Origin of the sequence: Photobacterium kasasachensis, from assembly GCF_050336885.1 — a bacterium.
Lineage (GTDB): Bacteria > Pseudomonadota > Gammaproteobacteria > Enterobacterales > Vibrionaceae > Photobacterium > Photobacterium kasasachensis.
This window is the reverse complement of sequence record NZ_JAKJSH010000005.1, coordinates 519,041-576,145: the sequence shown is the minus strand read 5'-3', so window position 1 is coordinate 576,145 and position 57,105 is coordinate 519,041. Positions and strand designations below refer to the sequence as shown.

Genomic DNA, 57,105 nt, shown 5'->3' with positions numbered 1-57,105 from the left:
AACCGGCAACCGCCAGCAAAGGCTCACAGCCGTAATAACTGGCTGCCGCCTCCTCAAGTCCATCATTCAGTTCGGGAAGCCTGTTCCACACCGCTGAAGGTACCGACGAGCAAGGATAAGCAAACGGGCTGACTCCAGTTGAAAGATCCAGCCATTCGGCAACAGGTATCTGATATTGCCGAGAAAATTGCAATAAATTACCGCCATGTTCTAACATCTTGTATTGCCTGCTTAACCTAGTCCCAAAAGAAGTAACACTAACACCCAAACCCATGCCCCGCAGATGACCAGGCGATTGGCCTGGATGATCACCGGGTAATCGGCAAATTCACCACTGCCCATATAGATTTTCTCATGATATTTTCCGTGATAGATCGCAGGGCCACCAATGATTGTATTCAGCGCACCGGCCCCAGCACACATCACTACCCCGCCATTGGGACTGGCACACAGAGTCGCTTGTTCCTGCCAGCATTTCATTGCCAGTTGCAAGTTTCCCTGAATGCCATAAGTCAGGGCAGTCAGGCGTGCCGGTATCCAGCCAAGAAAGTCATCAAGTTTGGCGGCTACAAACCCGAAATATCGATATCGCTCATTCTTATAGCCCCACATCGCATCCAGAGTATTGGCCAGGCGAAACAGCAGCGCGCCCGGAGCACCTGCAACAACAAACCAGAATATGGCCCCGAAAACGGCATCGTTGCCATTCTCCAACACGGATTCCACTGTCGCTGAGGTTATCTGCTTTTTGTTCATAGAGGCTGTTTCGCGACTAACAATAAAACTGATCTTTTCGCGAGCCAAAGTGATATCCCCTGCTTTGAGCGGGCGATAGATCTCGCTGGCGTGAAAAGCCAAGCTGTTACCGCCAAGGGTGAAATACAACACGATCACGTTAATAAGCAACCAGAGCCAGAATGACACTTGTGCAAGCCATACCATCAAAGCGCAAACCACTATCAAAATTGGCAACACAGCCAGACACCAGGCGGCTATTCCGACACTTCGGAGCCGTGTTTCTGGATTGCCATTATCAGTTTGTCGATTTATCAGCAAGAACTGCTGACGGCAAACCCTTTCAACCCAGTTAGCCCAGTTACCAAAACCCACCAACGGATGAAAACGGCTTGGCTCGCCAAGAAAGCTATCCAGCGATAGTGCAGCTCCCACCGAAGCGGCGACTACAAGCAGCTCGACTTCTGTCGTCAGCAACCCTCCATCAAACCACATCCAGCACCTCGTTTTTGAGCTCTAGCATCGCTTCAAAATCGGTGATAGGCAATTGCTCGTTAGACAAGGAATTTGCCCACTCTTCTGCCTCATCGTTCAATGCAATGATTACTGCTTGCGCCAATTCTGGCTGCTGAAGTAGCAAGGACTTTGCCTGGGCGACATCTTCCACAATTAACCAATCTACCTGAGGCAGCTCAACGCGCATTGGCGGATAGTGCCGGGAACCAAGACAACGCTCCATACCATGGCCACATGAGTTGCGCTTGGCCCCAACCGGGGCCGACAGCACTGTCCGATTGTAAATACCAGCATCAGAAGAAGACTCGACAACAATACCTCGGTGTTTCAGAGCTTGCGCCACAGCCGGGTTCTCGGCACTAATAGGCATTGAGTAACGGCGAATATCCCATTGATGAGCAAGCAACCCTTGCCACCACAGAGTCACCGAAGCCACATCGGCAAATGACAGTGCCGAGTATTGGCATAGCTCTGTCAGCAGGGCCTGGTCGACAAAACTTACCAGCTGTGGCTCAGGAGCCTTGAAAATTTCTGCGCCTGATGATTTCAATTTATCAAGGCCTGAGTAGTGACCACATAGCAACACGCGGCTGCCTGAGAGCGGTATTCTTTGGCGCCATGCCAGCTCGTCTACCAAATTGACAACATTTCCCATGACAACCAGTGCCGGAGCATGATTATCGAGCGCCAGTACCTGATCACCTATGGTCGCCAGACTCCCCTTGGTCACAGTGTGGCTGGCGCAAGTGGCCGAGGAGATATGCGCAACTGGTGTTGTCGGACAGCGCCCCTGCCCAATTAATCGTTCTGCATGCTGTGCAAGTTTCTTCGCCCCCATATAAAGGACAAGCGTCCCGCTTGACTGGCCGAGAGCCGCCCATGAAGACAGCGACTTGGAACCTTGATGGCCGCTGGCAAAGGTCACATCGGAAGCAATACCGGCACTTGTTAAGGGGAACCCTGAATAGGCTGCGGCCCCCAGAGCTGCTGTAATACCCGGAACGATTTCATAATCGATGCCATGCTCTTGCAAATTACGGCACTCTTCCGTGGTGCGACCAAAGATACACGGATCGCCCGCTTTTAATCTCAGAACCTGTTTGCCCTGCCTTGCAAAATTAATCACCTCGGGGTGTATGCCATAATCAATATGGCAATGACGGTACCCCCGATAACCAACTTCAAACAACTCAACATGATCGGGAATGCTGGCTAAAATGCCCGGGCTAACAAGCTTGTCGTAACACACCACATCACACCGATGCATTAAGTCGAAAGCACGGCGTGTTAATAAATCAGGATCGCCCGGCCCCGCGCCGACCAAAAATACCTTACCTACACTCATCACAATGCCCCGGTATAGCAGGCTGATCAGCCGTTGCTCCGTTATCTACAGTAACGACATCATTGACGACTGTTGCTTTGCGGCAGGCATGAGAAAACGCCGGATCATACAGCTTAGAGTCAGCAAACTCTTCAATGGCAAACACTTTGCTGATAATGATCATTGCCGTCGAACGGATTTTTGCCTGATGCATTTTCTCTGCTATATCCGCCAAAGTACCGCGAACAATACGCTGCTCCGGGTGAGAGGCCTTTTCAACCACAACGACCGGCCATGTTACGGGATAGACCTCTTCAAGCTCACGCACCACCTTGCGGATCAGTGTGGCACTGAGGAACAAACACAGAGTTGCTTCATGCGCTGCCAGAGATTTGAGATTCTCCTTTTCAGGAACAGGCGTTCGACCCGAGGCACGGCTGAGAATAATCGTCTGACACTGCTCCGGAATTGTCAGCTCCTGACCAAGTGCTGCAGCGGCAGCCTGAAACGATGACACACCGGGTATCACCTTCCAGTCAATACCCAGCGCTTTCAAACGGCGGGTTTGCTCGGCCAGCGAAGAATAAATCGATAAATCCCCCGTTTGCACACGCGCGACATCCAGCCCCTGCTCGAAAGCATTGACGTACACTTGCGTTATCTCGTCAAGATCCATATCAGCAGAATTGAGGACCAAGGCATCTGGCCGCGCCCTGTCAATAACAGCTTTGGGAACCAGGCTGCCGGTATAAAGAACGACAGGACAGGATTCAACCAACTTCGCTCCCTTTACCGTGATCAAGTCCGGATCACCCGGCCCTGCGCCAATAAAATACACAGTCATCGTTTTCTCCGTTATTCTCTTTCTGCATTATCGACTGCAAGTGCATGCCCGCGCTTCTGTCCGGGCAAGGTCACACCATCATCCAGCTGATATTTATTACGGTATCCACGCGGGGTAACAATCCAGTCTTGATACAGGAAACTACTGCTGTTTCCGACAATCACCGCCGCATTCATCCCAAATTCCAGCTCGGTAAATCGATCGAGGGTGGTCAGATTCACCTGCTGCTCATCACGATAAGCGGCATTCACCACAGCGACGGGAGTTGTCGGCTCACGGTAAGCCAGCAAAATACGCTGCGCATTTTCGATGTGACTTTTACGCTTACGCGAGCGTGGATTATAAAACGTGATAGCAAAGTCAGCTTCAGCTGCAGCATGGATCCGTTTTTCGATTACTGGCCAAGGTGTGAGCAAGTCGGAAAGTGAAATCGTACAACTATCATGGCCAAGCGGCGCACCAACCAAAGAGGCGCAGGCATTGGCCGCCGTAATACCGGGAATAATCTCTACCTGGGGTCCCTGCTCGGCACTCCATCCTTGCTCCGTCAGCAGCTCGAGTACCAAGGGGGCCATCGCATACATCCCTGCATCACCAGAACAGACCAACACCACGTCGCGCCCTGCTTTTGCTTGTGCAACCGCTGCGGCCGCTCTGTCCCACTCTCGAGTCATTCCGCTTTGGATCACCTCCTGGTGCGTGATGAGATCTTGAATAAGATCTACATAGGCTTTATAGCCAGCCACCACATCGGCATCGACAATGGCCTGTCTGGCCCTTAAAGACATAAGATCCAAACTTCCGGGCCCTAACCCGACCAGAATTAGCTTAGCCACACGACACCTCTGACTCAGGTGCCCGCAAGCGAATTAGCCCTTCCTCCACTTGCTGCTCTAACACTGAAACCAGCTCAGGAAGATCAAGCAGACAAAATCTGTCACCGCTAATCGGTTCAGCCAAAGAAACATCAAAGCTATTGTCCAGAGATTGCTTAATTTCGACCAGATCATTGACGAAGTGATTACCGGACACGAGCAACAGTGGGATCAAGCGTAGCTGTGGCTTAATCGCGTGCTCAGTGCAAGCAGAAGCCTGTTGTCCAACAGCCAGCATTTCCTGTGACAGTGATTCGGCGATCAGACGGAATGGCCATGCTCCTTCGAGTGAGCAGGTAAAGTTCTTCGCCGATAGCTTCGTCAGCATACTATCGCAATACTGGATAGCCTGATGACCAGGGTTATCCAGTAACGGGGCACCATGATGGATAAACAGATTTACATCACTCCCTTGGGCAAAACGATTGTTCAGCGCTGCCAGAATGGCACTGGCATGCAAGGTGTGATGCATGATTGCCGGCGTATGCTCAATGCTGGCTAGCGAGAACTGACGGAAGCCTTCCACCATCTTAGATAATTGCAAATGTTCGTCTGTCGGGAACATATAACAGGAAACCACCAGAATATGCCGATACCCCTCCATATCCAGATCTGCCAACACCTGCGGCAGACTTTGGTAATGCTCTCCATGCTGACCCAGCTTTTTAATCACCATCTTTGAACTAAAGGCAAGTTTTACCGTACAGCTCGGATAACGTTCGGCCAGTCGCTGTTGCAAAGCCAAATAACGTTGTTGCTCGACTACCGAGCCAAAGCAGCTTAAGACAATAGCCGTCCCTTTGTTATGGTGCCTCAATCGTTTCATTGTGTTGCCAATCCTTGTGAATTATTAATTATCTCGTCTCGGGTGATCGGCTTTGCCGCATCTATGGCGGCGAAGTATTCCGGCTCCAAAACAGAACTCAGCGGTACGCGATCAGCCAGTGCCAGGAACAAGCGGCGCCACTGGGGCATCGTCAGGTTTTCAACATTTCGCAGCCAGCACCCGTTGTTGACTGGCACCTCGTGGCTTTCAAGCCGCTCGTAAACCACCATCGTGGCGCGATTGCGACATGCTCCCGCACATTGAGTCCTGCTCAGTTTGATGCGGTTGTTGCCGCTGGCAAGCCCCATCTCCTTGATAAGAGAGCGAAGTTCATGCGTGAGGTTTTTACTGCCTTCCTTGCTGCACCGCCCGCCTTCGCACAGCAATAAGTGATGCCGGTGATACAACATCGGCCGGTCTAAATCGACATGCTTGGGTTTGCATTGATATCCTTTTACCACCTCACTGCCATGGGCATTTATTTTGCTCTTCTGCCCAAGCCAGTTTTTCCAGTTGTGTTTCGAGAGCGCTTCTTCATGCTCGATTCGACAGCACGACACAGTGACGTTGTAACCATCCAGCTTGAACTTCCATTTTGGCACTAGCAGCTTATTTGTATGGCTATGCTTCAATGCCGCCGCTTCGGCAACCGATGCAACACCAGTCACCTTCTCGACGTAGGACGATGGATTTTCGATCCCTTTGACATCACGCAACTGTTCCGCGCTGTAGGTAACAAAGGGCCATTGTTGCTGTTGGGAATAGGCCAGCAAACCTGCTTCATCAGCCTTCAGGTCGATACTGGCCATCGCTGATACGCTATCAATGGAAAGGTTATTTTCAGCCAGGAACCTGTCGATACCGGCCTGAATTGTTGATAATGGAGTGTTACGGTCGCAACCGATTCCTAGCACCAGTGACTTAGGCCGCCATAAAACGGCTTTATGCCGCCAATGTTCATAGTGCTCTGGCTCTCTCCGGTCGCTAATAAGCACCAGCCCCTGCCAAAGCTCGCTATCAATTTCAGCTAATTGAGCATGGCAATAAATGTGCTTCGGCATGGTACGTTTATAGGGCCACCAACTTCTTTCGCCCGCCTGCTGTACCACCAGAACAGGTTTATCATTGACGACTGCCGCGGAAACCGAAGTGATTGCGGCCTCACACTGGGGATCCAGTGCCCAGCCAAATGGTGCTCCCATCATGTCGACCGACAGTGTATTGGCGGCGTCTGATGCAGTTGTCACGACTGGCGTGGCTTTAAGAATTTGTGCCACACGCTGTGCCATCGTGTTAGCGCCACCACGGTGGCCAGATAACATTGGGATCGCGAACTGGCCTTGGTCATCAACACAGATCACTGCAGGGTCTTGGCGTTTATCTGTCAGCAACGGTGCCATTATGCGGCTGACAATGCCTGTCGCAAAAATACAAATATGGCAATCGTAATGGTGGAAATTCGGTGCGATAAACTCAGCCAGCGGCAACGTAAGCAATGATGCTGAGACACACTCTTCAAGCCCGACCTCGCTGACGAAAACATCGGCAAAAGGTAATTCCCGGTGTAACCGCTCCGCTTGTCTGGCACCATTGAGGGTGATCGCATAAACAGCTATTTTCATTGAGCATTCACCCCCACCCATTCAGCGGCACTATTTTGCTGGGCACCTCTCAAAATGCCCCGGCGGCTTCGGATAGACAACTGAACCATTGAAAAGTAGCGATGCTCCGCAGGTACTTCTCGAAGATCATGATAGATTTCCTGCTTATCCATCGTGGCGTGAGACACATAGGTCGCACAATCCAGCAACCCCATATCCTCCAACATCGCTGTAAGTTCAGGGATCACCCGGCCCGCCTTAATCAACATGATAGTGTCGAACTCGACCATCAGACGAGGCAGACATCCCATGCCGTAGGTTGCCGGCACCACACAAAACCGTTCCTGACCATCTGCCAGCGGAATCTTTGTCTGAGACGGAATCGCGGTGATTGACGTAATCCCGGGAACAATCTCAGGCTCCAACAGAGGCATGATCTCGCTAAGTTCTTCCTGAACATAGGCCCAGGTGCTAAATACAGACGGATCGCCTTCTGTCACAAACACTACCTTTTTTCCGGCTTTAACATGATCAGCAATTTGCAATGCCGCATGACGCCATGCAGGAACATTTACCGAAGCATCGCGAGTCATCGGAAAATGCAAAAAACAACGCTCAGCTGCCAGTTCGTCATCGTCAATCGCACCAGTCACTATCTGCCAGGCAAATGAATCACCCTTACCCAAGGTTTTCTCCGGAATCGCTATCACATCAGCTTGTTGCAATAATCTAACTGCCTTGAGGGTAAGCAGTTCGCTGTCTCCGGTGCCTACACCGACAGCAAATAATTGACCAGCAGAGTTATCATTCATTGTTATTACCTTGTTGCGTCACTGACTTATTAAATATGAAAAGATGGATCGGGTTTTCAGCCTGATATCGGGTGTAATGTGCCAGAGGGACCCCTTGTGAGACGGAAGCAAGCTGCACTTTCGGGTTAAGCTGGTTTAGTTTGCTCCATTGATGAATTTCAACAACAGAGTCAATAGTGACGGCTGTCACGACCAACACCCCTTGTTCAGCTAGCTGCTGCCAGCAATGCGATAATATATCGCCCATCGCCCCGCGTGTTCCGCCGACAAATACCGCATCAGGCGCAGGCAAACCCGCCAGAGCCTCTGGCGCTCTCCCTTTTTGCAGAGTGACATTGTCGGTGCCGTGAGCTGCGATATTCGCCTCGATAGCTGGGTAACAGACCTCGTTGCATTCGACCGTATAAACACTCCCCTGCCAGCACTGCTTGGCGGCCTCAATTGCAATCGAACCCGACCCCGTGCCGATATCCCAAACAGTGGTAGCAGGTCGAAGCCTCATTTCTGCCAGAGCCAAATGCCGAATTGGCTGCTTGGTAATCAACCCTCGCTGCGGCATGCGCTTCTCAAAGGCATCATCATCGGCAAACTGACCGTACTCTCCCCAAAACCCAGGCGCTGTTCGTTCAGCAATAATTACATTTAGCGGGTCAAACTCATCTCCTGACAGTTCGGCCAACTCTGCGACACGATATTCCGTAATACGTTCGCCCGGAGCCCCGAGTTGCTCACAAACACTGAGCTGCCATGAGGTTTCTCCGTAATGCAGCAAATGTTGTGCAATTACCGATGGTGTATTGGTACTATCCGTCAGTATCGCGAACAAATCGCCCTGCTGCAGCTGACAAACCAAACCTGCTATTATCCTGCCATGCAATGACAAACAACGAGCATCCTGCCAGGGTAAACCCAGACGAGAGAAAGCCAACTGCATGGAAGAGGGTGAAGGGATAAAGCACAACTCACGCTGATCGAATTGCTTTCTCAAGGTACTACCAATGCCATAGAACAGCGGATCCCCCGAAGCAAGAACAACGACCTCACCCTCTTCACTCTCATCGATAAGCTGGTTCAACCATGGTCTGAACCCATTGTCCATTGGCAATAAACGGCCTTTAAACTGGGGAAACCAATGCAACAAACGTGAGTGTCCGGCCAGCACCCTGGCTTGGGCTACAGCATTTACAGCACGACTGGTAAGGCTTATACAGCCATCTTCCGGCACACCGACAATAGTTATGGCTGCAGTCATACAGACTCCGTGAGCAAAGCATGAATAGTTGAGACCACCAGCGGGCTCCCCCCTTTTCGACCAAGGCTGGCGATATAAGGCACGATATGTTGTTCTGTCAGCGCCTGTTTTGATTCTTCCGCCTTCACAAAACCCACCGGGATCCCCACTATCAATGCAGGTTTGGCTTCGTTGTCAGCAACCATTCGAAGCACCTCAAAAAGCGCGGTCGGGGCATTACCCACCCCCACAATCGCGCCATCGAGCAACCCGAGATCTCTGGCATAACGCATCGCCCAAATTGCTCGCGTTTCACCCTCTTTCTTGGCAATTTCAATAACCTTGGCATCGCTGATAAAACAGTGAGCCTGATTCCCATAGACTGATAGCCTTTGCTGACTAAGCCCGCTGGTAATCATGGTGACATCGGTAATGATCGGAGCCCCTGCCTTCAGCGCAGCAATACCGGAAGATGTTGCCTGCTCACTGAATCGAAATAAGTCCGCAAACTCAAAGTCGCCTGTGGTATGAATCGCTCGACGTACAACCGCCCATTGGGCAGGCGTAAAGCTATGTCCACCGTGAATCTGTTCGATTTCACGATCAATGATGTCAAATGAGCTTTCTTCAATTTGGCGGCCTTGCCGGGTTAATTGCTGCATGCTTTTCATTACGGCAGTCCTTGTTATGGTTTTTCTGTTGGTTAAAGGTGAAATCTATCTGTTTCACGACCCTGACTGCTGCTTGCAACGACTATCAGCCGGATATTGAGCCAGCAAGCTGCCATCAAAATCAATCAGGCGAAATTCAATCATGACCTTGTCAGCCACATAATCAGTCGCATGCTTGGCTGCATGGCAGCAAAGAGCCTGTAAATACCTGCTAGCTGAAAAAGAAAAAGTCACAGTAGAAGCGTTTGATCGGTTATTTGAAGCCAGAACAAGATCAAGCACGTGTCGCCCGGTATTGGCATTCGCCAAGTCTCCGCACAGCACCTCATCAGCACCATGCTGAGCGGCAATATCGGCCAGTTGGGAGAAATTAATCGCATGGCCGGACACATGGGTCATCATATGGCCAGACACCATTTTCCCCAGCTTGCCGATCATCGCGACGACAGTCACTTTCCCGATCTGGTATCGCTTAGCGGCACGCAACCCAACCCCGACAAAATCGCCCGCTTGTATAAATGCCATTGAATTGAGTTCAGGCAACATCTCCATTGCCGATCGCTCTGATCGACTTCCGGTAGTCAGTACCACATGATCAAGGCGATTTGCACTGGCCACCTGCACCGACTGGCGTACCGACGCCGAGAATGCAGAGGTCGAGTAAGGTTTAACCGTGCCACGGGTCCCGAGTATCGAAATGCCACCAACCAACCCTAACCGTTCGCTGATAGTCTGTTTCGCACACTCTTTACCTTCCGGTACACGAATTTCCAGAGCCAATCCCGGCTCACGGTGCAGCTCAGACGGACATGCCAACCACTCGGCCATTGCCATATCGTATATATTCTGCCGGGGTACGGGGTTGATCGCCGCCTCTCCCACAGGCAGTTCCAGCCCGGGTAAAGTAACTGTCGCCACCCCTTCTCCACCGTCAATATGAATGCCCGACTCGGCATACCACGACGCCATGCATTGAATCTCTATGCCATGGGTACAGTCGGGATCATCACCGCCGTCTTTTATTACACTCGCCAGCACCCCCTCAGAAGTGTGTGCTAGACGAAACAACTCAAAGCAGGCTTGATCACCATTGGGTAAAGTAATCGTTACCTGACGAATGCATTCATCAGTCAGCAAATAGTGTGTCGCTGCCCGGCTGGCAGCTGCCGCACAAGCCCCCGTCGTAAACCCTGAACGTAGTTCATTACGATGCTTTGAGCGTTTCACTTGAGTAATCACGCGCCATCTCCTACCTGAACTGCCTCTTGATTGATGCTAGCACCCTCGATATTCGCGGTAGAAACAGACACTAACCGGCCTTGTTGCAAACAATATTCTTGCGATACAAGTTCAGAACGAAATTGCTTATCGTGACTGACAATGATCATTGGCAACTGGCAGTCATGTAGAATTTCTAACAACCGTTGCTTATTCTCCTGATCCAAGTCATTCGTGGGTTCGTCCAGGAGCAGAGCCTCGGGCTCCATCACCAACACGGTTGCCAAGGCCACCAAGCGTTTCTGGCCGCCGGACAACTGATAACTGACACATTCTGTTAAGTCACCAATACCAAGCTGACTGAGTATCGCAATGGCTTTCTGACGAGCTTCAATAACACTAAACCCTTGGTTCAAAGGGCCGAAGCAAACATCATCAATCACAGTCGGGCAAAAAAGCTGATCATCGGGATCCTGAAAAACCAGACCAATACGAGTCCGGTACTGTCTGAACTTGGCTTCATCGAGTCGATTTTTGTTATAACAACTCTCACCAAACAGACGAACGTTGCCCTTGTCAGCAGGCAGTAACCCCAGGATCAATTGAAGCAGAGTGCTTTTCCCGCAGCCATTACTCCCAGTTATTGCTATTCGATCGCTATCTGAAAGACTGAAATCTAGCTGCTCGACACAAACTTTCCCGTTAGGGCGCGAATAGCTCAGTTGTTCGAGAGCAATTAATTCACTCATGACCACTCCTGAATAGGCAATGTGGTAACTAACCAACTCACAGCGATATCTCCATGAAAAATCAGGACAACAATGATGAGATACCCGCCGAGATAACGTTTGTCACGAGCAGACAAAGGGACCGTCGGAGTCTGCGGGAAACGTCCATTGAAGCCACGACATTTCATTGCCAGCCAAATCCTATCGGCACGATCCAACGCCCGTACCAGCATCATGCCAAACAGGTAGCCATAACTGCGCCATGTGTGTAGCGAACTGTCAGGCCGGAACCCCCTGGCCTTCATGGCCTGACGTAATCGCTTAAATTCCAAATGCATAACACTGATATAGCGAATACTTAGCTGCATTATCAGCACCAATTTATGCGGTACCTTCAGCTCGGCGAGAGCATAGCTCAAACTCATTGCATTTAGCCCCGCACACAGGGCCATTAAAGTGATAACAAGGATATTTGCCTTAAACAAAATCATTGCTGCCAGAGTCATGCCTTCTCGGGTCACCGCCATCTCACCGACATGAAATGCGACCTCTCCCGGCTCGGTAAACGGCAGTAAAATAACGGTAAACACGATAAAACCATCAACGGCAGCAAGACGTTTCAATCCAGAACAAAGCCCGACAAGGCTGTGTTGCCATAGGTGAAATGCCAACAGCCCATATCCAAACAGAGGCGCCCATTGCTTGTTCATCACCACCGCGGCTGCAATAACTATCGCCAGCAACAGCCGCACTCTTGGGGCAGCATTAACTGATGACATCTGTATCGATGATGTTGCAAGCAAGGCGTCTATCATTGGCGACGAGACCGATAGAGAACAAACAACCCGAACAGACCGAAGATATATCCGATCCCACCCAAGATATCGTGAAGGCGTACTTTCGCCTCATATTGGTCAAGTTGCTCACGCAAAGGACGAATGGCTTTCGCTACTGCCTGCTCTACCTGAGCTTTCGAAAGGGTACTATCAACAGTTTTTTGTAGTTGTGAAGCTTCCGGTCCAGAAGGATCAACAACGGTACCCGTATCGCTTTCTTCGACGGAAAATTCACTCGCCGAAATGTAATAAGTAGCGACATGGCCCTGACCGGCATCGGTGCGGATTTGATAATCCCCAACCGCTAATGCTTCAAAGCGAAACTGCCCTTCCTCATCACTTTGAGTGGTTGCTACAACTTTCTGGTCAACAAGCAACTCGACGATTGAATCAGCAGCCATTTGGCCATTTGTAAAATAGGCTTCGCCTTCAATGGCCTGCCCTTCAACCCAGGAAAAAGCCTTCATCCTGTGGGCGTAGGCGCTGGTTGAACTAACGGCTATCAAACTGGCACTCAACATAACCAAACCGGCAATATCAGCTACTGAGCGGTAAATCGGGATTAAACTTTTCATGAGAAATTCTGTGGCCTCACTGATAGGAAGACATTGCTAAGGACGGTCGAACCTTGCAAAGCAGCTTTAACGCAAATGCTGATACGACACCCTCGATAACAGCAACAGGCAAGTGTCCTATCACCACTAACTTGGCACTGGTGATAAAACCTTCACCTGACAAGGCCAGCGATAAAGCAACAGACAATGCCGTTAGCAACACCGCACCAAAACCGGCGGCAAACCCAAGAGCCACTGCAGGGATCCGCCCTAGCCATGGCCTGATAACAAAACCGGTCACAATGGCCGGCAAAGCAATGTTGAGGCAATTGACCCCAAGGACAATGAGCCCGCCAAAACCAAAAAAGACGGCCTGGAGCACTAAGCCGATCAGCACTATGGGAAATGCTGCCCATCCTAGTAACAGGCCTATCAGGCCATTAAAGATCAAGTGGACACTTGTCGGGCCGAGTGGGATATGAATCAAAGAGGCAACGAAGAAGCACGCGGCAAGTACTGCTGCCTGAGGTAACTTATCGTCGGACAGGGCGCGCAAACCAAACCCGGTTCCCAGCACAGTAATAGTAATACCGCTAGCCAGCACCGGAGTTGCAAGAACGCCATCTACAATATGCATTCTTGGCTCCTAATTCTTGGTCGCCAGAATGAATATTTGTAATCCTTGACATTGCGCGAGACAAAGCCGCGATAACAATATGAACCTAATGGAGCAAGGGAGATAGAGGTCTAAAGTGAAGTTCCGTTTCATATCAAATGCACACTAAACGTTAAGTTAACTTTGCACTAGATAACAGGCAGGAGAAAACGGTTGATAACACAGACGTGAGATCAACCCCTTCATCACTGAGTATTCCCGCCCAGTATCTAGAAGCATGTTTTGATAGCAGGTTTCCTGGCTTACGTATAACAACGTATTACCCCCCTTCCCGAATAATCAGTGGTTCAAGGTAACACTCAACGCTTACAGTTGCGGGTACAGCTCAGGCCTTTAACCTGATTCCCTCTTAGCCGATTAAGGCACTATCATTAAAGCTGTGACAGTTAAGCACTTTTTATAAAAATGGCACATGATGCAAATCAAAGTCGACAAACTTAGGTAGGTTCGATTGAGATTATAAACATTCGTGACTAGCGAGGTTGAATTGCATTAGTTGTAGACTCGACAACATCATCAAAAAACGCAGTGACATCTTCTCGATTGAGCCAATTCGGTTTGAGCCTAAAATCACTCCAGTCCGACAGTTGCTGCCAAGTATCGTTCCAGGGCGGGCTATGAATCACAAGCACCCCTATCAGCAAAAACTGAATAACACTAATCACTGGATTACGGTTCGAACATAACTTGAATGCCGAGCCAAATGACATTTTAATTTTTCGGTTAGCAAGATCGACGCTGTATGCTTCATCAAGCAGCAAATGTACAAGACTTCCACCGAATAAAAAGAGCCCTGATAGCCAACTCGTTATTTCACTGTAGCCGAGCAAATAAACAAGGGAAGCACAGCCTAAACCGGAAACACTAATAAATGCTAATGAATGGCAGCAACCTCTGTGTACAGTCACTTTTTCTAACAAGGCTTTTAGGTTATGCCGGATGGTCATATAGCAAAAAAGCGCATATACGATCAACTCCAGCATTGAGACCATTCGGTAGATATGACCAACAAAACTGAATGTGATCATACCACCAAAAAATCGAAATAAAGTACTCATCGAGGTGGAGTTGTCTGAATCAATATCTGGCAACAATCCACCCATGGTGCCAAGAAACATCAGCCATAAAGCAGTAATCGGTACGATATGCCCAGCCGATAATAATGCGGTAGCCGCCAAACTACTGGTTAGCGCGGCTGATCCAAGATGCACATTGAAATTAGCCACAAATATTCACGCTAAACAAGGTTGTTGAATACTTTTCAGTCTAGTATTACTGACCAACAACTCTTGCCTCTTTAACTGGATAAATAACCAGTATTATGTCGTATTTCTTTTCGACATCAACGAAAATCAGAAACTTCAGGCATTTAAGTGGCCAAGTGACGTTTTTTTGAGCGCAATTAACACTATGCTGACTTTCGCCTAGATCCAGCGGCGCACTTTTCCTTTATACAGTACAAACTCATTGTGAAACTGTACTTCGAGAAATCGCTCTTCCGGTTCAATCTGGAAACGGTTCATATAAAGAATAAAGCCCACGCAGAGAACCAGCGAATAAACGCTTTGCAAAAAGATACCAAAGCCAACAAGCATTAGCAGAAAACCAAGATACATCGGATTACGAGTCACTCGATACACACCACTGTTTACCAATGTAGATGCGTCCTGCGGTTCCATAGGGTTGGCCGTGGTCCTGGCTTTACGAAAAGCCAACACACCTGAAATAGCAATGATGACACCAAGCAAGGTAATAATCGCTGCAGCGAGTGTACTGCCATTAGCGAATAGTGCTTGTTTAGGTAACTGCATTGATAGCAACCACATTCCAATAGCAAATACCCCCATCAGAACAACAGGCGGTATTTTTAATTCAAGTTCCCTCATAGTCCTCTTCCATGCTCATGGCTAATCACTGTTGCTCAGCTTAATATTTCCGTCCCTATCGCGACTGCAGAAACTATCCCGAAAAACCAGGCACTCATTGTCAGTTCCTCATAAGCGATTACAATATACTTGTTTTTTTCATGAATTACTTCAGTTAGCTCTTCTATCGCCTGGTGGTAGTAATTGATAATTAATTTTTCCCGGCTCGCAATATCATGCGCAGCCAGATCTCTTGTTGTTTCGCGTCCCTTGGGAAGCTCGATATTGCCGCCAATTTTTAGCGCCAGTAATGCATGCCCCCAGGCACAAACAACCGCAAACAAAGCAAGCAGCAGCGCCAGCAGTTTGATCCAATCAACCGGTAAAGCGGGCTGAAAAAAACTATCACTCTTTATCACTGTTACCGTGCCTACGGCAGCAAGGATCATGGTTAAGAATACCAACAGCCGAGAACACTGGCCCTCGCAATAAGCAAACCTGGCCAGTTCTTCCGTGTATCTGTCTTTTAGATAGTCTATCGTTTCAATGACATGACCTCCGACTTACTGCACATAGAAGGGCTATCACTTAAACATAGACTACATCCCTCTGAGTAACTTCCTGTTGAGCACCTTCATGCGATGAGATTTGTTCTACAGTTAATGGCATTCAGGGACGAACTGAAAAAGGGTGATAATGGAAATATCAGAAACCATCGGTTACGCGGCTTCTCTGCTGGTAGGAATGTCTTTGTTAATGGGTGATATGAAGCGGCTCAGGTATATCAACGGCCTGGGATGCCTGCTATTTGTCATCTATGGCTGGCAACTAGGCGCTTACCCCGTAGTGATCATGAATAGCTTCTGTATCATCGTCAACCTCTATCATATTCATAAACTCTCGACAAGAACGCCCGGCTAATCAGCCAGGCGTTGTCGCTATTGGTTTGCAGCCTGCCGCAGAAACTTAAGCCGCTGTTGCTCTTCCGCGCTTGGCGTATAAGGCTCCTGACTGAGTGCCGATAAATCAAACGGGGCCAGAGGGATTGTGTCGTGTTCGCTGATCCCGTAACTGGCCTTTTCACCAGGGAAGCCAGACATTTTTTCAATGACCCAATCCTTGAGGAGATATAAACCGTCTGTTCCTGACAGTACACTGTGGTGGGCTTTTAGTACCAGCTCGTCAGAACCTTCTGCCAGCTTGGACTTTCCGTTCAGTGCCGCTATCACATCACCGTGCTGGCTATATAAATTAGCCCGCACTCGGTATATTCCGCTCTGCCTGACCTCCAGCTGGACAGGGATCAGCATATCAGCTGCTTCCGATATCGGAACCCCGACAGAGACCAAACGGGCTGACGGCACATAAAAATTAAAGTCCGTCGTCAATATGTCACTGCCCTGTTCGAAATCAATAGTTGCTTTAATTCGAATTTCCTGTGGCCAGTCCTCGCTCGTCTGAATCTCTAATGTTTTACTATCAGTTTGTTCAACCGCTAGCACCTGCTTCGAGGTTGGTTCATAGAACTCATAATTAATATTGCTAACTGCCAACTTGGTATTTAATGACACGACGACAGGTTCCGGGTAGAAGAACCGAAACTTGGCCAGTGAGATTGAAGCAGTATGAGTCCCATCTAACACGGGTACATCAACGACATTAAAGTAATTGGGCTCCAGGTAGCTTTTGCTTGATGCTGTAATGGGCTTCGAGTAAGGAGGATATTGAATCTCGGCTTCATAGGCATCAGAAATTTGGGCCAACTGCCGAGTCACGGACTCTAGTTCGGGATCGCTATTTTTCTTCTCGGCAGAACGAGGCTCAACACTTTGTTTAACCGGGATTACATTTTTTCCCCCGGAATCAATCACCGACGCTGCCGCACTATATTCTGCTGACACATCACCTTGCTCTGCTTCAGACATTGCCGAAACAAGCTGATGTTCATCCTTTGATGGACTTGCCATCCAGTATGCCAGCACTGATGCCCCGACAATCACCGCGATAGCAATACGCTTGTTATTATTCATAAAGGCTTCGCAATCATAAATATGCTAATCAGGCAACAAGAGGGCTTACTTGCCCCCTTGTTTCTGAATATTAGTTCAGTAAATCAACTGCCAGCTGTGACATGGTCACGTTGTCAGAACCATCAACATAACGATAATAGTTTCCTGTCAGCCAATACTTTTCATCTGTCGTACTCACTGTCAGCGTCTTACCATTCGACAGTGTCGCCTGCTGATTTGCTGCTGTAACTTGCCCGCTATGTGTATTGGTAATCAACCCACCATGGCTGTAGCCGTCTCCCATAAGCAACGGATAATGATCAGGCATGAAATCACTTACACCGCTTGATTGCGTGGCCAGCTTGCCATCATAGGCAACACTGGTCGAACAACTGTTAAAGTCACCGGCCTGGCTCGCGCCACATGTAGAATGGCTGGCAACGACACCGTCATCATGACCGGGCAAAAAACCTGCGGTTAAGTTGAAGTAATCTGATCCATCACCGGTAAAGCGTACCCTTGGGATCCGGCCATCAGGTATCGGGGCCAGTTGACGGGCATTCGCTACTTTTAGATCATTCAGTACGCCGGTATTTGAGCTGGTCGGGATCTCACCCAACCACAACTTAATCGCCGACTTAAGCGCACCGTTAACCCATCCGCTTCCCTCGGCCACATTGATCGCCAAATCACCAAGCTCCGAACCTCCTCCGGCACCGGCAAAATCGAAGGTCGCCAGAATATTCAGCGGCTGTAGGTCGGCATTTTCCAACCAGTTCGCCTGGTTATCCAGCATGTAGCGCGCAACAAGATCACCGGTTGAGTGAGTTACGAAAATACAGCCATTGCGGCATGTCTGATTTTTCGATAGCTCCTGCAACTTCGGCCAGATATAATCTGACGAAATCTTGCCAGCCACCCTTTCCTGAGACGGCCAGTCAATGCGATCGTCTGCTTTTGCGAGCCAGAAGTCGCGCCAATAATCAGCCCCTTCCTGTTCGACGGCCTGACGATCGGGTTTTGTTTGCAATTGATCAGCCTGRAAACCGTGGATCAAAATGATAGGGTGCTCACCAATTGCCGCATTCGCAGAAAATGAGAGCGTAGCCAACGCTGCTAAGATACTCTTAGTTACTGTCTTCATTGTTATCATTTCCGTTGCATATGGAACAATGAAGAGTAGAAGCTCTAATTTAGTTCAGCAAATATGATATCGGACCAGTGTCCCGTAATTATAAAAAGATCACATTATCAATAACTAAGGTAAGCATGATTGATGTGGCAAATATCACCCATCAACCGGACAGGCCGGCGTATTCAATACCAGTTGATAAAAGCCCAAATCGAGCCAGCGACCAAATTTAAATCCGGCTTGATGGATAGTGCCCGAATGAGTGAAGCCTAGCTTTTGGTGCAAATAAATACTGCCTTCATTCTCCAGATCAATAGCACCAATAATGACATGATAGTTTTGCTGCCTGGCACGCTCAATAAGCTCTTTCATTAATGCTTTGCCAACTCCCCTTCCCCTAAAATCAGGATGAAGATAAACAGAGTGCTCGACCGTGTATTTAAAAGCAGGTTGTTCACGAAAACGTCCGTAGGTGGCAAATCCCATTAATTGCCCATGCTCATCTATAGCGCCAATAACCGGATAGCCGGCTTTTTCCTTGGTTGTAAACCATGACACCATATTATCTATTGTTCGCGACTTATAGTCATATAGCGCTGTTGAGTGCAAAATCGCATCATTAAGAATGGTCAAAATCTCATGGGCATGAGACTCAAAATTGCAGGTGATAAACTTCATATCCTTGATTAACACTCCTTTGCCATGTATTTCCTCATCACATTCAAGCTATCACCCATAATTCCATGCGGTCAACCCGCTTTTCACTGATGAGCTTTTTAGGTTATGTGGCTTTTGTTGCCCTTTGAAGAAACAAGGCTACCGGAAACGGTGAAACCAGCACGCCGCCAATACCGATTAAGCTGCTGATTGCCAGTGCAAATCTTGATCACAGCATCAACACAAATAATTGCAATATACTAATGCATCATTGATTCTTATATTAATAACAATGACACCAGTGAGGGTAATCCATGGAGCGGGTTCAATACTGGGTAAAAGAACTACTGGAAGCTGGTGAATCCAGTGATGAATTAAATCGAATTATTCGGAATATCGGCCAATTTCTGGGTGCGGATATAAGTCTGTTATTCCTGGGGGCCCCACCTCATAAAGGCCAACAATGGGTCCTCCATCACGGCATTGATACCAGCGACTTTGATTATTATCTACGGCACTCTCGGGATGATATTTATCTACAGCATTATCTCGGCCAGTCACTATCAGGTAGTATGATAGCCTTACAGGAAATGTTGCCCATCAAGCAAATTAGTGACAGCTGGTTTCTTGAAGAGATGATTCCAAGGATGGCTGTTGATTATTCAATCAGTGGGATTTTTCCCATTTCAGACGGAAAAATATTATCGCTTAGTTTTCATCGTTATAATCAACCGTTTGCCTACAAAAGCCAACAGCTCATGCAGCAACTGCTAGAAATGCTCGCGCCATGGGGACAGTTTTTCATCGCCCGCAACACTCTTGAAAACCTCTATGGCTCAGCACCTATATCCAGAGGAATGTTGAAACTCCCCGCTACCCTCACCCAGGCCGAACATAATGTCGTCTCACTGCTTGCTCAAGGCTATGACGGCAGTGAAATAACAGCTATTCGCGGCGTGTCTAAAGAAACAACGAAGTCGCAGATCAAAAGTATCTTGCACAAAACGGGCTGCCGTCATCAAAATCAGCTGATAAATCAGATCTACTGTGGGTTTGAAAAGTAAATTTAACTAAGCTAACAAGCTGATAGTAAAAGCATAAATGAAGCAACCCTTGTATACTGATTACTGTATATCTTTAATTAATCTCCCAACACGGACCTTGCGATGGAAGCAGAACAGCTAGAAATACTTAGTTTTATCAGCCAGTTCCCTCCTTTTGATAACTTACCAGAAGAAAAACAACAACAGGTAGCGCTACAAATCGAGGTATCCTATTACCGAGCCGATACTATGATTTTCAATTTAGGCGATGAAATTCACGACCTATTCCTGATCCGTAGCGGTGCCGTCGAAATTTACCGACGAAAGGGCGAGCTCTATAACCGTATTGACGAGGGAGATCTTTTCGGTCAGATGGGCCTGTTGATGAACAACCGTGTCCGTATGCCGGCGAAAGCAATTGAAGACACCTTGGTTTATTGTATTCCGGAGGACATGTTCAACAGCCTGTATGATGAATTCGATACCTTCGCCGACTTCGTCGAGGTTGAAGACAGCGCCCGGCTCCGTAATGTCGTCTCCACTCATACAGATGCCAACGATCTCACTACATCCAAGGTCCGAACCCTATTGACTCGCGATCCTTTTCTCATCGCAAAGGACGAGTCAATTCAGGTCGCCGCGCAAACCATGGCTGAAGAAAGTACTTCTTCCCTATTGGTTACCGACCCTGAGGCCTCTGTTGATGATGAAGACAGGGATCATCTTGTCGGCATTATTACCGACAGAGACTTATGTACGCGCGTTCTTGCCATGGGAATTGATGTTTCAACCCCGGTATCAGAGGTGATGACTACTGAGTTAATCAGCCTCGATCATAACGCGTATGTATTCGAAGCAATGCTTACCATGTTGCGCTACAACGTACACCACCTTCCGGTACTGCGTAACAAGCATCCAATCGGGGTTATTGGACTGACTGATATTGTACGTTACGAGTCGCAAAATAGCCTGTTGTTGGTCAGCACCATTTTCCAACAGCAGAGTGTCGAAGAATTACAAACATTATCGGAGCAGGTCAAAGACTGCTTTGTCCGGATGGTCAACGAAGATGCCAACTCCCATATGGTGGGCAGTGCAATGGCCGTGATTGGCCGCAGTTTCAAACAGCGGTTGCTCGAGCTTGCCGAAGAAATTCAAGGCCCGCCGCCCATTCCCTACTGCTTCCTCGCGCTTGGCTCTATGGCCCGTGACGAGCAGTTAATTGTAACCGATCAGGATAATGCGCTTATTCTCGACAACAGCTACAACGAAAAGCAGCATGGTGAATACTTTGCCAATCTCGCTAAGTTTGTGTGCGACGGACTTGCTGCATGTGGTTACAGCTACTGCCAGGGTGACATCATGGCTACCAACCCTGAATGGCGTAAAACACGTAAGGAATGGGAAGAATGCTTTGGTGAGTGGATTGATAACCCCAAGCCAAAAGCATTATTAAATAGCTCGATCTTCTTTGACCTCGATGGTGTCTGGGGACGGGTGAAGTGGGCCGAGCAACTCAATAGCTTTATCATTCGAAGAGCCAGAAAGAATAACCGCTTCCTGGCTTGCCTTGCCCGCAACGCAATCAGCCGTACGCCACCACTTGGCTTTTTCAAAGATTTCGTGATGGAAAAAGACGGTCGCCATAACAACTCGATTAACCTAAAGCGCCGCGGTACAGCACCACTTGCCGATTTGATCCGCGTTCACGCTCTCGCCGTAGGTTCTCGTTCACAAAATTCATTCGAACGACTGGATGACATCATTGAAGCGGGAATACTACCGAAAGGACGCGGTCAGGACCTCAGGGATGCCATGGAGTTCATCTATATGGTTCGTATACGCCACCAGGCGCTTGACGTCGAAGCCGAGACCGAGCCGGACAATAGTATCGAACCTGAAAACATGTCTGACTTTGAGCGAAGAAACCTCAAGGCTGCATTCCAGATCCTCAGTAATGCTCAGAACTTCATCAAGTTCCGGTATCAAGGCAACAGACGATAATGACTAAAGAAAAAAGACAAAGATCCCTGCTTGCCAATACCAACACACCTGACTGGCCAACTTTTTTTGCCACTCTGGCTAGACAGGCGAAAGACTCTCGTCTGCAACAGTATTATTCTGCTGGCATGATTAGTGGCGATACACCACTAAAAGACGTCCCTTTTGTCGCACTGGACTTTGAAACAACCGGACTCGATCCCAAAACCGATGAAATCATCAGTATAGGGTTGGTCCCCTTTAGCCTTCAGCGTATTCGTTGCAGGGAGTCGGCACACTGGGTCGTGAACCCACACCGGCCTCTTGATGAAGAGTCAGTTGTAATCCATGGTATTACCGACTCTGATGTCAGTGGTGCACCAGATCTGCTACGCATCCTAGAAAGAGTACTCGATGCTCTTGCCGGGAAAATTGTCGTCGTGCACTATCAGAAAATTGAACGAGAGTTTATGAACAGTGCATTAAAGGCCCGGCTTAGCGAAGGTATTCACTTCCCTGTCATCGACACCCTGGCACTGGAATCTGCATTTCAACACCGCCAACTTGGTGGTTTCTGGAACCGGCTTCAGGGCAAAAAACCTGGCTCAGTGCGTCTCGGGAAAGCACGTCAGCGCTACGGACTGCCAACCTATCAACCCCACCATGCTCTCACGGATGCCCTGGCAACTGCAGAACTTCTGCAGGCACAAATTGCCTATCACTTTGATCCTGATACGCCGGTATCGGAGATTTGGTTGTAAAAAAAACGCCGCTATATTAGCGGCGTTTTTATAATCACTATGCTTAGCTATTAGCGATAACGTTCTGTACGGAAACCCATGATCAAGCTTACACACATCAGTAGCAAGATAATGGTAAACGGTAGCCCCGTTGAAATCGCACCCGCCTGAAGCGCTTCGATTGCCTGCGTACCGCCTACATACAGCATCACAGCAGCAATAGCACCCTCGATAGTCGCCCAGAAGATTCGCTGTGGCATTGGAGAATCCAGCTTACCACCAGCGGTGATGTTATCGATAACCAGAGAACCGGAGTCAGAAGAAGTAATAAAGAACACCATCACCAGCACAATTGCGATAATCGACAATACATTGCTGAAAGGCAATGCTTCAAACATCTCATACATAGCCAATGGAACTGACGTCAGACCGTTTTCACCCAGGACACCAACACCGTTAATAACCTGATCAATCGCCTGACCGCCAAAAACTGACATCCAAAGAACAGTAACAAATGTCGGTACAATTAGCACAGCAATCAAAAACTCACGAACAGTACGGCCCTTAGAAACACGTGCAATGAACATACCAACGAATGGTGACCAAGAAATCCACCACGCCCAGTAGAACACAGTCCAGCCATGCATCCAGGTTTCATCTTCACGACCATGAGGGTTACTTAAAGCAAAGAAGTTCTCGGCATAGCCTGAGATAGTTGTTGGGATTGTCCCCATTGAGACTGCAAAGCCCACCAAGGCAACAAACACCAATAGCGCAACCGCCACCAGCATATTAATGTTACTGAGTAGTTTTACCCCGCCATCGATACCACGAGCTACTGAGAACACAGCCAGCAGAGTTACAATAGCAATTACGCCGATCTGCAAAGTAATATCACTCTTGAAGCCCAGGACATGCTCAATACCACTTGCAGCCTGCTGTGCACCCAGACCCAGTGATGTTGCCAAGCCAAATAATGTCGCCAATACGGCAAAAACATCAACAATATGACCGGCCCATCCCCAGACACGATCGCCTAGCAGTGGGTAGAAGATTGAACGAATAGAAAGAGGCAAGCCTTTGTTGTACGCAAAGAAGGCCAGAGACAAAGCAACTACGCCATAGATAGCCCAAGGATGGAATCCCCAGTGATACATAGTTGCACCCATCGCCAACTTAGCAGCTTCAGGAGTATTAGGCGTCACACCTAGCGGTGTTTCATACCAACCTGTGTAGTAGGCTACCGGCTCGGCAACACTCCAGAACATCAGGCCAATACCCATACCAGCGGCAAACAGCATCGATAGCCAAGATACGCGAGAGTAATCCGTTTCAGCATCCTGACCACCAATACGAATTTTCCCGTATGGTGAGAAGATCAAAGCCAGGCAGAAGATGACAAAAATATTTCCTGACCAAATGAACAGCGCATCGAAGTTATTTATGATGCTATTTTTCACCCCGTTCAGAGCTGTCTTTGCCGTTGCCGGATCACTGATCAAAACAGCAACCAAAAACAGGGCGATCAAGCCAGCACTCGTACCGAATACCGGATTGTGAACGTCAAAACCCCATTTTTGGATGTTGTCTTGTCCAACTGTGTAATCAGTATTTTCTATACTGTATTTATCATGTTTACTCATCATTTAATCCTACTTGGCACAGCTTCTGCCAAGAATACTTAGTCCTATAAATAATATGTAACTGCGTAGATCAAATCATTTATGTGGTTGAAGTGTCAAGTTTAATTGGAAATTACTGTAAAGTGGACAAGAAGCAACCAACAATTCTTGTTTACTTAGATAATTATTAACCATAGCAACAAAATAATATTTCGTGTTCTAATCAATTAGCAATAACTGCTGCTTTTTTGCTCCCAAAACAACAATAAAATTGACTCAGAGAAAAGGGCCAGACGGAAAGTCCTAAAACGAAAGAACGGCCTTGAGACCGTCCTTATAAAGAAAGCTAGGATGGAAGGATACACAACCCAAAAGGTTCAAGTAATTGCTCTTGCTGCCAGTCGCAGATCATGACCCCTTTCAACTTCACTTTTCTCAGATCCAGACCTGTCAGATCTACGTGGCACAAATTACACTCCTCGATGACAAATTGGCCCCACTGTTCTTCGGAAAACTCACAACGACTTAAGTCAGAGCCCTTTAAAGAAGCATTCATTAGATTGGCACCATTCCAGCGATTTTCGAACAAATCACATTTCTCCAACCGCTGATTCTCAAAATTCGAGTATGACAAGTTACAGCCGGTGATGTAGGCAGAGGAAAAGTAAGTATTATGAGTGATGTAATTGCAAAAATTAGCTCGCGAAAAATTGCAGCCCTTCATGTTGCAGGATCTAAATTCAATACCCAGACAGTGCGCACCAGTAAACAGCGCCATACTCAAATCACAGTCATTAAAACTGGCATCTTTTAGTTGCGCATATTCGAACCGACAGCCTTCAATATCACCAGGTTCAATGAATCGACAATTGGTGAATTTAGCATCAGTCAAATCGGCTCGAACAAAACTACACCGATAGAAATTGCATTGGTTGAACACCGAACCAGCAAGGTCCGTATTCGAAAAATCTTCCTCAGTAAATGTTGAACCGGATACGTTCATCTTTCTCTCTCATCGCTAAATTTTGTTATAGCTTACTAAGATAAGCAGATGAAAATCCAGAGAAAACACCCTTTGAACTCCATCTTTTTAAAGCCTTTATAATCACCCCCTAGAGAGCGCGGTGAGACACACAGAGGAACGTTCTCCATTTCATCGCACAGCGCCGTTAAAAACAGAAAGGCACTAACCAGAAGCCCCTGATGTGCATTAATAGCACAAATACTTCCTAATAACTTATAACGTCAAAAGCAGACATAAGAAACTCACCCTTACTTAACAAGCACCGCCAAGACAAAATCAACAAATGTTCGCGTTTTTAAGGGTAATTGCTTGCTCTTATATAGCATATGAACAGGCATCGCTTTTGGTCGCTCATTCTGAAGTACTTCAACCAGCGATCCGTCAACAAGTGCTTGTGAAAGGATCAGACGCGGCTGCAGCACAACCCCCGCTCCTTTTTCTGCTGCAACCTTCAAAGCCTGCCCGCTATTGGATAGTAGCCGTGTATGTTGCCTGTCAAAAGCATGAGTTTCGATCCCCACGGCAAGCTGGGGCTGAATATCGCTATAACTAAAGCCTAGACAATGATGATTCACCAAATCGGCCTGCGAAACAGGCTCTCCCTTGTCCGGTATATAATCTGGTGACGCAGCGAACAACATTTCATAATCTGGCAACCGCCTAGCTATCAACGTTGAGTCGGCAAGCTCCCCCACCCTGAATACGATGTCGAACCTTTCGTGCATTAGATCGATCCTTGCATTATCTACCACCAGCTCAATATTGATATCAGGAAATTGATGCAGGAAGTCTGCAATCAAAGGGGCCAGTACCAGGTTGCCGTAAGTAACTGGCGTATTAATCCTAACCGTTCCTTTTGGCTTATTTTCAATTGTCTGAAGGTTGTTCTCAGCGTCTGCGATATCACTCAGAATCCTTTCGCACTCGACAAGATAAATTTGCCCGGCCTCAGTTAAAGATTGCTTTCGTGTAGTGCGGTTTAACAACTTGACACCAAGCTGGGCTTCTAATGACTTAACATGTTTGCCAATCATTGTTGGGGATACCGAAAAATGCGTTGCGGCTTTTGCAAAGCTACCGTTTTGCGCCACATAGACAAATACCTGCATGTTCTTCAATTTGTCCACATTAACAACCTATAGTTTATAAACTTCAAACCAGATCATTGTTTATCAACCACAAGGAGTCAATTAAATTAGCTCTTGCCGTTCAATTACCCAACATGACTTTCTTATGCTATCCCAAATGTTCAAACAAGGTCTGTTCATTACTGCAGAGCTTCACATTAAACCTGACGTTGACTTAGATAACGCCATCAGCGCGATACACCAGTTTTGCGATGAGATGAATAATGAGCCGGGGTGCTCTTTTGCTTTGGCGCTTCAAGATCAAAAAGAACCCAGAAAGATCGTTTTCTGGGAACGTTATGAAGATCACGCCGCTTTTGAGCAACATTTTCAAGCCAACCATACCCAACGCTTTATTGCTGCAGGGCTAACTGATTTGGTTCAGGCATTCGAATCTAAACGACTCATCAAGGAACTATAAGCATGTCTCAAACACTACAATGGGGGATCCTGGGAACAAGCTTTATCTCAGGCATCATGGCCGATGCAATTAATAAAGAGGGAAATACCCGTATTCATGCTGTCGCAGGGCGAACCCTCCCAACACTTGAACAATTCGCACAAGACCATGATATCGAGACGGTGACATCAGACTTCGATGCTGTTATCGAAGATAGCAATGTCGATGTTATCTATATTGCCCTGCCTAACCACCTGCACCATGAATACATCATCAAAGCAGCCAACGCTGGTAAGGCGATATTATGCGAAAAGTCACTGTCTGTTGATATGGAAAAAACGGCTGAATCACTGGCTGCCGTTGAACAGAACAACGTCTTCTTTATGGAAGGCTTGATGTACCTGCATCACCCATTCACCATCAAGATCCTGGAGATGCTCGACAGTGGCATCATTGGTGAGGTACGTTCAATTCAGGGGCATTACTGCGCGTCCATCGCTCAATTTGTCAATCCGGGCAGTAAAGGAGCATTGTACAACCTTGGCTGTTACCCAGCCTCACTGCTTCACCTCGTGATGCAGCACAGCTTTGGAAGCCAAGTTTTCGACAATTACACCCTCACAGCACATGGCCGCCGGGGAAATGACGGCAATATCTGTGAATCTGCAGCAACGCTTCACTTCAACAATGGTGTTGTCTGCCAGCTTCATACTGCAGAAGATTATGGCCTGCAAGCCGGCTTTACTATTCTCGGTACTGAGGGCTGTATACAGCTAAAATCAAGCCCGTGGCTGCCTGAGGCTACTGGCAATCAGCTCATCATCCAAAAGTACGAACAACAGGAAGAGATTGTTGAAATTGATGCCGACGGCGATGCTTTCCTATACCAGGTCAGAAAGACCCGAGAATACCTCGAAGCTGGTCTGAAACAAGCTCAGCGCCCAGCTGCACAACCCACGGACTCTTACCAAATTATGGAGTTACTAACTCGCTGGGAACAAGCCACCGTCTGTACGTAGTAACACCAGATAACAGTCAGGCCCTATGCACTTACGTATCGGGCCTGAACATTTAACCATGATGATTTAGTAATCTATGCCTGGCTTGGCGTCGATATCTCCAACACGATACATTCCTGTTCACACAAAAAAGGACCATGAATTTCACCGGGCAGCCGATTGGCATAATGACCCTGCTCTAACCAGGTGCCATTAGTCTGATCATAAAGCCGTCCGGATACAATAAACACCTCTTCGGGGTAATCATGACGATTTCGACCAAACGGTGTGGTATCTGCCCCCGCCTTGAAGCGGGTCAAACGGGTATAGTCACCCGTCGAGTCATCCATGCTTAATGTCACTTGCTCTATCATGCCATCTGTTCCATCAAGCACTTGCCAACGATTGCGACTCGATTCTGCCAGAACATTCCAATATTTTACTGCCCGCTTTGTCATAGGCTAGCCTCCCTGCTTTTTTACTCACTGCTATATAACAAATGTAGAGCAAAAATCTTCAACTACCCTAACTAAAACCAAGATGGTGAACAGCCTCTCAAAATAACGTCTACTAATAAGTCCCCCCTGAACCATCGGAGATACAAATACAGGTAGTACTTAACTAGATATTTAATCTGGATATAAAAATTCCTTCATGAAACTTTAACCCGTCATTCACATTCAATCGATAGCATTCAGCTCAAACAACTAAGTCAGCAAAAATAATTAAAGGAAGACATGTAATGAGCCGTTTCGATCAACAAGATCAAGTACTTCACCCTCGAAACAAAGAACCTGAATTCAACTCAATCATTAGCAAGGGGCTAAGCCGCCGGGGCTTTCTAAAATCTGCTACAGCAACCAGTACTGTTGCTTTCTTTGGTGCGTCCCCTCTTTCTCAAGCTATTGCTGCACAAACAAGCCAGGGGAACGGGTTAATTGGTTTTAAACAGGTTCCAGTTTCAACTGCTGACTCTGTAGTTGTTCCTGAAGGCTATCAGGCAGATATTCTTATCTCATGGGGAGATCCTATCTTTAACGGTGCCCCGGCATTTGTTCAATCTGCTAACAGTCACGCGCAATTACAACAGTTCGGCGACAACAACGACGGGATGACCTTCTTCAAAATCAGCGATGATCGTGCCGTATTGTCGGTGAACAATGAATACACCAACTATGAATACCTTTTTGCCCATCAGGGACAAAAGATGACCGCCGATGATGTAAAAAAAGCGCAAGCCGCACACGGTGTCTCTATTATTGAGCTATCCAAAATGAACGGGAAATGGGTAGTCAACAAAAACGGTCGACTTAACCGTCGAATTACAGCCAATACCGAAATGGCGATAACAGGCCCGGCTGCCGGTCATGCCCTATTGAAAACCACAGCGGATCCGTCCGGTAAACTGGCGCTCGGAACTTTCAACAACTGTGCAAACGGCGAAACGCCATGGGGAACCTATTTAACATGTGAAGAGAACTTCAACGGTTACTTTGGCTCTGATGCAACCCCGGCACTCGACAATAACTACCAGCGCTACGGTATTTCGAATATAGATGCCGGTTACCAATGGCATAAGTTCGATCAGCGTTTTGATCTCGCCAAGAACCCTAATGAACCACACCGGTTTGGCTGGGTTGTTGAAATCGATCCGATGAACCCGAACTCTACCCCCAAAAAGCGTACTGCCCTTGGCCGCTTCAAGCATGAAAATGCTGCGGTCGCCATCAATAATGACGGTCATGTTGTTGTATATCTTGGGGATGATGAACGCGGCGAGCATCTGTATCGCTTCATCTCAAGAAATAAATACCAGCCTTCTAACCCAGCCGCCAACCGTGATTTGCTAGAGGAAGGTACACTTTATGTGGCCAAATTCGATGCCAAAGACGGAGCGCTAAAAGGCCAGGGGCAGTGGATTGAGCTGACATGGGGTAAAAATGGCCTTACACCTGATAATGGATTTGCAGATCAGGCTGAAGTCCTCATTTTTGCTCGTAAAGCAGCAACTCAAGTAGGTGCTACCACCATGGATCGCCCGGAGTGGGTCGCAGTCAACCCGAAGAACCAGCAGGTTTTCTGTACCCTAACCAATAACAAATACCGCGGGGTAAAAGCCAACCAGCCCGTTGATGCAGTCAATCCTCGAGAAACGAATCCTTACGGCCACATTGTTCGCTGGTCACCTTCAGGTAATGATCACACTGCCCGCTATTTCGATTGGGATCTCTATCTGATAGCCGGTAATCCTACTGTTCATGAAAATGGTCTGATGGCTGGCAGCGATAACATTAATACAGACAATATGTTCAACAGCCCAGACGGGATTGGCTTTGACAATGCCGGGCGCTTATGGATTCAGACAGACGGAAAGTATTCCAATACAGATAACTTCGCCGGGATGGGTAACAACCAGATGCTTTGTGGTGACCCCGCAACAGGAGAGGTGCGTCGATTCCTTACTGGCCCTATAGCCTGCGAAATCACAGGCCTGACTTTCAGCCCAGACCAAAAAACCATGTTTGTCGGCGTCCAACACCCTGGTGAAAAGCTCGCCCCGTCCCATTTTCCAGATGGCGGTAATACAATCCCTCGCTCATCGGTGATCCGTATCACACGAACTGATGGCGGCATTATCGGAGCCTAACAAAACACTCTGGATTCAAAGGCGAGCTTCGGCTCGCTTTTTGTTTGCTAACAAAATACTGCTGACATTAATCCGCTACCAAATCATGCCATTCGTCATGCTTGGTGATGTAGTTACTGATATAGCCGCAAACAGGCAAAACCTTATAACCTTCGTCCCGAATTCTAGTAAGCACCGTCTCCATCAAGATTTCACCAACCCCCTGCCCTCTGAGTGAAGAAGGGACTTCTGAGTAATTGAGGTGAAGCACGTTACCTTCGAGGCTGTAGGTAACCAACGCATAGGTATCTTCGGCGATCTCCATCCGGTATTCATGCTTTACTGTATCGTGCTCAAGCGGGTAATCCTTATTAGTTGTCATTTGTGTTCTACCTCTTGTAATTTGCCCCACCTCTCCCTCAATCACAGCTTTTTGGCTCAGGTCTACTTTGTCTGAAAAATTTTCTAGTAGCCCCTGCAACTTAGGAGTGATGTGATTTCTGCAAAATGGCTTGTCCGGATTGGAATAATAATAGTCTTGAATCTGCTCACATGACGGTTTGAACGCCTCGAAGTCGAGTACCCGAGTGATAAAAGGCTGATCAAACTCAGCCTGTAATACCTTGAGACAAGCATCAGCTTCTATTCCCTGTTCCGCGTTGTAAACATAGACAGCCGAGCGATAACGGTCACGCAACGAATGGTTCGATGTACAGCTATGTGTGTGCAGGTGAATTTGAATCAATGTATGCAGATCTATAACCTGCTCATCATAACTGACAATCACCCCTTCAGACGGCTCGTCATAACCATAAGCGCTTAGCCAACCCTGCCTGACTTGCTCCACTCCTGACAATGAACGAAAAATAGCTTCAGTACACCAATAACAGCTACCACCTAACCCGACAGTCGGCATATTCAATCCCTATTTGTCACTGCTTCGTCATATACTTAAACGTACACACTCAGAAATGGCCAAGTCATAAGACGTCTATGACATCATGTTCGCTTTCAGGTACGATGACCGCTTGCATAACAATGAATATATAAACATGGATAAAACACTGTTACTCAAACACATTGTAGATGAGCTAAAAACTGTCCACCAATCAGCGATAGATGCGGCTACGCGCGCATACGAGACAGCAACAGACGAGGAAAACGCACCTGAGCATAAATATGACACTTTAAGTCTGGAAGCCTCATACCTTGCTCAAGGACAAGCTCAGCGGGTCGCTGAGTGTGAAGAAGATTTGTCTCTGTATGCCAAGCTTGATATCAAGCAGTTCTCCAGCGAGGATGCCATTGCCCTCGGCTGTCTGATCCACCTGGTTGACGAGGATGATAACGATAAATATGTTTTTCTCGGACCAGCTGCCGGCGGTCTGAAATTCCAGTTTTCAGGCAAAGATATCATTATCGTGACACCCTCAGCTCCGCTTGGTCAGGCCTTAGCTGGCAGCCATGTTGATGACGACGTTGAAGTGCATATCGGCGGCGAGCAAAAGGTCTTTGAAATCGTCGCGATTTATTAGTCGCTAGATCCCACCGAAGCAAAGGTATTTAACATCGAGGAATTCGTCCATCCCCTGCTTCGCCCCTTCACGGCCAAGCCCTGACTGCTTGACGCCACCAAAAGGGGCGACCTCAGTGGAAATAACTCCCTCGTTGACGCCAACCATGCCGTATTCGAGCGCTTCGGCGACCTTCCAGATACGGCCAATATCACGACTATAGAAATAACTAGCTAGACCATAGATAGTATCATTGGCCATTTCGATAAGTTCTTCATCACTGTTAAAGCGAATAACCGGTGCGACAGGGCCAAATATCTCTTGTTTGACTATATCCATCTCCTGTCTGACCTCAGTCAAAACAGTCGGAGAGACAAACAATCCCGATTGCTGAGTATCTCCACAGGCAACGGTTGCTCCCTCTTGCTTGGCATAGGCAATGATGTGTTCAATACTCTCTTTGGCCTTTTGCTCGATAACAGGTCCAATCACAACGCCATCATCAAGACCATTGCCCACCTTCAGAGCCTTGACGGCTGCAACAAACTTATCGACAAACGTCTCGTAGACGGAATCCTGAACATAGAAGCGATTGGCACAAACGCATGTCTGGCCGGCGTTTCTGAACTTGGAAGCAACGGCCCCCTGAACGGCTTTGTCGATGTCGGCATCATCAAACACGATAAATGGCGCATTGCCACCCAGTTCCATCGAAGTACGCTTAATGTCGTTGGCACATTGTGCCAACAACAAGCGTCCAACTTGAGTCGAGCCGGTAAAGGATAATTTTCTAATTTTCGGATGGGAACAAAATACCTCGCCGACCATGCTGCTTGAAGCATTCACGACCAGCGTTAACAAATCACGGGGAATACCGGCCTGATAGGCCAATTCTGCAACGGCATAAGCTGACAAGGGAGTAAGGTTTGCAGGTTTAGCTATCATGCTGCAGCCTGCCGCCAGGGCAGGAGCCGCTTTGCGGGTGATCATCGCGATTGGAAAATTCCAAGGTGTAATTGCCGCGGTAACACCTACAGGTTGTTTAATAGTTGCAAGACGACGATCACTCATTGGTGCCGGAATCACATCACCATAGACGCGCTTCGCCTCTTCAGCAAACCATTCGATAAATGACGCACCGTAAGCCACCTCTCCCATCGCTTCGGCCAGCGGCTTTCCTTGCTCCAGGGTCATTATGCGGGCCAGATCACGCTGATTATCCATCATCAATTGGAACCAGCGCCTTAGCACGGCTGCCCGCTCTTTTGCTGTTCGCTTTTTCCAGTAGCATTGTGCCTCATGGGATCTTTCTATTGCCGTTTCAATCTCAGCTTTTGACTGGGTTGCAATATGACCAATAACCTCGCCGGTAGCCGGGTTAGTCACGGCAAGCGTTTTTTCCGAAGGCTCACACAAAAATGAAAGCAGCGAGGGATTTTGAATAGATTGCATGCTTACTCCTAAGTCTATCTATATCCGGCGTATAATCGCATTGAAGATGATTAAAAACCTGGTCATTTATTACTTCCGGGTTCAACTGTTAATCAATGCTATTGAATACAAACTGAAACGGAATACATCCACCAGGCAAAGGCTTCGATTCTCCTGCCTGCTCAAAACCTATCGCACGATAAAAATCTTGAGCATGGGTCGACGATGAAAGCCTCACTAACCCTTTGGGGGACTTTTCCCTGCATTGAGTTAAGGCCTCAGTAATGAGGGCTTTACCTATACCTCTGCCCTGATAGTCCGGATCAACAAATAAGCTGGTAATATTCCAAAATTCGTTGACCAATACTACGCCTACGATCCTGTTATCGATGCGATAGACTAAGTGAGCAGCATTATGTTTATTTATCTTCCATAACAACATGTTGTAGACACTATGGGCGACCAGGTCATTGGCATCACGATCGGTTACATCAATGCAGGTTTTTATTACATGCTCAATCAGAACCGTTATTTCAGCAATATCATTTTCCTGCGCGTTTTCAATCACAAAAACTCCTTTCATTATCAATACCATGAACTCATACCTGCTGGAGGTTTATGGCTTCTATTCCGAGTTGATAACCCGCATTAAGTTTGGCCTGATCGGTAGTAATTCTGCCAACGGAAAACGACTCTGGCGGCGCGATAACAGTGATGGAACAATCTTCGGGCGGGTTCTCGATAAAGTCGATGGCTTTATTATAGCTTTCAGCTCGTCTTATCATCGCTTCCGACAGGGCCGGAAACTCAGACATCATTTTCTTTACCAGCCACTTGTTTCGAACAGGGGTTTTCCGGTAGCCAAGCTGACGTGATAGGACAACCGTTATATCTCTGGCACCGAGTTCATAAGCCTTAATCACGGGAATAGAATCTGCCACTCCACCATCTGTCATCGGTTCGTTATTAATCAATGGAAAATGGCGATAGGCAACTGGCACCGAACACGATGCTTTCAACAACTCATTGAGATTATCTGCCGTCGCCTTGATATATGCGGCTTCGCCGGTATTCACTTTAGTGGTAACAACATACAGGGGAATAGGCTGGCTCATCATTGCCTCTGCATCGATCTTGATCTCATCTATGGTTATATCCCATAACCAGTCAAGATCCAGCCAATGTCCCCCTTTTACAAAGCGCGGAAAGTTGATGAATTCGGGTCGACAAGAATAATCTGTGATTACCCTATAGCTTCTGCCCCGCTGATTGGCGAGCCAGGCCGCCACGTTCGTTGAGCCCGCAGAAACACCGATACAAAAATCAAAAGGGCAGTAATTGTTATCAATGAAATTATCGAGCACTCCTGCTGCAAATATCCCCCGCATCGCACCACCCTCGACAACCAGCGCTGACTGAAAAGTGTCCTGCATTCGATTATGTACCATGTTGAGTCCTTTCATTGCCGTACCGCTATGATTCTATAGTATTAATCCTAACCTTGTCTGAACCTGATCCCAAACTAGAATATCTGACTTTAAAACCCCCGCTTAATAACAACAAGGAATGAATCCAACAAAAAGATACTATTAAAACTAACTTATTCAGTTTAAAGCGTTAATTGCATGTGTCATCATTGAAACATTATTGTTACCTGCGGAATAAAGAATCTATATATGTCTTTTCTCTCCAACCTAAGGATAGGCCAGCGTCTGGGGGTGAGTTTCTTACTCATCTTAACGTTGCTATTCGTCATCTCCGGAGTTGCAATTGAGCGAATGAAAAGCTCTTCAGCTGCTTCAAAACAATTTATCGAACATGATGTTCAACGCGTCACCCTGTCATCCGAAATGAATATTGAGGCACAAGCTGCCGCACTGCGCTTATTACAGATCCTGTCTACCAGTGACTGGGATAAAAGAGTGCAACTGTATCGTGAAATGGACACCCACTTAGCGCAACTGGACAATATCATCAATCAGTTTGCCGAAGTAAAAACCACCGGACTGAACGAGAAATTTGACCAGCTGCTGGCTAGCAAGGCGGCTTACCGTAAGGCTTTCCTTGCCTCTGTAGAGCTTGTCGAAATCGAACCGGAACAAGCCGCTGGCCACTTCTCGGAACAAACGCAACCAGCACTAGCGGCATTCCTTAATGCCATCGAAGCATTAAGCATGCAGCAGCAGATGCTAATGATGGAAGAGCAGACCATTGTCGAGCAGGAAGGAGAGCAAGCACAACAATGGGTTATGGTACTTTCTGCTGCAGCCCTCATTCTTGGTATTATTTTGGCATTTGTTGTCAGCCGCAGTATCGTTAAACCAATTAGTGGTGTAGTCGAGGCTGTCCGTCGCCTTGCAAGTGGTGATCTTCGCCATCCGTCACTGCCACAGGGACGAGATGAAATTAGTGATATCACCCATGCCCTGACCGAGACATGCTCGAACCTGGATCAGCTCATTATGGCAATCCACCATTCATCTGACAGAGTCAGTACTGCAGCGGAAACCATTCAACACCCTGTTACCCAAATCCAAACAGGATCGAACACCCAGGAACTAGCTGTCGAGAGAATCAGCAATACTATCAATACATTTTCGGATGAAAGTGTTCAAGTCGCAGCAACTGCCGAAGAGGCTAAAAAGCAAGCGCAGCAAGGCCATGATCTTGCTTTGGATGGTCAACAGCGCATTAATCTAGTCACCGAGGAATTTGATAAAATTGCCTCTGCCATCAGCCACTCGGCTACATCTGTAGAAACATTGCAGGAAAGTGCCGCTTCCGTGCGCCAATTGGTAACCACCGTCAGAGAAATTGCCGAACAGACTAACCTTCTGGCACTGAACGCAGCCATCGAGGCGGCCCGGGCAGGTGATAGCGGACGAGGGTTTTCTGTTGTTGCCGACGAAGTACGAAACCTCGCCACACGAACAGGTACCGCCACCGTCGAAATCAACAACGTCATCGACAAGATCGACAGAGAAACCAATGAAGCGGTAACAAGTATGGTCGAAGGTCGTTCCGAAATGGAACGCGGTGTTTCGATGGTCACTGATATGGTTAAGCCGTTGAGTGAACTCAGTGCCGGATCGAAATTGTCTCTGAGCCAGCTTGAAGAATTGGAAGAAATCGCCGCCAAGCAGGCGAACGATAGTATTAATATCAAATCAGAAATTGAACGCATTGATGACATTGCCAGAAACAACAAGCACCTCGTCAATCGCCTTGCTCAAACAACGGAAACACTGAGTGACCAATCTTCAGATCTTATTAAACAAGTATCGAAATTCACTCACAGCCAGTAGCTACACCTTCTAACCCGAACTTCTACATATCAATACCTGCCCCACATTCCGTGGGGCGGCATCTTTCTAGTCAGTTCCCTTATTTCAGATACTTCACATGTGCTTCCATCTCCTCACCGATCTCCTTGCGCATATTCATTAACTTAATCGCGGAGTCACGCAGCATCTTATCTTCCTCGGTTTGAGGCACCCACTCAGGAACTTGTGTCGGTTTACCGTCTTCATCTACGGCAACCATGATCACAATACAATGAGTCGTTAACCTTCTTTCCAGTGTTTTAGGATCACTGGCCTGCACATCAATAGCAATATGCATAGAAGAGCTACCCGTATAGATAACCTTTGCACTTACCTCAACCAGGTTGCCAACATGAATCGGCGCCACGAAACGGATACCACCAGCATAAGCCGTAATACAGTATTTCGCACTCCACCCAGCCGAGCATGCGTAGGCCGCCAAATCAATCCATTTCATCACAGCCCCACCGTGAACCTTGCCGCCGAAATTCACATCTCCCGGCTCAGCAAGAAACCTCAACGTCACATCACGTTGTCCACCTTCCATATCCACTCTCCCTACAGCAACTTCACGGCTCATGCCTGATTGATCCTAGTATCACGATACACTAAGCGTTAAAAACACTTAACATAATCTAAACATTTATCAATCTCAGCCTTGTTGGGCAAGAACTTTCGAGCATCTTGTACCAGATAAGCTATGGAGCATAAAAAAAGCGCCCTGTGAGCGGGGCGCTTGATAAAATGGAAAGAGTTATTATTCGGTATAGTTTGAAGAGTGATCCAACTGACGTTGTAACTCCTCTATACGTTTGTGCAAGCCGTCTTTCTCGGCAATCAGTTTTGTTTGCTCTGTCGTCAGGGCTTCAAGTTTAGTCGCCACCTGCTCAGAGTCATTTTTTTGCAATTCCGACTCTTGCCTTACTTGTGCAAGTTCAAGCTCTAATTGCTTATTTGCTGTCTTCAACATAGAGTTATCCGACAGTTGTTGATCGTATCTCTCTGTATATTTTTCGCATTCAGCTTTGAGTGCCGATACCTGATCGTTACTTTTCTCAAGTTCTGATTTTAACTTTCGCTGAGTACGCTGCGCTGATAGTTTGGCTTTCCGGGCCTTTTCTGATTCAGATAGTTGTGATGCTAACGTCTCCTCTTTCTCTGACAACCTATGGGTTAATGAAGCATTCTCTCTTTTAAATTGCTTTTCCATTCGGGAGAATAACTTCTCCTGATTATCAACTTGTGTAGCCAATTTAAGCTCAGCCGTTGATTTACCACCCAGCAACACACGCCAATTATCAGCAGTTGCTCTGGACACATAATCCATGACATCAAAAGGAAAGACCAAATTGTTGTCCATTGCACTTACCGTTATTGACAGTTTGTCATCCACATTTTCAAGCAACTTGCTTGTTTGAATTGAGGCAATATCAATCGATTGTCTAGCCTGAGCTACCGCAACCGTTTCTAGCATTTTTCCTGACAACATAACCAACTGTATTGGAAAGTAAAAAGCATCTATTGACATATTAGGCAATAAAGAATGGTCACGATTGCTTTTCGAGTTACAGTCCATTCATTCTCTCCCTGAACTTTGTTTTAAACATCTAAAATTTATAGACTATAAACATGTACTACGCATATAAATTTTTGATGACGTTTCAGGAGGCAACCAGCCTACTTCATTATTACCTGCCATCATCAAGGCATCTTTTTAACGCAATAGCCCCTATAGCTACCGATATACATACCCCTCCTATGACCATTGATAATGCTTCCCAGAGAAAATACTCCATAACATGCTGCCCGATAGGAAGGTAATGTATAGCAAGAACTCCTGCCAAAGAAAAACCTAGCAAAGTAATAATCAATGAATTAACCACTAAACAAAGTAATATTTCATTATTATTCAAGCCAATTACAATAAATGATTTGAATTCAGATGCATTATTTACGACTTTATTTATGGATATACTCCACGTGAATAGTATAAATAGAAATATAACTAAAACCTGCCCAAATATATAGAGAGCATTGTTATATTCATAATATGCGGTTGAATCTGGCATATTATAACGTAGAACCAACAACAGCATAGAAAAAAAGCCGACAGTGATGACCAAGAGCAAAGACGACCGCCAGTGATAAATTAGACAATTTTTCATCAATCTTAGCTGCAGGGTTAAATTCCCCATGGAAGCGCCTCAGAGACCTTGCTCCGCTGAATAGAGGCCAACGGCACATGCTCTACAATATTGCCATCATGTAAGTGTATGATGCGATCGCAGCCCGAGGTCAACTCAGCATCGCATGTTGCGATTAGTACAGCGCTTCCTGTTTCTTTCCCTATTTGATTTATTGAATCAATCAAGCTCACAGCATCACTACTCTCTAGATCAGCGACTGGCTCATCCGCAATAACCGCAGCAGGGCGATTAATAAAGGCTCTGGCAACCACAACTCTTCGTTTCAGTTCCACAGGCAGTTGATCGGGCTTAAATCCTTCATACTTTTTCAGATTTAACTTCAATATCATGTCCGATACACGCGTACGGCGAACCTCATCAGGAACATGATTGAGAATCAATGGGAATTCAATGTTTTCGAACACAGTATAGGCTGCAACCAAACTAAATCCGGGATATATTAACCCTATTTTTTCACGACGAATATCGACAGAAAATTCAGGCGTTTTCGTAATTGCCTCACCATCTATAATCACTCGCCCTTTATAACTATTATCAAGCAGGCTGCAAATATTTAGCAACGAACTTTTTCCCGAGCCTGATGGGCCCAACAAAGCGACAGTCTCACCTCGGTTAATTATGCCGTGAACCCCTTTCAGGGCCTCATGAGCCTTCTGGCCTGATAACTGATAATTCTTTTGTATTCTCTGAAACTCAATCACAATCATTCCTCATAATAGAACTGAGTACAGAACACTAGTTTAACCTGCCCCCAGAAGGGGGCTCGGTTAAGTGCCAACCAACATTATTTTTATTCATTACAGAGTGATAGTAACAAGCTGCTTCGTTATTCCTGCAACTCTTCAGCTATATTCTTTAGGCCGTCTCCGTATATGCTGATAGATTACCAATTATATAGGTCTCGTAAACATCCATGCGATAAATGGTTATTGAGTAGGATAAAAGGAAGATACCACGATAAATGGTGACCATGGCGCATATATCATATTGTCATCATTTTGCTATTTCCCAGATTTACTCTGACAGCACTGAGAACCGCCAACCGCCAACCGCAAGCAGATGAAGCCACTAAAACGATATCAATATGAACGATACGGCATTCTTTGCAAACTTACCTACCCGACAACCTGTGATCATACCCTGTATGAATTCCCTTAGGAGGGGCGAAACTACATTTGCTTAAATAAGCCCTGGGCGTTTCGGCTCACCGCCAATTTCACATCGCCTGTCGACAAATGAACGTACATTTTGCCAGTAAAATCTCGCTTCACACGTTCTATTGCGTCTACCCGTACAATCGTCGCTCTGTGGATTTGCCAAAAAAGATCTGGATCAAGTTGTTTAATGAGTTCTTTGAGCGGAGTACGAATGAGATACTCGCCATACCGTGTATAAACACTGACATACTTATCTTCAGCTTGTAGATAGTTCACATCATCAACAGGAACCAGACAAATATCATCCCCTTTACTGGCTTTAATCCACCGTAGGTAACTGTTAGCCGGAGACTGAATTTTCGCAACCAGTCGCTCTATCGCTTCAACTGAATTTGGATCGGTACGGTTTTGCTCCGTCCGTACGGAAAACAAATAAGACCTGATTCGTTCACAAGTCTTTAGCAGACGTTTTTCGGTAATTGGTTTGAGCAAGTAGTCAAAAGCATGTTCATCAAAGGCTTGAATGGCGTACTCGTCGTAGGCCGTAATGAAAATGATCAAAGGAATTAGATCGGTCCCATTTAGAGCCTTGGCTACAGAAATACCATCAAGTCCCGGCATCCGAATATCTAAAAACACAACGTCCGGTCTTTTTTGCTTTATGGTCTCTAACGCTGACTTACCATCCGCTTCACTGGCGACAATATCAAGCTGGGGAAACGCCTCAGAAAGGGAACGATTTAAGTGGTGTCGCAGTAATGGTTCATCATCAGCAATGACAGCCGTGATCGTTTTCAAGTCGGTCATTATATGTATTCCCCCGGGATTAATTCGATTTTGGTTATTACTCCTCCCGTATCTGGTGACGTAACCGACAGAAAGGATTGATCCCCATACAAAGCAATCAACCGCTGGCGAATATTATCCAAACTCACTCCGTTTCCCTTATACAAGGATTTACCATCAAGCCCCACGCCGGTATCTTTAATTTCTACTCTTACTCTTCCATTTAGAGATGTCAGGTGAACCATAACCTCTCCCCCTTCCTTACAAGGTTCAATTCCATGGTACACCGCATTTTCAACCAGCGGCTGCAACATATGGGGCGGTATATTCCATCGTTTATTTACGTTTTCATCAACAGTAAGCTGATAAGTTAACCGTTCCCCGAGGCGTATTGATTGAATCCCCAAATACGCATCGAGTAGTTCGATTTCATCTTCCAGCATTATCGACTCTTGACGGCTTTTCTTTAAGCAGACCCTCAATAGATCCGTCAGGCGCTCAAGTAACATATTGGCTTTCTTTGCATCTGTATCGATCAAAACTTGCAGATTTGCTAACGTATTGAACAAAAAGTGAGGTTCGATTTGGCTTTGAAGAACTTGTAGCTGGCTGATAACAAGCGCCTTCTCATGTTCCACCTGAAGTAATTTGGCCTGCTTCAGCTCGGTCTCGTACCTCAGTGCCTTTTCGCGATTATGGAAGAAATAATAGATTAGGGTTGAAAAAAATAGAGCTGCACTTAGCAAGCTAAAAAGTTGCCAGAGATCACTTTCGTACGGCGTCCAGGCCGACCAGAGCATGGCATGAAATGTTCCGAAAATAACAGTACCACTCACCACTATAAAAAAGTGAGCATAAGACTGCCAAGACGGCCAATAATTTCTCAGAAGCAGACTGATTAAATTACAAACTCCGCCATAACCAAGCACAATGATTAATTGGCGACTAAACTCACCGCCTCGGGCAAGGTAAGTAACAAACGCGATACCAATACACAGTAATATACTGATATAGATATCACTTATAGGGTTATTAGGCCTCATAGCACTCTATAGTACATTTCAAACATAATTAGCTATTAAACAGTATGTACATCAGGTGGCGTATTGGTTAAAAACCGTTTTGCGACCTAGTAGACAATTATGTCAAAAGTCCCCAAGAAAATTGCATCCCTCTCCCCTGCTCTATCTCTTTAATATTCAAAGCCCAAATTGGTGGTGTTGCTCAGGAAGGCTGGTTGATATAATTCTCGTAATCTCATATCGAAACCGCAGATAATTCAGCATGTCAGAACATCACGCTTATTTTAACGACCTCATCCATTCTCGGCGCTCTGTCAGAAAGTATGACCAGCACTCTGAGTTTGATCATGATGCCGTCGCTCGGTCACTTGAATTAGCCACACTCTCCCCAAACAGCTCTAACATGCAGTTATGGGAATTCCACCGTGTGATCAGTGATAATGAGCGTCATCAACTGGCCAATATCTGCATGGGGCAAAACGCAGCCAAAACAGCAAATGAACTCGTTGCTTTTGTTATCACGCCCTACAAATGGAAATCTCGTGCAGAAATAAATGCGGCACAAATCCGCCACGCATTCGACGGGCGTGAAGACGCAACGGCCAAGCGGGCTTTAAAATATTATGAAAAGCTTATTCCCTTTGTCTATCGCAATGATCAATTTGGCTTGCTCGGTTTCATGAGAAAGATCCTTAGCTACTTCCTGGGGCTCAAGAAACCTATGGTACGAGAAGTCAGCAAAAGCGACCTGCGAGTCTGCCTCCACAAAAGCAGCTCTCTGGCAGCAATGACTTTCATGATGGCAATGCGGGCCGAAGGTTATGATACCTGCCCGATGGAAGGGTTTGATTCCAAGCGAGCCAAGAAACTTCTTGGTTTACCCAAAGAGGCTGAAATTACTATGATTGTCAGTTGCGGTAGACGGACAGAAGAAGGAATCTACAGCGAACGACATCGCGTTCCTAATCAAGATATCATTATAAGTCATTAATTAACCAATTAACCTTCTTCACCATACCTTATCAAACCCAATTGCGGTAAGGTGTGGAAACCACTACTCAAGAATAGATGATATGCCTTCACAGATTGAACAACTCATCAATGCAAAGAATGCCTGGATGGCTAGACACATAACCGAGGCAGAATTCCCAACGCCGTTAAGCAAGCAAGGGCTTGCTCTCTATCAACGGCAACAACAGTCTAGCCAACAGATATCATCTATTCCCGATACCCCAGAACCGGCGCTCACAATCTACCCCGTTGACTGTCACCCTCTGACAATTCGCTATGCGCTAGTATTATCCAGTAAATGGCAAAATGAGGCCGAAAAAGAAGCTGTTGTCGAATTTTTGACCCAGATGATGTTTGATGATGAATCACCTGCGCAACTGTTTGTCGGTTTCTATAAAGGCAAACCTGCGGCCTGCGGGATGCTTTACCACACTAATAATGGCTTATCGCTGGTATCAGATATATACGCACTGCCACTTGCCAATCAGCAAGCTTTAATTGAAGAAATGGAAAGCCGCATACTCGAGAAAGCCGGCTCTGATAATAACCGCACGCTAGTCATTAGCAGAAGCTCGCTATAGGTTACACGACACCTAAGATCAATATCTCCTTCATTCTTCAGGAGAATACCAGAAAGCGATATATTTCTTTTTGGTATTTTCCAGAGATTAACTGCTCTCTTCGTTGCTTTTTTAGCATGTTGTCCATCACATTCCTTCAATGAACTTTGACGCTCCATATTTCGCTTACCATAATGGATCATAGATGGTGCGAAATAGGTAAGAATATGAAAGGAATCATCTTTACTGAGTTTTTAGACATTATCGAAGAGAGTTTTGGGCTCGAGGTTTGTCAACAGATGCTTGATGAAGCCGCCGATACTGGAAGTTATACTGCCGTCGGTAGCTATGACCACCGGGCGCTTGTAAAACTCATTACTACATTAAGTAAGCTTACGGGCGTTAAAGCAGAGTCCCTCCAGGAAGTGTACGGCGAGGCCGTTTTCGTTCGCTTGCTGGAAACTCTGCCAGCGATGGCAGATCGCCAACAAGATACATTTAGTTTCATCAGAAAAGTCGAAGATCATATCCATACAGAAGTCAAAAAACTCTACCCGGATGCTACTCCGCCACAATTTGAATTTATATCAGAAACTGAAAGCCACATGGTCATGGACTATAAATCCGCACGATGCATGTCACATGTCTGTCTGGGACTTATCAAAGGCTGTGCAAAGCATTTTGACCAGACCGTCTACATCATGATGGAGCCACTGAATAAAAAAGAAAGTCACGTCCGGTTCAACCTTGAGTTAATTGTGGAGTGAACATGGATCACAGCCAGCATATTGCGTTACTGCATAAAAAGCTTCAACGCGAAAAGCTCGCTCGCAAGGAGGCAGAAAAACTACTGGAGGTTAAAAGTCATGAGCTTTACTCTGCCAAAAAGCTCATTGAACAGTCTGTTGAAAAACTAAAGGCGAAAGCTGAAGTTGATTCAGAGCTGCTAGCCTATCAGGCGAAAATGGAAACCATGCTTTTGGAGTATGGTCGCCTGTTCCTCATTCAGTCTCCCAGCAAAACCATTATTCAGGAACTGGCAGATAGTTTAGTCGATAGCCTCTCGGTAACTGCCTGCCATATTGAAGTTAATTGTGAACCCGATATAGGAATAAACGACAGCTTTATCTCAGGTCGACGTCAGGTGTGGCAGCCTCCCGCTTTATTAAAAAACACTAACACGTATTGGGATAGCACGGAGGGCATTCTATGGATATCAATGAGTACCCCCCCGGCAATTGATGGCTTTTTTGCCGTTCGAATTCGAGCAACAGGTATATGGCTGCAGACAATTAAAAAGCACATGGCTATATTTAGTGAAATGCTCCGCTCATCGATTGGTCGGCAGCTAAACTACGAAGAAGCTATTTCGGCTAGACAACGAGCTGAAGCCTCTGAACAAGCCACACGCGACTTTCTGGCGATGATTAATCATGAACTCAGAACGCCGCTGAATGGCGTCTTGGGCTCAGCAGAGCTGTTAGAAGATACCGAGCTCACTAAACACCAGCATAAGCTATTAAACACCTTGAACCATTCTGGTGAACTCTTGCGGGCTATCATTAACGACTTACTGGACTACAGCAAGATCAATGCTGGAATGCTGGAGCTATTAGAAAAACCCTTTAACTGCCATAACATGACAAAAAAGCTGGATGATATTTTCCAACTTCGCGCATCAGAAAAACAACTCCAACTATCGGTAACATGTAGCAGTTTAGTGCCAAGCCTACTCATTGGTGATGAGGACCGAATCAAACAGATCTGCGTTAACCTAATTGGTAATGCCATCAAGTTTACATCTCAGGGGCATGTCACAGCTCTCGTTGACTGGCAGGAAGGGCATTTAGTCTTTACTGTCACCGATACCGGCTGCGGTATTTCCCCAGAACAACAACATAAACTGTTTAAGCCCTTTAGTCAGGTCGATATTTCCAGCAAACGTACCCATGAAGGGACAGGGCTAGGACTTGCTATTTGCAAAAAACTTACCGTTCAAATGCAAGGCAAGATAACTGTCGATAGCCAAGCCGGAAAAGGTGCAACCTTTACCGTCGCCCTCCCCTTATCTATCCATCATTCAATAGAAGAACAGGCTCCCTCTGACTCACATGAGAACAGGCCACTCGATGAGCTTAAAGTACTGGTCGTTGAGGATCTCAAAACCAACCAGATGTTAATCAAGCTAATGTTAAGCAAACTCGGCCTTGTCCCGACTGTTGTTGATAATGGCCAACAAGCGCTCGACATTTTAAGCGACCATTCTTTTGATGTGATTTTGATGGATTGCAGAATGCCGATTATGGATGGGTACTGCGCAACCAAGAAGCTGCGCGAACATGGTTACCGGAAACCAATACTTGCTTTAACTGCCGGGACGACAACAGCCGAACGCCAAGAGTGCATTGATGCCGGCATGGACGATATCCTCTGCAAGCCTTACCAGTCCAAAGAACTAAAAGAAATGCTTGAAAGGTGGGGAGCGCACTAACTCCCCCCCCCTTTCGTCTATACATCAACGTGACACGGTCACCAAAGCGTTGGCTAAATAATCTAGCTGCTGTTCCTGCATACCGGCAACATTGATCCGCCCGTCACCAACAGCATATATTGCAAACTCATCGCGTAAGCGACCAACTTGCTCAGGGCTCAAGCCTGTTACTGAGAACATTCCCTTATGCTGTTCTATAAAGTCGAATTCATCTGAACCTTGTGCTCGTACCGCATTTGTCAGACCTGCGCGCAGGCTCAACAATCTACCCAGCATTTCATTCAGCTCTTGCTTCCAAGCTTGAGTTAGGGCTGGATCGCTCAGAATTGTCGCAACAAGTGCAGCACCATGATCCGGTGGCATGGTATATGTAGAACGTGCAAGATTCAAAATCCGTCCTTTGGCATTTTGGGCTACCTTCAGGCTATCGCTAATCACGATCGCGGCACCAGTGCGCTCCCGATATAAGCCAAAATTCTTAGAACAAGATGTAGCGATAATCATTTCTTCAATATTGTCTGCCATGTATTTTAAGCCAGCCGCATCTTGCTCCAAGCCATCACCAAATCCCAAGTAGGCAATATCGACAAAAGGCATAAAGCCATTCTTGTTGGCGAGTTCTGTAATCGCCTGCCAGTCAGAGAAGGTAATATCAGCGCCTGTCGGATTATGGCAGCATCCATGAAGCAATACCACGTCCTTAGGGCCGGCCTTTGCTAGCTCGGCCAGCATCGCCTGGCTGTCAACTAACTTCGTTGTTGGGTTAAAGTACGGGTAATAACGCACTTTAAGTCCTGCCGCCTCCATAACTGGCTTATGGTTGACGTAGCTAGGGTTGGAAATCCATACCGTTGTATCAGGTTGGGCAATACACATTAGGTCTGCCAACATTCTCAATGCTCCGCTGGCACCTGGTGTTTGGATAGCCGCTGCACGGGTATATGCTGATGTGTCTGCCAGCAACAGATCTATCATCGACTGGTTAAATACTTCATTCCCGGCAAGACCCACATAGCCCTTAGTCGTTTGCGTCTCCAATACATGCTGCTGAGCCTGCTGAACCGCCTGCATAATTGGCGTTTCACCTTGGCTATTCCGGTACACCCCAATACCTAAATCCATCTTGTTTTCACGCTCGTCTTCTCGATAAGCAATTGAAAGCGATAGAATAGGGTCAAGTTGTGCTTCAGTAAGCTGCTTAAACATCGGATAAATTCCATTTAGTGGCTGTTCATAGAATCAACCTATCACTTAGCTTACGAAAGGTCACTATGAAATCATTAAAAATATCAATGTTGTTCTATCCATTTTTTGGCAAAACTGTGACCCTTAGCGGGCTCTGTTTTTGATCTTAAATAACATTCAACTAACTTAGCTTGCAGTCAACGGAGCAGGACCTAAATTTATAAGTGTAACTTGCGTTTTTTATCGTAGGAACAATATGAAATTGGGTGGAGGTTGTTATGAAGAATAGTGTTGATGTGCGTACCCTGCTTAGTGTGTACGAAAAGATCAAAACTCAGGGGACAGCGACAGATACTGGCATCCAGCTTGATGGAGTCACCTGTACTGAGAACCCGGATGGGTATTATGTCAATCTATCTGATAGCAATGTCAGCCTTGATATTAACTTCCATAATACTTATCACTTCCATACCGCAAATGAAGATCCTGATACAGTCATTAACCAAACAACCACTGAGTTTCATAATAACAACGAGGCCCAAATCCAGGCATTCATTCATAAACTAGTGGAGTTAGACAAAAGGTATTAACCTTACACAAACCTCCCAATAATAAACAGCAGGCATGATTTTGAGAGTTCGTATAAACAACCCTCAGCATCAGCCTGTTCAACGCTCTGAATTCAAACCAAATATTTTCTTTATTTGACACTTTCCTGACAAAGCCAGCTAGCAAAATCAATAGGCTAGATTCGTTTCCAACAACAACAAATAAGCAATTACACGCCGTTCAGTTTGCATTCATACAGACTGAGATATGGTCGAAATATAAGATTACGGCCCGCTTAAACGGCATGTATTAATAACGTTTCTGTCTTACCAGGAAGAGAACCAAGATGCACACTCCACAACTCAGTACTAAAGAGATTGATAATGCGATTGCTGCCCTAGGTGAATGTTATAGGCGTCTAAACGCAGCCGAGATGACAGCCAAGGAATTGTCGCAAGACGGCTTCACTCTAATGTTCAAGTCAGCTTATGAGGATCTCTCGAAGCGCCATTAGGGAATAGGCATAGACAAAAAAGCTCAGGTCTTAGCCTGAGCTTTTAAATATGTATTGGAATTAGCAATCCCAATCGCGGTTTTGTAGTACCACGCGGTATCCATCCACATCTTCGAATGTTTTACCGACATTCTCCCAATAAGGGTTCGTCGAATCTACCACACTAAACCCAGCATCAATCATATTACGGCAGGCTCGTTCCCACACGCGGCTGCAGTCAATATAGAAAACTAGCAGGTGCTCTTGTGAGGGCGCTTTCCCGACGGTAGCGCCTTGTTGATGAATAAACTCCAAATGATAGGCATGTTGTTGGTGGCCTAGCACTACACCATCAAAGCCATCATGATCTTTAAACTGTTTAAGCATCTCAAAGCCGAGCGCCTTGCTATACATGACAGCAATTTGCTCTAAATTATCGGTAGGTCTGACAACACGGAGTGTCGCGTCTCTTGGTATCATGGCCGTATCATCCTTTGATTCTAATTTGTTTCTATCGCGTTATAGCCCGGTATTATTTTTTCTATATAAAATGAATCACCACGCTAACTAGCAATATCGTTATTTTTCACCCCTCAATACTCAAGAGGTTGAATATCCCTATACTGTTACAGCTATTGTCCATACCGTCAAGCCATTAGATATATTAATCAAACGCTAGAGCTCAGCTTTGCTGAACACCGCACATTTTTTGCCCTGGATCACACTAAGATGAAAAAAGAAAAAAGTGGCACTAGGCCACTTTTCAAACAACATTTATTGTTTCAACTCTCCCGTGGAAAGCAGTGACAAACTGTCTGGCGTAAACTTCTGGTAGCAGATCTGTGAACGTTCTGGTGGATAAATAAACTTGGTTACTTTAACCACGTATTTGGCAATAATGCTTCCGGTTAAATCTTTCTCATCATACCAAAAGGTATCAATATCTGTTTCCTTGCCGATATCCCACTTCATGTCTGTGCGTACGAAGCTATGACTACTGGGTATCTCTAGTAACTCTTTGTACATAGTGATGCTCCAACTTTCAATAATCCTGACAATATATTTCCACAACATTAAAAGGGATATAGTTAGTCCAGTCACAGTTCAAAAAACAACCAACATACCAATTCACTTTCATCGCTTTTCATAAAGCATGGTTAAACAAGTTCATTTACGGCACAACATCAACAAGCGATGGGGTTATCGATTTACAATAGATAAGCTCACGCTTCTTCGACTCTCCACGTAGCTCACAACGGCGCTTATCCCATAAAAAACCCTCTGGTATGTGTTTTTTATCGATAACTATAAATACATCTGACTTAGCATTTTTCATCAACTCTGTAATAGGTCCACTCACCGCTTTAGCCTGACCATTGGAATAGAACTGAGCAGAAAATGGCCTGTGATTTACATACAGCAACTCGCTCTGGCTCGTTTCGGCTTGTGAGGCCCATTGAGCCATCAGGTGTTTTTCAGCTTCTTTTCCTGTTAGGTTGAATTTGAGCAATAGAGCGACGATGACAATTAAAACAGGAGTAATCAGCCCCAGCTTAAACACGCGTTCAGATAAAGGCTGTTGATAGTGGTAGGCCGTGATAAGCAAAGCCATCGCTGGTAAACCGGGAAGTACGTAGCTCGGCAGAATATTGCCAGCAAACGTAAACAAAAGTAATGGCGATAACATCCAGCACCAGAGAAACCCTAGATAGCCTGACTCAGATTGAACCCCCTCTTGTCCGTTTCTGAAAAATCGCGAAACCTGATAGAACAATACCGGAGACCAAGGCAAAGCCGCCAATATCCAATACACCCAAATGGTGCCTCTTAGTTCTTTATGGGCCGAACCATAAAGGTCCCCCTCCCAGCCGCTAACAACAAATCGCTTTATATGCTCGCCGATGATGAAGTAATTCAGAAACCCCGGGGTTTTCCATTCTGCCAGCAAGTACCAAGGCAATGATATGAGTAAAAATAAAACCACTCCTCCCTTCCATGGCAGACAAGTGGGTATTTGCTGCCAGCGTTTATCCTGAGCTAGCCATAACACCAGACTAATTCCGACCAGTACTAACGTCAGCGGCCCTTTTGCCAGCATGCCAATGGCAAGACCGACAAAAAAGAGGTAGCCCCACCCTCTGGATTTTTTCTGCCACGCAAACCAAAAGCTCACCATGCTTAAAGTAATTGCCAAAGTAAGCGCCATATCCGTCATGACTGCGCCCGCAATAACACTAAATGCAGTTGTGGTTGCCAAAATAGCAACAGCCAGCCAGGCCGTATTGCGATTACCTTTTTCTCTGGCAGCAAGTAGCCATACCAGGCATAACACCATACAGCCAACGATGAGGTGTGGGACTCGAGCAGCGAATTCGGATACTCCCAAGAACTCAAATCCCGTCGCACTTAGCCATGTAAACAGAGGTGGTTTACCCCAAAATGGAACATCATAGTCAAACATCGGCGTGATCCAGTTACCGGTCTCGAACATAATTCGAGCCATCTCGCCATAACGCGCCTCTGTTGTATCCATTAATGGATAAATACCAAGAGTTAACAACCGAACAGCCATTGCGAACACAGCTAATGCAATTGCAAATTGAGTGAGTGAAAGTTTCTTTAGTGACTGAATCATGCTTCTACTTCTTTATTCATTTTTACTGCTTCTCGTACGTTGTTATCCATAACAACAAATAAAGGTCGCTGCTTTGCTTCAATAAATAGTCGCCCGACATACTCTCCCATCAAGCCGATGGAAAGCAGTTGGATTCCACCGAGAAGCAAGACAACCATGATTGTTGACGGATAGCCTGCCACCGCGTCTCCCCAAATCATGGTTTTGGTAAAAACAACAGCTGCCATTGCAATTGCTGCCACCGAGGTAATCAAGCCAGCACCGGTTGCTAATCGCAACGGACGAGTACTGAACGAGGTGATCCCTTCGAATGCCAGGTGGACAAGCTTGGTGTAATTCCACTTGGTTTCACCCGCGAGCCTGGGGTCTCTGTCGAACATCATGGTTGTACGTTGAAAACCAGGCCAGGCGAATAAGCCTTTCATAAAGCGGGTTCTCTCCGGCAGCTTATTGATCTCGTCAACAACACGCCGGTCAATCAATCTAAAATCCCCTACATTTTCAGGTATAGGCATTTCTGTTAGTTGATTGATGAGTTTGTAAAACATTGATGCAGTGAAACGCTTGAACCAACTCTCGCCATAACGCTGCTTTCGTTTCATATCGACGACGTCAAATCCTTTTTGCCATTGCTCGACCATTGCGGGAATTAATTCAGGAGGATCTTGTAGATCAGCATCGATCAAAATAACCGCCTTCCCTGATGCTGATTGCAAGCCTGCCGTCATGGCCGCTTCTTTGCCGAAATTACGGCTGAGCCTAACCGTTCTCACCCAATGGTTAGAGCTAGTCATCTGACAGGTCATCTCCCAGCTTCTATCCGAGCTACCATCATCGACGTAAATGATTTCGCATTTTTTTCCTAAGTGGTCCAATGCATGACAGAGGCGCTCATGGCAATCTTCAATAACGGCTTCTTCGTTATACATAGGTACGATCACCGAAACAAAGAGCTCCCCATCTCGGTTATGGCGCTGCTCTCGGTGCTGAGAAAGCAAAGTAATAGATGACATAATTAACCTCAGTTCGTGACCTGTCTGTTAATATGTATTTTATTGTTTACTATGTCGTAAAAAGGTCATCGACATTTTTTTCACGTTTATCTATGCCATCATATGCTGCTGTTTCTTACCTACGGACAACCTTCATGAAGTTACTATTAGTTGAAGATCATCAAGACATTGCCGGGATCATTTTTGACTTTTTTGAAATCAAGGGATACACACTGGATTACGCCAGTAATGGCCGGCAGGGATATGATTTGGGATGCGAGAATCACTACGATCTAATTATTCTTGATGTCATGCTTCCTCGCATGGATGGCTATACGGTATGCAAAAAGTTGAGAGAACATGGGGTCGATACCCCAATTCTAATGCTTACAGCTCGAGATACGCGGGAAGATACCCTGGAAGGTTTTTCTCAGGGAGCTGATGACTACTTGGTCAAACCGTTTGATCTTGAAATCCTTGAAGCCCGTATCAAGGCCTTGACTCGCCGTAGAACAGGTGAAACAGCAACCACGACACTGACTTTCGGCCAGCTTGAATTAGATCTTGGCAGTCATACTGTTCACCGGAGCAACTGCAGCTTTTCTCTAAACCCAACGCTGTTCACCATTTTAAAGCTGCTCATGGTGCGGGCTCCAAAATTGGTTACCAAGGAGGAAATCATTTCAACCCTATGGGGAGATGACGAGCCTGAAGGAAATGTATTAAGAAGTCATATCTACCAACTCAGAAATCAGATAGACAAGCCTTTTAAACATAGCTATATCAAAACAGTACCCAAAGTTGGCTACCAGCTGATTCCAGAGGAAAACCAGTGATTGCAAACAAACAGGTTAAAAGTGCAAAGCAGCTGACCTTCACCTACTTTTCGATTGTTGCCTTTGCCATCATCAGCATCCACTTCGTCTTACTTGAGACAACTCTTGAAGACTTCGAGCTAATTAATGCCAATAACAGGTTGCAGCATGCAAAAGAAGTGGCCAAGGAAGTACTCAGCGAGAACGATGCCCAAACAATCTCGATTCCTCCCTTCAGCCATGCCTATATTGGGAGAGAGCTCCTGCCATCTCACCTCATCATTCCAGACTCCCTGCCCGACGACGAAGCCGTTGAACTCAAAAGAGTCAGCTCGGATGATACCGAGTACTTTATCATGCGCAGTAACTTGATGATTAGAGGTAAACAGCTGAGTGTTTATTTCCTGTATTACGATGACATCTACGAATTGAGCGAAGAGCAAATATTCTGGAACCAGGCCAAACAGCTATCCATCACCTTTGTCTTAATCTTAATTAGCCTATTTGTCATTTTAAGTATTTCCCGAAGGCTGACCGCCCCTTTGTCAGAGCTAACCAATGACCTAGAGGCCCGTTCTGCCACAGATTTATCTCCTATTCAGCCACCCAAAGGTGTGGTTTCAAAGGAACTTTTGCAGCTTGTCACCAGCTTCAACCTCTACTCCGAACGGATCCACCAGCTTCTTGAGCGAGAGCGGTCTTTCAATCGCTATGCCAGTCATGAGCTACGTACTCCTTTAATGGTCATGAAGGGTTCAATCTCTCTGCTTGGGCAATCTACCGATCCTGCTTTTATTGAAAAGCAGCGTGTACGCCTACTCCATGCTAGTAATGAGATGAACGACTTCGTCACTACCTTGCTCTCTCTAACCCGTGAAGAAAGCCTGACTAACCTTAGTCCGCGAGCCTTAGGCCATGATGAACTCAGCAGCATTGCCACCGAACATGAGCACTTGTTGGCAAACAAACCCGTTAAATGGCGTGTGACCATGAATGGTGAGACGACTGTCAAAGCGCCTGAAACCACAATGAAAATACTCATTGGCAACCTCATTAAAAATGCTTTTGCCTGCACAGAAGAAGGGACCGTTACGCTAGAGACCTCCCCTTATAGCATCAAGGTGATTGACAGCGGGATCGGGTTAGGGAGCAAACCTCGTGGCGTCGAAGGCTTTGGCCTTGGTTTGCTTATTGCCGGCGACATTTGCCGTAAATACGGCTGGCAACTGAACCATTACAATAACGACTCGCAAGGCTGTATTGCAGAAATCATCCTAACGCCGGGCGATACACCCAGCGATTCGCAAGGCTAAAATTGGCAACCATACCTAAAAAAATACCGGGGATCATCGCAACCAGTGGCCAGAAATAAAGCCCGTTATCACCCACCAGTTGCGTGATCCATGCATCATCTACCCACCTGATCAGCACCCAGTAGCATCCCCAGTTTGGAATAAAACCTACACATGCCGTTAAGAGAGACTTAAACCATTGTCGAAGTGGTGCACTTTTATCGGCACCTTTAAAAGTAAACTGACGATTGCACCACCAGGTAAACGATGCCGCGGCCCAAAATGCTGCCGCCCTTGCCGGTATTACCGGCAGCACTGCAGACAGTAATGTCATTGTCGATACATCCACAACAAAGCCAAGCCCACCTGACACCGCAAATTTTAGTATTTTTGTATCCATTGAATCTCATACACATCTATAACCTTGTCTGACATACAAAGGCTAGACTTATTCAAGTCAAAAAAAGGTAAAACTGACTCATTGATTCATTCCCATATAACAACGCCACCAAAGAGCAAAAAAACACTTATTTTTCACGGCGACACGGTATAATGGCGGCAAGTTCTGCTATTCAATCATTCAGATTACGGAAAACCATGAGCAAAGTTTTTACCTTTCTAAAAGGCATGGCGATGGGTGCTGCTGACGTGGTGCCTGGCGTTTCAGGCGGTACAATCGCTTTTATTACAGGGATCTACGATACATTACTTGAAAGTATTCGACGTGTTAACCCAAGCCTAATTGGCATTTGGCGAGACAAAGGCTTCAAGGCCGCTTTCGAGCATATTAACGGGACATTTTTGATCTTGTTATTATCAGGCATTCTAACCAGTATCTTTACTCTGGCACGCATTATTACATGGATGCTGCATACACATCCGATCCCTCTATGGTCATTTTTCTTTGGCCTCATCATCGTATCGGTGAATCATATGTTCAAACAAATCAAGCACTGGAAACCTAACCGGTTTCTTTCGGTTGTTGCCGGTGCGATGTTTGCCTACGGTATTACGGTCCTGCACCCGCTTAGCTTAGAGCCAACATTACTGAACACCCTTATTGCTGGATCCATCGCTATTTGCGCCATGATCCTACCCGGCATTTCAGGCAGCTTTATTCTGTTGCTACTAGGGATGTACACCCCTATCCTTGCAGCAGCCAAATCACTCGACATCGTAACACTTGGGACGTTTGCCTCCGGTTGTCTGCTGGGTCTATTAAGCTTCTCCCACGTTTTGTCCTGGGTACTTCGCCGCCATCGTGATATCGCCCTAACATTCTTGACGGGCTTAATGATAGGTACGCTCAGTAAGATTTGGCCTTGGAAAGAAACCTTAACCTGGAGAACAAACTCTAGTGGCCAGCAGGTTCCACTGCTTGAACAGAATCTTTCACCACTTAACTTTGAGCAAGTAACCGGGCAGCCTGCGCTGTTAGGCTATGCCATCGCTGCAATGCTAGTGGGAATTGGTATTGTCTGGGCGCTTGAAAAAGTCGCTGAAAAATAACTGCTTACTTCACCTTGCCCTGCTTATCCGGGGCAAGGTTTACACAATTCCCACGAGCGAACAGCTTAACTTCAACGCCCCTCACAAAATTATCTCGCTACCAATTTCCTCCACTATTATCGTGATATCATTCACAAAGTCATAACAAGCACGGACCAAATGTAAATAATGAAAAAGAGCACATGGAAGCCAATAGCCAACCTCGTATTTATCGTAGCCGTCGGTTGGGGCGGATACCAGGTGTCTGAAATCGGTAAAAACAAGACTGACAAGCAACAACAGCAAATTGACTATTGTCAGCTCAGCACTCAAGTTTGTAAACAAAACAGCGCATCTGTTACACTTGCTACTGATGTAATCAACCCAATGCAAAACACTGAAATCAATGTCCAATGGCCTGACTTACCGGCTGAAACCGATCATTTAGTACTCACATTAGAAGGTCATGAAATGATGATGGGCGTCTATCAGTTACAATTATCACGCACCGCCAGCGGTGGGTTTTCTGGCGACCTGACACTCCCGTTTTGCACATCGGATGAAATGACTTGGCGAGGGAATATTAAGCCCTTGTCTGACCAAGAAAAAATTACACCTATTAACGTTTCAATAAGGATGGTCAAGTGAAGTTTCAGTGGATTGTACTCGCACTCGCACTTTCAGCAGGTTTAATTACTCAATATATTGTTGGGTCCAAAGACCCTGCCTTAGCTGAAGCCAGTTACCCTATGAATATTCTTGAGAGCGGTCAAGAAGCTGTTGACCTCTATGACGAGGAAGACTCGCGTCTACGAGTTATCTACTTTGGCTATACCCACTGCCCTGATGTCTGTCCGACCTCATTAGCCGTTCTTTCTGCTGCGCTGAAAGAGCTCGATAATAAACAACTAGAAAACCTCTGGCCTATTTTTATCACCCTGGATCCAGATCGTGATACTCCTGAAAAAAGTGCCCAGTACGCACAATATTTCCACAAAAATATTATTGGAATGACAGGGACAGAACATCAAACTAAAGCACTCGCAGAAAAATATGGTGTGCTTTATATGCGAACTGAGTTAAAAGACTCTGCCCTTGAATACGCTGTTGACCACAGCTCATATTTTTATTTCCTCGAGCCTGACGGAACCTTGGTTGAAAAAGTTCAACATACACTGAATCCACAGATTATTGTCGAGACGATAGAACGACTTTTATCCAAGTCATCATAAAATCAAATAACTAAGCTTTTATACCCGCTCCGGCGGGTTTTCTCGTTTTTGAGAGACCTTTTTTAGCGATAAATAGGTGACAAAGAAGAAATTTGAGCAGCATATGCCATACTAATTCTGCCGACTGATAACATTTAACACTCGGTCTGTAGTGGCAAACAAAGGAGAAGAAAGAAAAATGAACCGTTCATTATCTATCCTTACCGGTATTATTCTGAGTGCGACACTGATTGGTTGTTCAAGCTCAGATGA

62 protein-coding genes, 1 pseudogene and 1 riboswitch (2 of these 64 only partly in view) are annotated in these 57,105 nt (G+C 46.3%); of the genes and pseudogenes, 22 read left to right on the top strand and 41 right to left on the bottom strand.

Annotation, left to right across the window (positions count from 1 at the left end; translation table 11 throughout):
- From cobD to L4D19_RS06905, 18 genes are all read right to left on the bottom strand, one after another.
- Positions 1-217: the 5' end (the start) of a threonine-phosphate decarboxylase CobD gene (cobD, locus tag L4D19_RS06990; protein ID WP_428451835.1), read on the bottom strand. Its footprint begins 806 nt before the window's first position; only the first 217 of its 1,023 coding nucleotides appear in the window; its start codon is at positions 215-217; the stop codon falls past the left edge of the window.
- Between the two features lie 14 nt (positions 218-231).
- Positions 232-1,230, bottom strand: a complete 999-nt coding sequence (cbiB, locus tag L4D19_RS06985; RefSeq protein ID WP_428451834.1) for an adenosylcobinamide-phosphate synthase CbiB — start codon at positions 1,228-1,230, stop codon at positions 232-234.
- On the bottom strand, positions 1,220-2,596 hold the full coding sequence (gene cobA / locus L4D19_RS06980; RefSeq protein WP_428451833.1) for a uroporphyrinogen-III C-methyltransferase: 1,377 nt from the start codon (positions 2,594-2,596) through the stop codon (positions 1,220-1,222). Before cobA ends, cbiB begins: the two co-directional genes overlap by 11 nt.
- A complete protein-coding gene (gene cobM, locus L4D19_RS06975; protein ID WP_428451832.1) occupies positions 2,583-3,419 on the bottom strand; it encodes a precorrin-4 C(11)-methyltransferase in 837 nt (278 codons plus the stop codon). The genes cobA and cobM overlap by 14 nt, the downstream gene beginning before the upstream one ends.
- A gap of 11 nt (positions 3,420-3,430) precedes the next feature.
- Positions 3,431-4,255, bottom strand: a complete 825-nt coding sequence (cobJ, locus tag L4D19_RS06970; RefSeq protein WP_428451831.1) for a precorrin-3B C(17)-methyltransferase — start codon at positions 4,253-4,255, stop codon at positions 3,431-3,433.
- Complete coding sequence (locus L4D19_RS06965; RefSeq protein ID WP_428451830.1) at positions 4,248-5,120, bottom strand: sirohydrochlorin cobaltochelatase; 873 nt, start codon at positions 5,118-5,120, stop codon at positions 4,248-4,250. The genes cobJ and L4D19_RS06965 overlap by 8 nt, the downstream gene beginning before the upstream one ends.
- Positions 5,117-6,742 (bottom strand): cobalamin biosynthesis protein, encoded by a 1,626-nt coding sequence (locus L4D19_RS06960; RefSeq protein WP_428451829.1) that lies wholly within the window; start codon positions 6,740-6,742, stop codon positions 5,117-5,119. Before L4D19_RS06960 ends, L4D19_RS06965 begins: the two co-directional genes overlap by 4 nt.
- Positions 6,739-7,533 (bottom strand): precorrin-2 C(20)-methyltransferase, encoded by a 795-nt coding sequence (gene cobI / locus L4D19_RS06955; RefSeq protein ID WP_428451828.1) that lies wholly within the window; start codon positions 7,531-7,533, stop codon positions 6,739-6,741. The genes L4D19_RS06960 and cobI overlap by 4 nt, the downstream gene beginning before the upstream one ends.
- Positions 7,526-8,785 (bottom strand): precorrin-6y C5,15-methyltransferase (decarboxylating) subunit CbiE, encoded by a 1,260-nt coding sequence (cbiE, locus tag L4D19_RS06950; RefSeq protein WP_428451827.1) that lies wholly within the window; start codon positions 8,783-8,785, stop codon positions 7,526-7,528. Before cbiE ends, cobI begins: the two co-directional genes overlap by 8 nt.
- Entirely contained in the window at positions 8,782-9,435 is a 654-nt protein-coding gene (locus L4D19_RS06945; protein WP_428451826.1) for a precorrin-8X methylmutase, read from the bottom strand. The genes cbiE and L4D19_RS06945 overlap by 4 nt, the downstream gene beginning before the upstream one ends.
- 54 nt (positions 9,436-9,489) lie before the next feature.
- Positions 9,490-10,674, bottom strand: a complete 1,185-nt coding sequence (locus L4D19_RS06940; protein WP_428451825.1) for a cobalt-precorrin-5B (C(1))-methyltransferase — start codon at positions 10,672-10,674, stop codon at positions 9,490-9,492.
- On the bottom strand, positions 10,671-11,402 hold the full coding sequence (locus L4D19_RS06935) for an energy-coupling factor ABC transporter ATP-binding protein (RefSeq protein ID WP_428451824.1): 732 nt from the start codon (positions 11,400-11,402) through the stop codon (positions 10,671-10,673). Before L4D19_RS06935 ends, L4D19_RS06940 begins: the two co-directional genes overlap by 4 nt.
- Positions 11,399-12,160, bottom strand: a complete 762-nt coding sequence (locus L4D19_RS06930; protein WP_428451823.1) for an energy-coupling factor transporter transmembrane component T family protein — start codon at positions 12,158-12,160, stop codon at positions 11,399-11,401. The genes L4D19_RS06935 and L4D19_RS06930 overlap by 4 nt, the downstream gene beginning before the upstream one ends.
- 32 nt (positions 12,161-12,192) lie before the next feature.
- A complete protein-coding gene (locus L4D19_RS06925; RefSeq protein WP_428451822.1) occupies positions 12,193-12,792 on the bottom strand; it encodes an MSCRAMM family protein in 600 nt (199 codons plus the stop codon).
- A gap of 16 nt (positions 12,793-12,808) precedes the next feature.
- Complete coding sequence (gene cbiM / locus L4D19_RS06920; RefSeq protein ID WP_428451821.1) at positions 12,809-13,408, bottom strand: cobalt transporter CbiM; 600 nt, start codon at positions 13,406-13,408, stop codon at positions 12,809-12,811.
- Between the two features lie 249 nt (positions 13,409-13,657).
- A riboswitch (cobalamin riboswitch) is annotated at positions 13,658-13,832 on the bottom strand.
- A gap of 88 nt (positions 13,833-13,920) precedes the next feature.
- The gene (locus L4D19_RS06915; RefSeq protein WP_428451820.1) at positions 13,921-14,673 is read right to left on the bottom strand and encodes a metal-dependent hydrolase; all 753 of its coding nucleotides are present in this window, start codon (positions 14,671-14,673) and stop codon (positions 13,921-13,923) included.
- Between the two features lie 198 nt (positions 14,674-14,871).
- Positions 14,872-15,333, bottom strand: coding sequence for a methyltransferase family protein (locus tag L4D19_RS06910; RefSeq protein WP_428451819.1), 462 nt, complete (start codon positions 15,331-15,333; stop codon positions 14,872-14,874).
- A 35-nt stretch (positions 15,334-15,368) separates the two neighbouring features.
- Positions 15,369-15,761, bottom strand: coding sequence for a hypothetical protein (locus L4D19_RS06905; RefSeq protein WP_428451818.1), 393 nt, complete (start codon positions 15,759-15,761; stop codon positions 15,369-15,371).
- A 247-nt stretch (positions 15,762-16,008) separates the two neighbouring features.
- Here L4D19_RS06905 and L4D19_RS06900 point away from each other — a divergent pair, with 247 nt between their 5' ends.
- A complete protein-coding gene (locus tag L4D19_RS06900; protein WP_428451817.1) occupies positions 16,009-16,233 on the top strand; it encodes a uroporphyrinogen decarboxylase in 225 nt (74 codons plus the stop codon).
- Between the two features lie 17 nt (positions 16,234-16,250).
- Here L4D19_RS06900 and L4D19_RS06895 read toward each other — a convergent pair whose 3' ends face one another.
- From L4D19_RS06895 to L4D19_RS06885, 3 genes are all read right to left on the bottom strand, one after another.
- Positions 16,251-17,342 carry a hypothetical protein gene (locus tag L4D19_RS06895; RefSeq protein ID WP_428451816.1) on the bottom strand — a complete coding sequence of 364 codons (1,092 nt, stop codon included), beginning with the start codon at positions 17,340-17,342 and terminating at the stop codon, positions 16,251-16,253.
- A gap of 70 nt (positions 17,343-17,412) precedes the next feature.
- Positions 17,413-18,465: a lipase family protein gene (locus tag L4D19_RS06890; protein ID WP_428451815.1), complete on the bottom strand. Its 1,053-nt coding sequence runs from the start codon at positions 18,463-18,465 to the stop codon at positions 17,413-17,415.
- 144 nt (positions 18,466-18,609) lie between these two features.
- Positions 18,610-19,131 (bottom strand): GNAT family N-acetyltransferase, encoded by a 522-nt coding sequence (locus L4D19_RS06885; RefSeq protein WP_428451814.1) that lies wholly within the window; start codon positions 19,129-19,131, stop codon positions 18,610-18,612.
- Positions 19,132-19,424: 293 nt separating this feature from the next.
- Here L4D19_RS06885 and L4D19_RS06880 point away from each other — a divergent pair, with 293 nt between their 5' ends.
- The 3 genes from L4D19_RS06880 (at position 19,425) to L4D19_RS06870 (ending at position 22,894) form a co-directional block, all read left to right on the top strand.
- A complete protein-coding gene (locus L4D19_RS06880) occupies positions 19,425-20,174 on the top strand; it encodes a hypothetical protein (RefSeq protein WP_428451813.1) in 750 nt (249 codons plus the stop codon).
- A gap of 102 nt (positions 20,175-20,276) precedes the next feature.
- Positions 20,277-22,157, top strand: a complete 1,881-nt coding sequence (locus L4D19_RS06875; RefSeq protein WP_428451812.1) for a DUF294 nucleotidyltransferase-like domain-containing protein — start codon at positions 20,277-20,279, stop codon at positions 22,155-22,157.
- Complete coding sequence (locus L4D19_RS06870; RefSeq protein WP_428451811.1) at positions 22,157-22,894, top strand: 3'-5' exonuclease; 738 nt, start codon at positions 22,157-22,159, stop codon at positions 22,892-22,894. Before L4D19_RS06875 ends, L4D19_RS06870 begins: the two co-directional genes overlap by 1 nt.
- A 50-nt stretch (positions 22,895-22,944) precedes the next feature.
- Here L4D19_RS06870 and L4D19_RS06865 read toward each other — a convergent pair whose 3' ends face one another.
- The 3 genes from L4D19_RS06865 to L4D19_RS06855 form a co-directional block, all read right to left on the bottom strand.
- Positions 22,945-24,519, bottom strand: a complete 1,575-nt coding sequence (locus L4D19_RS06865; RefSeq protein ID WP_160650762.1) for a BCCT family transporter — start codon at positions 24,517-24,519, stop codon at positions 22,945-22,947.
- A gap of 322 nt (positions 24,520-24,841) precedes the next feature.
- Complete coding sequence (locus L4D19_RS06860; RefSeq protein ID WP_428451810.1) at positions 24,842-25,498, bottom strand: Qnr family pentapeptide repeat protein; 657 nt, start codon at positions 25,496-25,498, stop codon at positions 24,842-24,844.
- Positions 25,499-25,767: 269 nt separating this feature from the next.
- Complete coding sequence (locus L4D19_RS06855) at positions 25,768-26,646, bottom strand: LysR substrate-binding domain-containing protein (protein WP_428451809.1); 879 nt, start codon at positions 26,644-26,646, stop codon at positions 25,768-25,770.
- A gap of 118 nt (positions 26,647-26,764) precedes the next feature.
- Here L4D19_RS06855 and L4D19_RS06850 point away from each other — a divergent pair, with 118 nt between their 5' ends.
- Together L4D19_RS06850 and L4D19_RS06845 are read left to right on the top strand one after the other, a co-directional pair.
- Positions 26,765-27,067 carry a putative quinol monooxygenase gene (locus L4D19_RS06850; RefSeq protein WP_428451808.1) on the top strand — a complete coding sequence of 101 codons (303 nt, stop codon included), beginning with the start codon at positions 26,765-26,767 and terminating at the stop codon, positions 27,065-27,067.
- A gap of 2 nt (positions 27,068-27,069) precedes the next feature.
- Positions 27,070-28,065: a Gfo/Idh/MocA family protein gene (locus L4D19_RS06845; protein WP_428451807.1), complete on the top strand. Its 996-nt coding sequence runs from the start codon at positions 27,070-27,072 to the stop codon at positions 28,063-28,065.
- A gap of 74 nt (positions 28,066-28,139) precedes the next feature.
- Here the strand turns inward: L4D19_RS06845 and L4D19_RS06840 are convergent, their stop codons facing one another.
- On the bottom strand, positions 28,140-28,502 hold the full coding sequence (locus L4D19_RS06840; protein ID WP_075762231.1) for a cupin domain-containing protein: 363 nt from the start codon (positions 28,500-28,502) through the stop codon (positions 28,140-28,142).
- A gap of 284 nt (positions 28,503-28,786) precedes the next feature.
- On the opposite strand from L4D19_RS06840, the gene L4D19_RS06835 reads away from it, so the two are divergent.
- The gene (locus tag L4D19_RS06835; protein ID WP_428451806.1) at positions 28,787-30,691 is read left to right on the top strand and encodes a PhoX family protein; all 1,905 of its coding nucleotides are present in this window, start codon (positions 28,787-28,789) and stop codon (positions 30,689-30,691) included.
- Between the two features lie 67 nt (positions 30,692-30,758).
- On the opposite strand, the gene L4D19_RS06830 is transcribed toward L4D19_RS06835, so the two are convergent.
- Positions 30,759-31,586 carry a peptide-methionine (S)-S-oxide reductase gene (locus L4D19_RS06830; RefSeq protein ID WP_428451805.1) on the bottom strand — a complete coding sequence of 276 codons (828 nt, stop codon included), beginning with the start codon at positions 31,584-31,586 and terminating at the stop codon, positions 30,759-30,761.
- 136 nt (positions 31,587-31,722) lie between these two features.
- Here L4D19_RS06830 and L4D19_RS06825 point away from each other — a divergent pair, with 136 nt between their 5' ends.
- Positions 31,723-32,205: a GreA/GreB family elongation factor gene (locus L4D19_RS06825; RefSeq protein WP_428451804.1), complete on the top strand. Its 483-nt coding sequence runs from the start codon at positions 31,723-31,725 to the stop codon at positions 32,203-32,205.
- A gap of 3 nt (positions 32,206-32,208) precedes the next feature.
- Here L4D19_RS06825 and L4D19_RS06820 read toward each other — a convergent pair whose 3' ends face one another.
- The 3 genes from L4D19_RS06820 to L4D19_RS06810 all read right to left on the bottom strand — a co-directional run bounded on the left by L4D19_RS06820 (position 32,209) and on the right by L4D19_RS06810 (position 35,063).
- Positions 32,209-33,636 carry an NAD-dependent succinate-semialdehyde dehydrogenase gene (locus L4D19_RS06820; protein ID WP_428451803.1) on the bottom strand — a complete coding sequence of 476 codons (1,428 nt, stop codon included), beginning with the start codon at positions 33,634-33,636 and terminating at the stop codon, positions 32,209-32,211.
- Between the two features lie 88 nt (positions 33,637-33,724).
- Positions 33,725-34,198, bottom strand: a complete 474-nt coding sequence (locus L4D19_RS06815; RefSeq protein WP_428451802.1) for a GNAT family N-acetyltransferase — start codon at positions 34,196-34,198, stop codon at positions 33,725-33,727.
- Positions 34,199-34,214: 16 nt separating this feature from the next.
- The gene (locus L4D19_RS06810; RefSeq protein ID WP_428451801.1) at positions 34,215-35,063 is read right to left on the bottom strand and encodes a patatin-like phospholipase family protein; all 849 of its coding nucleotides are present in this window, start codon (positions 35,061-35,063) and stop codon (positions 34,215-34,217) included.
- A gap of 228 nt (positions 35,064-35,291) precedes the next feature.
- On the opposite strand from L4D19_RS06810, the gene L4D19_RS06805 reads away from it, so the two are divergent.
- The gene (locus L4D19_RS06805; RefSeq protein WP_428451800.1) at positions 35,292-36,920 is read left to right on the top strand and encodes a methyl-accepting chemotaxis protein; all 1,629 of its coding nucleotides are present in this window, start codon (positions 35,292-35,294) and stop codon (positions 36,918-36,920) included.
- A gap of 79 nt (positions 36,921-36,999) precedes the next feature.
- On the opposite strand, the gene L4D19_RS06800 is transcribed toward L4D19_RS06805, so the two are convergent.
- From L4D19_RS06800 to L4D19_RS06785, 4 genes are all read right to left on the bottom strand, one after another.
- Complete coding sequence (locus tag L4D19_RS06800; protein WP_428451983.1) at positions 37,000-37,485, bottom strand: acyl-CoA thioesterase; 486 nt, start codon at positions 37,483-37,485, stop codon at positions 37,000-37,002.
- Between the two features lie 210 nt (positions 37,486-37,695).
- Complete coding sequence (locus L4D19_RS06795) at positions 37,696-38,514, bottom strand: hypothetical protein (protein WP_428451799.1); 819 nt, start codon at positions 38,512-38,514, stop codon at positions 37,696-37,698.
- A 112-nt stretch (positions 38,515-38,626) separates the two neighbouring features.
- Positions 38,627-39,133: a hypothetical protein gene (locus L4D19_RS06790; protein ID WP_428451798.1), complete on the bottom strand. Its 507-nt coding sequence runs from the start codon at positions 39,131-39,133 to the stop codon at positions 38,627-38,629.
- Entirely contained in the window at positions 39,121-39,846 is a 726-nt protein-coding gene (locus tag L4D19_RS06785) for an ABC transporter ATP-binding protein (protein ID WP_428451797.1), read from the bottom strand. Before L4D19_RS06785 ends, L4D19_RS06790 begins: the two co-directional genes overlap by 13 nt.
- 358 nt (positions 39,847-40,204) lie before the next feature.
- On the opposite strand from L4D19_RS06785, the pseudogene L4D19_RS06780 reads away from it, so the two are divergent.
- Positions 40,205-40,297, top strand: a pseudogene (locus tag L4D19_RS06780) (lipase family protein); the annotation flags it as partial.
- 17 nt (positions 40,298-40,314) lie between these two features.
- Here L4D19_RS06780 and L4D19_RS06775 read toward each other — a convergent pair.
- Both L4D19_RS06775 and L4D19_RS06770 read right to left on the bottom strand, forming a co-directional pair.
- Complete coding sequence (locus tag L4D19_RS06775) at positions 40,315-41,109, bottom strand: LytR/AlgR family response regulator transcription factor (RefSeq protein WP_428451796.1); 795 nt, start codon at positions 41,107-41,109, stop codon at positions 40,315-40,317.
- Positions 41,109-42,131, bottom strand: coding sequence for a sensor histidine kinase (locus L4D19_RS06770; RefSeq protein WP_428451795.1), 1,023 nt, complete (start codon positions 42,129-42,131; stop codon positions 41,109-41,111). Before L4D19_RS06770 ends, L4D19_RS06775 begins: the two co-directional genes overlap by 1 nt.
- Before the next feature lie 241 nt (positions 42,132-42,372).
- On the opposite strand from L4D19_RS06770, the gene L4D19_RS06765 reads away from it, so the two are divergent.
- The 4 genes from L4D19_RS06765 (at position 42,373) to L4D19_RS06750 (ending at position 46,172) form a co-directional block, all read left to right on the top strand.
- Entirely contained in the window at positions 42,373-43,101 is a 729-nt protein-coding gene (locus L4D19_RS06765) for a nitroreductase family protein (protein ID WP_428451794.1), read from the top strand.
- 127 nt (positions 43,102-43,228) lie between these two features.
- Positions 43,229-43,702 carry a hypothetical protein gene (locus L4D19_RS06760; RefSeq protein WP_428451793.1) on the top strand — a complete coding sequence of 158 codons (474 nt, stop codon included), beginning with the start codon at positions 43,229-43,231 and terminating at the stop codon, positions 43,700-43,702.
- 206 nt (positions 43,703-43,908) lie between these two features.
- Positions 43,909-44,448: a heme NO-binding domain-containing protein gene (locus L4D19_RS06755; protein ID WP_160650797.1), complete on the top strand. Its 540-nt coding sequence runs from the start codon at positions 43,909-43,911 to the stop codon at positions 44,446-44,448.
- Between the two features lie 2 nt (positions 44,449-44,450).
- Complete coding sequence (locus L4D19_RS06750) at positions 44,451-46,172, top strand: ATP-binding protein (protein WP_428451792.1); 1,722 nt, start codon at positions 44,451-44,453, stop codon at positions 46,170-46,172.
- Positions 46,173-46,196: 24 nt separating this feature from the next.
- Here L4D19_RS06750 and L4D19_RS06745 read toward each other — a convergent pair whose 3' ends face one another.
- Positions 46,197-47,378, bottom strand: a complete 1,182-nt coding sequence (locus L4D19_RS06745) for an amino acid aminotransferase (RefSeq protein WP_428451791.1) — start codon at positions 47,376-47,378, stop codon at positions 46,197-46,199.
- Between the two features lie 257 nt (positions 47,379-47,635).
- On the opposite strand from L4D19_RS06745, the gene L4D19_RS06740 reads away from it, so the two are divergent.
- Positions 47,636-47,947: a DUF3081 family protein gene (locus L4D19_RS06740; RefSeq protein ID WP_428451790.1), complete on the top strand. Its 312-nt coding sequence runs from the start codon at positions 47,636-47,638 to the stop codon at positions 47,945-47,947.
- A 305-nt stretch (positions 47,948-48,252) separates the two neighbouring features.
- Positions 48,253-48,420, top strand: coding sequence for a hypothetical protein (locus L4D19_RS06735; RefSeq protein ID WP_175577486.1), 168 nt, complete (start codon positions 48,253-48,255; stop codon positions 48,418-48,420).
- Between the two features lie 60 nt (positions 48,421-48,480).
- Here L4D19_RS06735 and L4D19_RS06730 read toward each other — a convergent pair whose 3' ends face one another.
- From L4D19_RS06730 to L4D19_RS06715, 4 genes are all read right to left on the bottom strand, one after another.
- Positions 48,481-48,879: a VOC family protein gene (locus L4D19_RS06730; protein ID WP_428451789.1), complete on the bottom strand. Its 399-nt coding sequence runs from the start codon at positions 48,877-48,879 to the stop codon at positions 48,481-48,483.
- A 294-nt stretch (positions 48,880-49,173) separates the two neighbouring features.
- The gene (locus tag L4D19_RS06725; RefSeq protein ID WP_428451788.1) at positions 49,174-49,425 is read right to left on the bottom strand and encodes a hypothetical protein; all 252 of its coding nucleotides are present in this window, start codon (positions 49,423-49,425) and stop codon (positions 49,174-49,176) included.
- Positions 49,426-49,570: 145 nt separating this feature from the next.
- Positions 49,571-51,034, bottom strand: coding sequence for an ArnT family glycosyltransferase (locus L4D19_RS06720; protein ID WP_428451787.1), 1,464 nt, complete (start codon positions 51,032-51,034; stop codon positions 49,571-49,573).
- Entirely contained in the window at positions 51,031-52,047 is a 1,017-nt protein-coding gene (locus L4D19_RS06715; RefSeq protein WP_428451786.1) for a glycosyltransferase family 2 protein, read from the bottom strand. The genes L4D19_RS06720 and L4D19_RS06715 overlap by 4 nt, the downstream gene beginning before the upstream one ends.
- 134 nt (positions 52,048-52,181) lie before the next feature.
- Between L4D19_RS06715 and L4D19_RS06710 the strand changes: the two genes are divergently transcribed.
- Together L4D19_RS06710 and L4D19_RS06705 are read left to right on the top strand one after the other, a co-directional pair.
- Positions 52,182-52,862, top strand: coding sequence for a response regulator transcription factor (locus L4D19_RS06710; protein WP_160650813.1), 681 nt, complete (start codon positions 52,182-52,184; stop codon positions 52,860-52,862).
- Positions 52,859-54,154 (top strand): histidine kinase dimerization/phospho-acceptor domain-containing protein, encoded by a 1,296-nt coding sequence (locus L4D19_RS06705; RefSeq protein WP_428451785.1) that lies wholly within the window; start codon positions 52,859-52,861, stop codon positions 54,152-54,154. The genes L4D19_RS06710 and L4D19_RS06705 overlap by 4 nt, the downstream gene beginning before the upstream one ends.
- On the opposite strand, the gene L4D19_RS06700 is transcribed toward L4D19_RS06705, so the two are convergent.
- Positions 54,111-54,533, bottom strand: coding sequence for a GtrA family protein (locus tag L4D19_RS06700; protein WP_428451784.1), 423 nt, complete (start codon positions 54,531-54,533; stop codon positions 54,111-54,113). The genes L4D19_RS06705 and L4D19_RS06700 overlap by 44 nt on opposite strands.
- Positions 54,534-54,730: 197 nt before the next feature.
- On the opposite strand from L4D19_RS06700, the gene L4D19_RS06695 reads away from it, so the two are divergent.
- The 4 genes from L4D19_RS06695 to L4D19_RS06680 form a co-directional block, all read left to right on the top strand.
- Positions 54,731-55,642, top strand: coding sequence for a polyprenyl-phosphate transporter (locus L4D19_RS06695; protein ID WP_428451783.1), 912 nt, complete (start codon positions 54,731-54,733; stop codon positions 55,640-55,642).
- Positions 55,643-55,810: 168 nt separating this feature from the next.
- Entirely contained in the window at positions 55,811-56,269 is a 459-nt protein-coding gene (locus L4D19_RS06690) for a hypothetical protein (protein ID WP_428451782.1), read from the top strand.
- A complete protein-coding gene (locus L4D19_RS06685; RefSeq protein WP_428451781.1) occupies positions 56,266-56,853 on the top strand; it encodes an SCO family protein in 588 nt (195 codons plus the stop codon). Before L4D19_RS06690 ends, L4D19_RS06685 begins: the two co-directional genes overlap by 4 nt.
- A gap of 178 nt (positions 56,854-57,031) precedes the next feature.
- A protein-coding gene (locus L4D19_RS06680) for an Lpp/OprI family alanine-zipper lipoprotein (protein ID WP_036821101.1) crosses the window boundary here: on the top strand, positions 57,032-57,105 show its 5' portion. 190 nt of this gene lie beyond the right edge of the window; only the first 74 of its 264 coding nucleotides appear in the window; the start codon lies at positions 57,032-57,034; its stop codon lies beyond the right edge, outside the window.

Coding starts and splice junctions, on each gene's coding strand:
- cbiB (WP_428451834.1), bottom strand. CDS start 1,230: ATGTGGTTTGATGGAGGGTTGCTGACGACAGAAGTCGAGCTGCTTGTA.
- cobA (WP_428451833.1), bottom strand. CDS start 2,596: ATGAGTGTAGGTAAGGTATTTTTGGTCGGCGCGGGGCCGGGCGATCCT.
- cobM (WP_428451832.1), bottom strand. CDS start 3,419: ATGACTGTGTATTTTATTGGCGCAGGGCCGGGTGATCCGGACTTGATC.
- L4D19_RS06965 (WP_428451830.1), bottom strand. CDS start 5,120: ATGAAACGATTGAGGCACCATAACAAAGGGACGGCTATTGTCTTAAGC.
- L4D19_RS06960 (WP_428451829.1), bottom strand. CDS start 6,742: ATGAAAATAGCTGTTTATGCGATCACCCTCAATGGTGCCAGACAAGCG.
- cobI (WP_428451828.1), bottom strand. CDS start 7,533: ATGAATGATAACTCTGCTGGTCAATTATTTGCTGTCGGTGTAGGCACC.
- cbiE (WP_428451827.1), bottom strand. CDS start 8,785: ATGACTGCAGCCATAACTATTGTCGGTGTGCCGGAAGATGGCTGTATA.
- L4D19_RS06945 (WP_428451826.1), bottom strand. CDS start 9,435: ATGAAAAGCATGCAGCAATTAACCCGGCAAGGCCGCCAAATTGAAGAA.
- L4D19_RS06935 (WP_428451824.1), bottom strand. CDS start 11,402: ATGAGTGAATTAATTGCTCTCGAACAACTGAGCTATTCGCGCCCTAAC.
- L4D19_RS06930 (WP_428451823.1), bottom strand. CDS start 12,160: ATGTCATCAGTTAATGCTGCCCCAAGAGTGCGGCTGTTGCTGGCGATA.
- L4D19_RS06925 (WP_428451822.1), bottom strand. CDS start 12,792: ATGAAAAGTTTAATCCCGATTTACCGCTCAGTAGCTGATATTGCCGGT.
- cbiM (WP_428451821.1), bottom strand. CDS start 13,408: ATGCATATTGTAGATGGCGTTCTTGCAACTCCGGTGCTGGCTAGCGGT.
- L4D19_RS06910 (WP_428451819.1), bottom strand. CDS start 15,333: ATGAGGGAACTTGAATTAAAAATACCGCCTGTTGTTCTGATGGGGGTA.
- L4D19_RS06905 (WP_428451818.1), bottom strand. CDS start 15,761: ATGATCCTTGCTGCCGTAGGCACGGTAACAGTGATAAAGAGTGATAGT.
- L4D19_RS06900 (WP_428451817.1), top strand. CDS start 16,009: ATGGAAATATCAGAAACCATCGGTTACGCGGCTTCTCTGCTGGTAGGA.
- L4D19_RS06895 (WP_428451816.1), bottom strand. CDS start 17,342: ATGAATAATAACAAGCGTATTGCTATCGCGGTGATTGTCGGGGCATCA.
- L4D19_RS06885 (WP_428451814.1), bottom strand. CDS start 19,131: ATGAAGTTTATCACCTGCAATTTTGAGTCTCATGCCCATGAGATTTTG.
- L4D19_RS06880 (WP_428451813.1), top strand. CDS start 19,425: ATGGAGCGGGTTCAATACTGGGTAAAAGAACTACTGGAAGCTGGTGAA.
- L4D19_RS06875 (WP_428451812.1), top strand. CDS start 20,277: ATGGAAGCAGAACAGCTAGAAATACTTAGTTTTATCAGCCAGTTCCCT.
- L4D19_RS06870 (WP_428451811.1), top strand. CDS start 22,157: ATGACTAAAGAAAAAAGACAAAGATCCCTGCTTGCCAATACCAACACA.
- L4D19_RS06865 (WP_160650762.1), bottom strand. CDS start 24,519: ATGATGAGTAAACATGATAAATACAGTATAGAAAATACTGATTACACA.
- L4D19_RS06860 (WP_428451810.1), bottom strand. CDS start 25,498: ATGAACGTATCCGGTTCAACATTTACTGAGGAAGATTTTTCGAATACG.
- L4D19_RS06850 (WP_428451808.1), top strand. CDS start 26,765: ATGTTCAAACAAGGTCTGTTCATTACTGCAGAGCTTCACATTAAACCT.
- L4D19_RS06845 (WP_428451807.1), top strand. CDS start 27,070: ATGTCTCAAACACTACAATGGGGGATCCTGGGAACAAGCTTTATCTCA.
- L4D19_RS06840 (WP_075762231.1), bottom strand. CDS start 28,502: ATGACAAAGCGGGCAGTAAAATATTGGAATGTTCTGGCAGAATCGAGT.
- L4D19_RS06835 (WP_428451806.1), top strand. CDS start 28,787: ATGAGCCGTTTCGATCAACAAGATCAAGTACTTCACCCTCGAAACAAA.
- L4D19_RS06830 (WP_428451805.1), bottom strand. CDS start 31,586: ATGCCGACTGTCGGGTTAGGTGGTAGCTGTTATTGGTGTACTGAAGCT.
- L4D19_RS06825 (WP_428451804.1), top strand. CDS start 31,723: ATGGATAAAACACTGTTACTCAAACACATTGTAGATGAGCTAAAAACT.
- L4D19_RS06820 (WP_428451803.1), bottom strand. CDS start 33,636: ATGCAATCTATTCAAAATCCCTCGCTGCTTTCATTTTTGTGTGAGCCT.
- L4D19_RS06815 (WP_428451802.1), bottom strand. CDS start 34,198: ATGAAAGGAGTTTTTGTGATTGAAAACGCGCAGGAAAATGATATTGCT.
- L4D19_RS06810 (WP_428451801.1), bottom strand. CDS start 35,063: ATGGTACATAATCGAATGCAGGACACTTTTCAGTCAGCGCTGGTTGTC.
- L4D19_RS06805 (WP_428451800.1), top strand. CDS start 35,292: ATGTCTTTTCTCTCCAACCTAAGGATAGGCCAGCGTCTGGGGGTGAGT.
- L4D19_RS06800 (WP_428451983.1), bottom strand. CDS start 37,485: ATGGAAGGTGGACAACGTGATGTGACGTTGAGGTTTCTTGCTGAGCCG.
- L4D19_RS06795 (WP_428451799.1), bottom strand. CDS start 38,514: ATGGACTGTAACTCGAAAAGCAATCGTGACCATTCTTTATTGCCTAAT.
- L4D19_RS06790 (WP_428451798.1), bottom strand. CDS start 39,133: ATGGGGAATTTAACCCTGCAGCTAAGATTGATGAAAAATTGTCTAATT.
- L4D19_RS06775 (WP_428451796.1), bottom strand. CDS start 41,109: ATGACCGACTTGAAAACGATCACGGCTGTCATTGCTGATGATGAACCA.
- L4D19_RS06770 (WP_428451795.1), bottom strand. CDS start 42,131: ATGAGGCCTAATAACCCTATAAGTGATATCTATATCAGTATATTACTG.
- L4D19_RS06765 (WP_428451794.1), top strand. CDS start 42,373: ATGTCAGAACATCACGCTTATTTTAACGACCTCATCCATTCTCGGCGC.
- L4D19_RS06760 (WP_428451793.1), top strand. CDS start 43,229: ATGGCTAGACACATAACCGAGGCAGAATTCCCAACGCCGTTAAGCAAG.
- L4D19_RS06755 (WP_160650797.1), top strand. CDS start 43,909: ATGAAAGGAATCATCTTTACTGAGTTTTTAGACATTATCGAAGAGAGT.
- L4D19_RS06750 (WP_428451792.1), top strand. CDS start 44,451: ATGGATCACAGCCAGCATATTGCGTTACTGCATAAAAAGCTTCAACGC.
- L4D19_RS06745 (WP_428451791.1), bottom strand. CDS start 47,378: ATGTTTAAGCAGCTTACTGAAGCACAACTTGACCCTATTCTATCGCTT.
- L4D19_RS06740 (WP_428451790.1), top strand. CDS start 47,636: ATGAAGAATAGTGTTGATGTGCGTACCCTGCTTAGTGTGTACGAAAAG.
- L4D19_RS06735 (WP_175577486.1), top strand. CDS start 48,253: ATGCACACTCCACAACTCAGTACTAAAGAGATTGATAATGCGATTGCT.
- L4D19_RS06730 (WP_428451789.1), bottom strand. CDS start 48,879: ATGATACCAAGAGACGCGACACTCCGTGTTGTCAGACCTACCGATAAT.
- L4D19_RS06725 (WP_428451788.1), bottom strand. CDS start 49,425: ATGTACAAAGAGTTACTAGAGATACCCAGTAGTCATAGCTTCGTACGC.
- L4D19_RS06720 (WP_428451787.1), bottom strand. CDS start 51,034: ATGATTCAGTCACTAAAGAAACTTTCACTCACTCAATTTGCAATTGCA.
- L4D19_RS06715 (WP_428451786.1), bottom strand. CDS start 52,047: ATGTCATCTATTACTTTGCTTTCTCAGCACCGAGAGCAGCGCCATAAC.
- L4D19_RS06710 (WP_160650813.1), top strand. CDS start 52,182: ATGAAGTTACTATTAGTTGAAGATCATCAAGACATTGCCGGGATCATT.
- L4D19_RS06700 (WP_428451784.1), bottom strand. CDS start 54,533: ATGGATACAAAAATACTAAAATTTGCGGTGTCAGGTGGGCTTGGCTTT.
- L4D19_RS06695 (WP_428451783.1), top strand. CDS start 54,731: ATGAGCAAAGTTTTTACCTTTCTAAAAGGCATGGCGATGGGTGCTGCT.
- L4D19_RS06690 (WP_428451782.1), top strand. CDS start 55,811: ATGAAAAAGAGCACATGGAAGCCAATAGCCAACCTCGTATTTATCGTA.